Origin of the sequence: Pseudomonas sp. B21-017, assembly GCF_024749245.1 — a bacterium.
Lineage (GTDB): Bacteria > Pseudomonadota > Gammaproteobacteria > Pseudomonadales > Pseudomonadaceae > Aquipseudomonas.
On record NZ_CP087194.1, the window covers coordinates 1,633,816 to 1,689,879 of the forward strand.

At 59.8% G+C, this 56,064-nt stretch carries 58 protein-coding genes and 4 tRNA genes (1 of these 62 only partly in view); 50 read left to right on the forward strand and 12 right to left on the reverse strand.

The genetic code is table 11. The features are described from left to right. Window positions 1-105: 105 nt before the first annotated feature. The 4 genes from LOY28_RS07165 (at window position 106) to LOY28_RS07180 (ending at window position 518) form a co-directional block, all read left to right on the forward strand. Window positions 106-181: transfer RNA gene (locus tag LOY28_RS07165), tRNA-Glu, on the forward strand. Window positions 182-183: 2 nt separating this feature from the next. Then, a tRNA-Gly gene (locus tag LOY28_RS07170) sits at window positions 184-259 on the forward strand. 104 nt (window positions 260-363) lie between these two features. After that, a tRNA-Glu gene (locus LOY28_RS07175) sits at window positions 364-439 on the forward strand. 3 nt (window positions 440-442) lie between these two features. Next, window positions 443-518 (forward strand) — tRNA-Gly (locus LOY28_RS07180). 59 nt (window positions 519-577) lie between these two features. Here LOY28_RS07180 and LOY28_RS07185 read toward each other — a convergent pair. Next, window positions 578-1,441, reverse strand: coding sequence for a DNA-binding response regulator (locus tag LOY28_RS07185; protein ID WP_258613272.1), 864 nt, complete (start codon window positions 1,439-1,441; stop codon window positions 578-580). 413 nt (window positions 1,442-1,854) lie between these two features. Here LOY28_RS07185 and LOY28_RS07190 point away from each other — a divergent pair, with 413 nt between their 5' ends. From LOY28_RS07190 to LOY28_RS07240, 11 genes are all read left to right on the forward strand, one after another. Continuing rightward, window positions 1,855-2,046, forward strand: a complete 192-nt coding sequence (locus LOY28_RS07190) for a Flp family type IVb pilin (RefSeq protein WP_019650397.1) — start codon at window positions 1,855-1,857, stop codon at window positions 2,044-2,046. 29 nt (window positions 2,047-2,075) lie between these two features. Next, window positions 2,076-2,615: a prepilin peptidase gene (locus LOY28_RS07195; protein ID WP_019650398.1), complete on the forward strand. Its 540-nt coding sequence runs from the start codon at window positions 2,076-2,078 to the stop codon at window positions 2,613-2,615. 2 nt (window positions 2,616-2,617) lie between these two features. After that, window positions 2,618-3,952 carry an ATPase AAA gene (locus LOY28_RS07200; RefSeq protein WP_019650399.1) on the forward strand — a complete coding sequence of 445 codons (1,335 nt, stop codon included), beginning with the start codon at window positions 2,618-2,620 and terminating at the stop codon, window positions 3,950-3,952. A 15-nt stretch (window positions 3,953-3,967) separates the two neighbouring features. Then, window positions 3,968-4,774 (forward strand): Flp pilus assembly protein CpaB, encoded by an 807-nt coding sequence (cpaB, locus tag LOY28_RS07205; RefSeq protein WP_026345950.1) that lies wholly within the window; start codon window positions 3,968-3,970, stop codon window positions 4,772-4,774. Between the two features lie 76 nt (window positions 4,775-4,850). Further along, on the forward strand, window positions 4,851-6,188 hold the full coding sequence (locus tag LOY28_RS07210) for a TadE/TadG family type IV pilus assembly protein (protein WP_019650401.1): 1,338 nt from the start codon (window positions 4,851-4,853) through the stop codon (window positions 6,186-6,188). Between the two features lie 8 nt (window positions 6,189-6,196). After that, on the forward strand, window positions 6,197-6,676 hold the full coding sequence (locus LOY28_RS07215) for a TadE/TadG family type IV pilus assembly protein (RefSeq protein ID WP_026345951.1): 480 nt from the start codon (window positions 6,197-6,199) through the stop codon (window positions 6,674-6,676). Further along, window positions 6,676-7,170, forward strand: coding sequence for a TadE/TadG family type IV pilus assembly protein (locus LOY28_RS07220; protein WP_019650403.1), 495 nt, complete (start codon window positions 6,676-6,678; stop codon window positions 7,168-7,170). The genes LOY28_RS07215 and LOY28_RS07220 overlap by 1 nt, the downstream gene beginning before the upstream one ends. Then, window positions 7,164-8,384: an AAA family ATPase gene (locus tag LOY28_RS07225; RefSeq protein WP_258613273.1), complete on the forward strand. Its 1,221-nt coding sequence runs from the start codon at window positions 7,164-7,166 to the stop codon at window positions 8,382-8,384. Before LOY28_RS07220 ends, LOY28_RS07225 begins: the two co-directional genes overlap by 7 nt. Window positions 8,385-8,387: 3 nt before the next feature. Then, window positions 8,388-9,827, forward strand: coding sequence for a CpaF family protein (locus tag LOY28_RS07230; protein ID WP_019650405.1), 1,440 nt, complete (start codon window positions 8,388-8,390; stop codon window positions 9,825-9,827). Beyond that, complete coding sequence (locus tag LOY28_RS07235; protein WP_019650406.1) at window positions 9,824-10,810, forward strand: type II secretion system F family protein; 987 nt, start codon at window positions 9,824-9,826, stop codon at window positions 10,808-10,810. The genes LOY28_RS07230 and LOY28_RS07235 overlap by 4 nt, the downstream gene beginning before the upstream one ends. A 29-nt stretch (window positions 10,811-10,839) precedes the next feature. Continuing rightward, entirely contained in the window at window positions 10,840-11,802 is a 963-nt protein-coding gene (locus tag LOY28_RS07240) for a type II secretion system F family protein (RefSeq protein ID WP_019650407.1), read from the forward strand. 203 nt (window positions 11,803-12,005) lie between these two features. On the opposite strand, the gene LOY28_RS07245 is transcribed toward LOY28_RS07240, so the two are convergent. The 6 genes from LOY28_RS07245 to LOY28_RS07270 all read right to left on the reverse strand — a co-directional run bounded on the left by LOY28_RS07245 (window position 12,006) and on the right by LOY28_RS07270 (window position 17,070). Continuing rightward, entirely contained in the window at window positions 12,006-12,281 is a 276-nt protein-coding gene (locus LOY28_RS07245; RefSeq protein ID WP_258613274.1) for a DUF3613 domain-containing protein, read from the reverse strand. An 18-nt stretch (window positions 12,282-12,299) separates the two neighbouring features. Then, window positions 12,300-13,016: a tetratricopeptide repeat protein gene (locus LOY28_RS07250; protein ID WP_258613275.1), complete on the reverse strand. Its 717-nt coding sequence runs from the start codon at window positions 13,014-13,016 to the stop codon at window positions 12,300-12,302. 122 nt (window positions 13,017-13,138) lie between these two features. Further along, complete coding sequence (locus tag LOY28_RS07255; protein ID WP_064616561.1) at window positions 13,139-14,368, reverse strand: type II and III secretion system protein family protein; 1,230 nt, start codon at window positions 14,366-14,368, stop codon at window positions 13,139-13,141. Between the two features lie 572 nt (window positions 14,369-14,940). Next, window positions 14,941-15,579 carry a LysE family translocator gene (locus LOY28_RS07260; RefSeq protein WP_138866990.1) on the reverse strand — a complete coding sequence of 213 codons (639 nt, stop codon included), beginning with the start codon at window positions 15,577-15,579 and terminating at the stop codon, window positions 14,941-14,943. Between the two features lies 1 nt (window position 15,580). Beyond that, the gene (locus LOY28_RS07265; protein ID WP_019581187.1) at window positions 15,581-16,351 is read right to left on the reverse strand and encodes a 2OG-Fe(II) oxygenase; all 771 of its coding nucleotides are present in this window, start codon (window positions 16,349-16,351) and stop codon (window positions 15,581-15,583) included. A gap of 92 nt (window positions 16,352-16,443) precedes the next feature. Beyond that, a complete protein-coding gene (locus LOY28_RS07270) occupies window positions 16,444-17,070 on the reverse strand; it encodes an alanyl-tRNA editing protein (protein ID WP_258613276.1) in 627 nt (208 codons plus the stop codon). Between the two features lie 90 nt (window positions 17,071-17,160). Here LOY28_RS07270 and LOY28_RS07275 point away from each other — a divergent pair, with 90 nt between their 5' ends. Then, window positions 17,161-18,159: a LysR family transcriptional regulator gene (locus tag LOY28_RS07275; protein WP_258613277.1), complete on the forward strand. Its 999-nt coding sequence runs from the start codon at window positions 17,161-17,163 to the stop codon at window positions 18,157-18,159. 67 nt (window positions 18,160-18,226) lie between these two features. Here the strand turns inward: LOY28_RS07275 and LOY28_RS07280 are convergent, their stop codons facing one another. Beyond that, window positions 18,227-18,634, reverse strand: coding sequence for a PA2817 family protein (locus LOY28_RS07280; RefSeq protein WP_007938686.1), 408 nt, complete (start codon window positions 18,632-18,634; stop codon window positions 18,227-18,229). 108 nt (window positions 18,635-18,742) lie between these two features. After that, window positions 18,743-21,199, reverse strand: a complete 2,457-nt coding sequence (locus LOY28_RS07285; RefSeq protein ID WP_258613278.1) for an acyl-CoA dehydrogenase — start codon at window positions 21,197-21,199, stop codon at window positions 18,743-18,745. Window positions 21,200-21,436: 237 nt separating this feature from the next. Between LOY28_RS07285 and LOY28_RS07290 the strand changes: the two genes are divergently transcribed. The 4 genes from LOY28_RS07290 (at window position 21,437) to LOY28_RS07305 (ending at window position 24,605) form a co-directional block, all read left to right on the forward strand. After that, window positions 21,437-22,096: a transglutaminase family protein gene (locus tag LOY28_RS07290; RefSeq protein ID WP_192350883.1), complete on the forward strand. Its 660-nt coding sequence runs from the start codon at window positions 21,437-21,439 to the stop codon at window positions 22,094-22,096. A 43-nt stretch (window positions 22,097-22,139) separates the two neighbouring features. Then, on the forward strand, window positions 22,140-22,763 hold the full coding sequence (locus tag LOY28_RS07295; RefSeq protein WP_018926240.1) for a glutathione S-transferase family protein: 624 nt from the start codon (window positions 22,140-22,142) through the stop codon (window positions 22,761-22,763). A 133-nt stretch (window positions 22,764-22,896) separates the two neighbouring features. Continuing rightward, entirely contained in the window at window positions 22,897-23,829 is a 933-nt protein-coding gene (locus tag LOY28_RS07300; RefSeq protein WP_018926239.1) for an ABC transporter ATP-binding protein, read from the forward strand. Beyond that, on the forward strand, window positions 23,826-24,605 hold the full coding sequence (locus LOY28_RS07305) for an ABC transporter permease (RefSeq protein ID WP_018926238.1): 780 nt from the start codon (window positions 23,826-23,828) through the stop codon (window positions 24,603-24,605). Before LOY28_RS07300 ends, LOY28_RS07305 begins: the two co-directional genes overlap by 4 nt. A gap of 71 nt (window positions 24,606-24,676) precedes the next feature. Here the strand turns inward: LOY28_RS07305 and LOY28_RS07310 are convergent, their stop codons facing one another. After that, window positions 24,677-25,198, reverse strand: a complete 522-nt coding sequence (locus LOY28_RS07310; RefSeq protein WP_018926237.1) for a DUF2062 domain-containing protein — start codon at window positions 25,196-25,198, stop codon at window positions 24,677-24,679. Window positions 25,199-25,334: 136 nt separating this feature from the next. Here LOY28_RS07310 and LOY28_RS07315 point away from each other — a divergent pair, with 136 nt between their 5' ends. The 12 genes from LOY28_RS07315 to LOY28_RS07370 all read left to right on the forward strand — a co-directional run bounded on the left by LOY28_RS07315 (window position 25,335) and on the right by LOY28_RS07370 (window position 36,793). Then, window positions 25,335-27,569 carry a DNA internalization-related competence protein ComEC/Rec2 gene (locus LOY28_RS07315; RefSeq protein WP_258613279.1) on the forward strand — a complete coding sequence of 745 codons (2,235 nt, stop codon included), beginning with the start codon at window positions 25,335-25,337 and terminating at the stop codon, window positions 27,567-27,569. Window positions 27,570-27,666: 97 nt separating this feature from the next. Continuing rightward, window positions 27,667-28,302 (forward strand): MotA/TolQ/ExbB proton channel family protein, encoded by a 636-nt coding sequence (locus tag LOY28_RS07320; RefSeq protein WP_007941964.1) that lies wholly within the window; start codon window positions 27,667-27,669, stop codon window positions 28,300-28,302. Next, window positions 28,299-28,727: a biopolymer transporter ExbD gene (locus LOY28_RS07325; RefSeq protein WP_018926235.1), complete on the forward strand. Its 429-nt coding sequence runs from the start codon at window positions 28,299-28,301 to the stop codon at window positions 28,725-28,727. The genes LOY28_RS07320 and LOY28_RS07325 overlap by 4 nt, the downstream gene beginning before the upstream one ends. Next, window positions 28,727-29,737, forward strand: a complete 1,011-nt coding sequence (gene lpxK, locus LOY28_RS07330) for a tetraacyldisaccharide 4'-kinase (RefSeq protein WP_018926234.1) — start codon at window positions 28,727-28,729, stop codon at window positions 29,735-29,737. Before LOY28_RS07325 ends, lpxK begins: the two co-directional genes overlap by 1 nt. A gap of 25 nt (window positions 29,738-29,762) precedes the next feature. Continuing rightward, window positions 29,763-29,948, forward strand: coding sequence for a Trm112 family protein (locus tag LOY28_RS07335; protein WP_003179363.1), 186 nt, complete (start codon window positions 29,763-29,765; stop codon window positions 29,946-29,948). Beyond that, a complete protein-coding gene (gene kdsB, locus LOY28_RS07340; protein WP_258613280.1) occupies window positions 29,945-30,709 on the forward strand; it encodes a 3-deoxy-manno-octulosonate cytidylyltransferase in 765 nt (254 codons plus the stop codon). Before LOY28_RS07335 ends, kdsB begins: the two co-directional genes overlap by 4 nt. Then, complete coding sequence (locus LOY28_RS07345; RefSeq protein WP_258613281.1) at window positions 30,709-31,173, forward strand: low molecular weight protein-tyrosine-phosphatase; 465 nt, start codon at window positions 30,709-30,711, stop codon at window positions 31,171-31,173. The genes kdsB and LOY28_RS07345 overlap by 1 nt, the downstream gene beginning before the upstream one ends. Beyond that, window positions 31,170-32,189 carry a UDP-N-acetylmuramate dehydrogenase gene (gene murB, locus LOY28_RS07350; protein WP_018926231.1) on the forward strand — a complete coding sequence of 340 codons (1,020 nt, stop codon included), beginning with the start codon at window positions 31,170-31,172 and terminating at the stop codon, window positions 32,187-32,189. Before LOY28_RS07345 ends, murB begins: the two co-directional genes overlap by 4 nt. Window positions 32,190-32,431: 242 nt before the next feature. Further along, window positions 32,432-32,902, forward strand: coding sequence for a (2Fe-2S)-binding protein (locus LOY28_RS07355; RefSeq protein ID WP_018926230.1), 471 nt, complete (start codon window positions 32,432-32,434; stop codon window positions 32,900-32,902). Then, window positions 32,899-35,220, forward strand: a complete 2,322-nt coding sequence (locus LOY28_RS07360) for a xanthine dehydrogenase family protein molybdopterin-binding subunit (RefSeq protein WP_258613282.1) — start codon at window positions 32,899-32,901, stop codon at window positions 35,218-35,220. Before LOY28_RS07355 ends, LOY28_RS07360 begins: the two co-directional genes overlap by 4 nt. Continuing rightward, complete coding sequence (locus LOY28_RS07365) at window positions 35,220-36,203, forward strand: XdhC family protein (RefSeq protein ID WP_258613283.1); 984 nt, start codon at window positions 35,220-35,222, stop codon at window positions 36,201-36,203. Before LOY28_RS07360 ends, LOY28_RS07365 begins: the two co-directional genes overlap by 1 nt. Next, window positions 36,200-36,793 carry an NTP transferase domain-containing protein gene (locus tag LOY28_RS07370; protein ID WP_258613284.1) on the forward strand — a complete coding sequence of 198 codons (594 nt, stop codon included), beginning with the start codon at window positions 36,200-36,202 and terminating at the stop codon, window positions 36,791-36,793. Before LOY28_RS07365 ends, LOY28_RS07370 begins: the two co-directional genes overlap by 4 nt. 92 nt (window positions 36,794-36,885) lie before the next feature. On the opposite strand, the gene rne is transcribed toward LOY28_RS07370, so the two are convergent. Then, entirely contained in the window at window positions 36,886-40,080 is a 3,195-nt protein-coding gene (gene rne / locus LOY28_RS07375) for a ribonuclease E (protein ID WP_258613285.1), read from the reverse strand. A gap of 700 nt (window positions 40,081-40,780) precedes the next feature. Here rne and rluC point away from each other — a divergent pair. The 3 genes from rluC to sppA are packed head-to-tail and all read left to right on the forward strand — an operon-like array spanning window position 40,781 to window position 43,403. Next, window positions 40,781-41,740, forward strand: coding sequence for a 23S rRNA pseudouridine(955/2504/2580) synthase RluC (rluC, locus tag LOY28_RS07380; protein WP_007941997.1), 960 nt, complete (start codon window positions 40,781-40,783; stop codon window positions 41,738-41,740). Next, entirely contained in the window at window positions 41,727-42,389 is a 663-nt protein-coding gene (locus tag LOY28_RS07385; protein ID WP_018926225.1) for an HAD-IA family hydrolase, read from the forward strand. The genes rluC and LOY28_RS07385 overlap by 14 nt, the downstream gene beginning before the upstream one ends. A 24-nt stretch (window positions 42,390-42,413) precedes the next feature. Next, window positions 42,414-43,403, forward strand: coding sequence for a signal peptide peptidase SppA (gene sppA / locus LOY28_RS07390; RefSeq protein ID WP_064616586.1), 990 nt, complete (start codon window positions 42,414-42,416; stop codon window positions 43,401-43,403). Window positions 43,404-43,462: 59 nt separating this feature from the next. Here the strand turns inward: sppA and LOY28_RS07395 are convergent, their stop codons facing one another. Further along, entirely contained in the window at window positions 43,463-44,041 is a 579-nt protein-coding gene (locus tag LOY28_RS07395) for a nucleoside triphosphate pyrophosphatase (protein ID WP_018926223.1), read from the reverse strand. A gap of 105 nt (window positions 44,042-44,146) precedes the next feature. Here LOY28_RS07395 and LOY28_RS07400 point away from each other — a divergent pair, with 105 nt between their 5' ends. The 15 genes from LOY28_RS07400 to LOY28_RS07470 form a co-directional block, all read left to right on the forward strand. Then, entirely contained in the window at window positions 44,147-44,674 is a 528-nt protein-coding gene (locus tag LOY28_RS07400; RefSeq protein WP_007942001.1) for a YceD family protein, read from the forward strand. A gap of 13 nt (window positions 44,675-44,687) precedes the next feature. Next, window positions 44,688-44,870 carry a 50S ribosomal protein L32 gene (gene rpmF / locus LOY28_RS07405; RefSeq protein WP_003179396.1) on the forward strand — a complete coding sequence of 61 codons (183 nt, stop codon included), beginning with the start codon at window positions 44,688-44,690 and terminating at the stop codon, window positions 44,868-44,870. A gap of 3 nt (window positions 44,871-44,873) precedes the next feature. Then, complete coding sequence (gene plsX, locus LOY28_RS07410; RefSeq protein ID WP_018926222.1) at window positions 44,874-45,884, forward strand: phosphate acyltransferase PlsX; 1,011 nt, start codon at window positions 44,874-44,876, stop codon at window positions 45,882-45,884. A 125-nt stretch (window positions 45,885-46,009) separates the two neighbouring features. Further along, window positions 46,010-46,948, forward strand: coding sequence for an ACP S-malonyltransferase (gene fabD / locus LOY28_RS07415; RefSeq protein ID WP_026286430.1), 939 nt, complete (start codon window positions 46,010-46,012; stop codon window positions 46,946-46,948). 16 nt (window positions 46,949-46,964) lie between these two features. Further along, window positions 46,965-47,708, forward strand: coding sequence for a 3-oxoacyl-ACP reductase FabG (gene fabG, locus LOY28_RS07420; RefSeq protein ID WP_064616588.1), 744 nt, complete (start codon window positions 46,965-46,967; stop codon window positions 47,706-47,708). 192 nt (window positions 47,709-47,900) lie between these two features. Then, a complete protein-coding gene (gene acpP, locus LOY28_RS07425) occupies window positions 47,901-48,137 on the forward strand; it encodes an acyl carrier protein (protein ID WP_003175607.1) in 237 nt (78 codons plus the stop codon). Window positions 48,138-48,246: 109 nt separating this feature from the next. Further along, window positions 48,247-49,491, forward strand: a complete 1,245-nt coding sequence (fabF, locus tag LOY28_RS07430; RefSeq protein WP_026286429.1) for a beta-ketoacyl-ACP synthase II — start codon at window positions 48,247-48,249, stop codon at window positions 49,489-49,491. After that, complete coding sequence (gene pabC / locus LOY28_RS07435; RefSeq protein WP_064616590.1) at window positions 49,491-50,306, forward strand: aminodeoxychorismate lyase; 816 nt, start codon at window positions 49,491-49,493, stop codon at window positions 50,304-50,306. Before fabF ends, pabC begins: the two co-directional genes overlap by 1 nt. 3 nt (window positions 50,307-50,309) lie before the next feature. Next, entirely contained in the window at window positions 50,310-51,500 is a 1,191-nt protein-coding gene (gene mltG, locus LOY28_RS07440) for an endolytic transglycosylase MltG (protein WP_258613286.1), read from the forward strand. 19 nt (window positions 51,501-51,519) lie between these two features. Beyond that, window positions 51,520-52,152, forward strand: a complete 633-nt coding sequence (tmk, locus tag LOY28_RS07445; RefSeq protein ID WP_064616594.1) for a dTMP kinase — start codon at window positions 51,520-51,522, stop codon at window positions 52,150-52,152. Then, window positions 52,145-53,131: a DNA polymerase III subunit delta' gene (locus LOY28_RS07450; protein ID WP_018926215.1), complete on the forward strand. Its 987-nt coding sequence runs from the start codon at window positions 52,145-52,147 to the stop codon at window positions 53,129-53,131. The genes tmk and LOY28_RS07450 overlap by 8 nt, the downstream gene beginning before the upstream one ends. Before the next feature lie 32 nt (window positions 53,132-53,163). Beyond that, window positions 53,164-53,520 carry a PilZ domain-containing protein gene (locus tag LOY28_RS07455; RefSeq protein ID WP_018926214.1) on the forward strand — a complete coding sequence of 119 codons (357 nt, stop codon included), beginning with the start codon at window positions 53,164-53,166 and terminating at the stop codon, window positions 53,518-53,520. Window positions 53,521-53,534: 14 nt separating this feature from the next. After that, window positions 53,535-54,326, forward strand: a complete 792-nt coding sequence (locus tag LOY28_RS07460) for a TatD family hydrolase (protein WP_018926213.1) — start codon at window positions 53,535-53,537, stop codon at window positions 54,324-54,326. A 384-nt stretch (window positions 54,327-54,710) separates the two neighbouring features. Further along, window positions 54,711-55,349 carry a TetR/AcrR family transcriptional regulator gene (locus LOY28_RS07465; RefSeq protein WP_007942012.1) on the forward strand — a complete coding sequence of 213 codons (639 nt, stop codon included), beginning with the start codon at window positions 54,711-54,713 and terminating at the stop codon, window positions 55,347-55,349. Window positions 55,350-55,495: 146 nt separating this feature from the next. Then, window positions 55,496-56,064, forward strand: the 5' portion of a protein-coding gene (locus LOY28_RS07470) for a GTP 3',8-cyclase MoaA (RefSeq protein ID WP_018926212.1). It continues 400 nt past the right edge of the window; only the first 569 of its 969 coding nucleotides appear in the window; it begins with the start codon at window positions 55,496-55,498; its stop codon lies off the right edge, out of view.

Consider the following 56,064-nt stretch of genomic DNA (forward strand, 5'->3'; position numbering starts at 1 on the left):
TTTATATCTGGGGGTTGACGACCCCTCAATCCATCCATAGAATGCGCGCCACTTACAGCGTAAAGCACACAGCGAAACGCGGTAGGGAGTGAATGTTGTACGTGTGTCCCCTTCGTCTAGTGGCCTAGGACACCGCCCTTTCACGGCGGTAACAGGGGTTCGAGTCCCCTAGGGGACGCCAATGCGGGAATAGCTCAGTTGGTAGAGCACGACCTTGCCAAGGTCGGGGTCGCGAGTTCGAGTCTCGTTTCCCGCTCCAATTTTAAACAGCGTTGCTTTCGGGCAAAGCTGAGTGAAACCAGAACCAAGTCTTCGGATGCGGGTCTGGGCACCGAAACACACACCATGTGTTCCGGGCAGCGTGTCCCCTTCGTCTAGTGGCCTAGGACACCGCCCTTTCACGGCGGTAACAGGGGTTCGAGTCCCCTAGGGGACGCCATTTGCGGGAATAGCTCAGTTGGTAGAGCACGACCTTGCCAAGGTCGGGGTCGCGAGTTCGAGTCTCGTTTCCCGCTCCAAATTCAAAAAAACGCCGCTCATTTGAGCGGCGTTTTTTTATGCGCGTAAAAAACCTGCTTCAATTTCCAAGGCTCTGCACCAGGCTTTCAAGGGCTTCAATGGTTGTATCTTCCAGTGGCGGTTGCGCTGCTACCGCTCTAAGTTGGCTGGCCAAACGGTATTCGCTGGGCGTGCAGTTGACGAACTGCTTGAAGGCGCGGGCGAAGTAGGAAGGATCCTTGAAGCCGGCCTCATAACCGATGCTGGTAATCGGCATCTGGCTGTTGTCGAGCAGCTGTTTGGCAAAACTCATGCGCTTGTCCAGGATGTAATCGGTGAAACCGACGCCATTGGCTTCCTTGAACAGGCGACTGAAGCGAAAAGTCGTCATGCCGCAGCGCTTGGCCAAATCCCTCTGATCGATGCTGTCCCGAAAGTGCTGGTCGATGTACAGCATGGTATGGCTCAGCGCCTGGTGTTTTTGGTGCCCGGAGGTCAGGCGGATGCTCTCTGGCAGAGTGGGCGAGTGGTCGATCAGCAATGTCTTGTCCTGACCGGCATTGCGGCGCAATTCGCAGAGCTGCATCAGTGCCGTCAGGTAGCGCTTCCTCTCGGCGTTGGTGAGCGGGAGCACCATGTATTCCCAGACACTGGAGCGCATGGCCCAGACAGCCAGTTCTTCTGAGTGCTGCACGGTGAACATGGTGATCGGGATGGTAGGGGTGGTGCGTTTGATCTCCAGCAACAACCGCAAGCCGGGGGTGTCGGGGCGATCGAAATGGATGCAGATCATGTCTGCCTGTTCCCCGCTGGGCAGCCCGGAATTTTTCGCCAGTTTGCAGTCGCAAGTCTCCTCGAACTGCGCGATGAGTTCCTTCGTGGAACGATCGTGAGTCAGATCGAACCAAAGCAGCGATGGCCTTCTGGTCATGTTGGACGTCATGTCTCTACTCTGCGGTTCTACGGGCCCCTCTTCGCTGAGTAGTATTGCTAACGTGCCATCACTTTGCAGATTAAATACTGATAAGAAAGACGAATTTTAGTTCTATCCGCTCTATGCGTTGCCTGGAAATCAGTCCCAGGCAACAGCCTGTTGGTGTGTCGTCTATGAACCAGGTATCAGCCGCTCGTCGCTTGTAAATCGAAGTCAGTGGTATTCGCGAGCCATCCCTTGTTTTACCCCTCCTGCTACTTCTGCAAAGGCCAATAACCGTATTTGGCCGCACCCGCAAAAAAGTCCTAGTGATGTGCAAAATCTTCCTAACGCCCATGCCTTCCCCCTGACTAGTGTTGCATCCAGGCAGTGCAGAACGTACTGCCTTCCGGAAAAAACAACATTCGAGTGAGGTGGGCAAAATGATCATTCAAGAAATCAAGGCTTCGGTAGTGAAGTTCGCCAAAGATGAAGATGGCCTGACCATTGTGGAATACGCGGTGGCCGGCGGTTTGATTACCGCAGCTGTTGTCGGGGCGTTCACGCTTCTTGGCGGGGTGGTGGATACCAGAATCCGAGCTATTTGCAACGCCATCATTCCTGGCACTTGCTGATACCAACAACTCTGGTAGGGAGATCCGCAATGTCCATGGAACAGCTGGTAGCTACCGTTGTGCTGATAGGACTGCTGGGCGTGGCGGTGGTGAGCGACTTGCGTCGCCACCGCATTCCCAACCTGCTGATCCTGGTGGGTCTGGCCTTGGGATTGGCCGGCCAGACTTACTCAGGCGGAGTCAGCGGGATGGGGGACGGCCTTTTGGGCCTCCTGATCGGTTTTGCGTTGTTCCTGCCCATGTATGCCCTCGGTGGCATGGCTGCCGGCGACGTCAAGCTGATGGCCATGGTTGGCAGTTTTCTACCCCCCCATTTCGCCTTGTGGGCGGTGTTCTTCAGTCTGCTATGGGGAGGTTTGTGCGGTTTCCTGATCGTGCTGGTGCGCGGTCAATTGTTGCAGACCCTGGGGCGCTATCGGCTGATGATTCGGGCGCGGGCCTATATGGCGCCGAACTCGGATGAGGTGGCTGGCAAGCCCTTTCCTTATACGGTAGCGATACTGCTCGGGACGTTGAACAGCGTCTACTGGCAACTCGTTGTCGGTGGAGTCGGTGGATTCGGAGGTTAGTCATGCACGTCATCGTCGATAGTGATGCCTACCCCAGCGAACGAGAAGCGGTGCAGCGGCTGGCTCCTCAGCCCTGCACTATCCGCGAAACTGGTCTGTCCGACAGTTTTCTCGGCGAGTTGGTGTGCAAGCATTTGTATGACGCCGGCGTGCTGGACATGTCGCGTCTGGTAGAGCGCCTGGCCCTGACCGGCGCCGTACTTGAAGAGGTCCTGGCGTTTCTGCGCAAGGACGGCCGTATCGAAGTACTTGGCCAAGTGGGACCGCAAACGACGGCAGGGCAGATGCTGCGTTATAGCCTGACCGAACGCGGTCGCAGTGCCGCTCGCGATGCCCTGTCGCGCAGCGGCTATATCGGTGCGGCACCTTTCCCGGTGAGCACTTACCGTTCCTTGATCAAAATCCAGACTATCCACCATGGTCGCATCGGCTCGAGCGATATGCACAAGGCCCTTACCGGCGTGGTGCTCACGGAGGGGATGCTCGATCAACTGGGTGTGGCCCTGAACTCCGGGCGCGCGATCATGATTTATGGTCCCGCAGGTACCGGCAAGACCTATGTCAGCAGCCGATTGATCCGTCTGTTCGCCGAGGCCATATGGGTACCTCATGCCATCGTGATCAACGAGTCGGTGATCGAGATCTATGACCCGCAGGTGCATCAGCGGCTGGATGAAAACGGTCCTCAGAACAATCTGATGCTCAACGAAGGGATCGACCGTCGACTGCTGTGCTGCAAACGCCCGATCGTTATTACGGGTGGTGAGTTGAGCATGGAACAGCTGGACGTGCGCTATGACCCCTTCACCCGTCAGTACCAGGCCGCCTTGCAGCTCAAGGCCAGCAATGGCCTGTTCATCATCGATGACATGGGCCGCCAGCGCATGGCACCCGCCGAGCTGTTCAATCGCTGGATCGTACCGATGGAGGAGAAGCGCGACTTCCTCAATTTGGGCGGTGGTCGGCATTGCGAGCTGCCATTCGATCTGATTCTGGTGTTCTCCACCAACCTCAATCCCCTGGAACTGGCTGATGAGGCCTTCCTGCGGCGGATTGGCTACAAGTTGCAGTTCGGTTACCTGAAGCCTGAGGAATACGAAAAGATCTGGCGTCAGGAAAGCGAGCGTCTGGGCATTCCTTTTGACCCGCTGCTGCTGCGTTATGTACTGCAAAGGCTTTATGCAAGTGAAGGCATGCCCCTGGTGCCTTGCCATCCCCGCGATCTCCTGAACATGGCCCTCGACCGTCAGCGTTATATCGGCGGTACCGGGGCACTGTCACCACAAGAGTTGGAATGGGCCTGGCACAACTACTTCGTCCAGCTCGACTTTCTTTGATACGGAGATACTGACATGAGCTCTCGTACTCTTCCCCTGATAGGCGTTTCCCTGGTCATGGGCCTTGGTGCTGCATGGATGGCCGACTCCTGGCTGAGCGCACGGCTCAATGCCACCCCGGATGACCATCTTCGAAGCGTGGTGGTTGCCACGGTAGAAATTCCCTTCGGGCAGATGGTCGAGGCCCAACAGGTCACGACCGTGCGCATGCCCATGGACACGATCCCGGACGATGCTCTGGATTCCAGCGACAAGGCCGTGGGCAAGATCGCAACGTTCGACATCTTGCGTGGTGACGTCATGCGCGGTGCTCGCCTGAGCGAGCACTTGGGCGGCAGTACCCTGGCCTCTCTGATTGCCACAGACAAACGTGCCATATCGGTACGCGTGGACGATGTGGTCGGTGTGGGCGGATTCCTCCTGCCGGGTAACCGGGTCGATGTACTGGCGACCAAACGCACGGATGGCGCCGGCAATAACGCCGTGTCCAAGACCATCCTCGAGAACTTGCGGGTATTGGCGGTGGACCAGACAGCGGGTACCGACAAGACCCAACCGGTGGTGGTGCGCGCAGTGACGCTGGAGATGACGACCGCCGAGGCTGAAACCCTGGTCACGGCGCAAACCGAAGGGAAACTGCAACTGACCCTGCGCAACCCGCTGAACTCCGAGAAAAAAATCGTGACCGCTGCGCCTGTTGCACCGGCCCCCATGGTTGTGGCCGCCGCCCCGGTGCAAAAACGCGTGGTGCAACGTGGCGACGGTGGCGGGGCTCTCACCATCATTCGCGGGATCCAGACCAGTGTAGTGAAAGTTCGTTGACAGGGCGGTAGGGGTGCGCTGGGCATCCAGGTATTGGCGGAGCCGATCCGGACCAGTTTCGGTAAATGAGGGCTTGATGATGAATCTTCGTATTCAGCAGCCGTTCACTGCGACGCCAAGGCGCCAGGAAGGATCGGTGAGCGTGTTGATGGTAATCGCGTTGGCGGCGATTTTAATGATGGCGGGTCTGGCTCTGGACGTGAGCCACATGTTGTTGAACAAGACGCGCCTGCAAAACGCTGTGGATGCCGCCGCCCTGAGTGGCGCCAAAACCCTGCTTCAGGTGGCAGGTGGTGCCAACATGGCCAGCGCGGCACGCACTGCCGCACTCAATACGCTGACGCAAAATGCCAATGCCACGGGTAATAGCGAATTGGCAACGGCTATCGGTGGCAACATAGGTACCTTTGCGGTGGTGGAACTGGCTAGCAGCGTCTATGGCCCGTTTGCCTATCCTGGGCCGGCGAATGCCAAATACGTTCGGGTATCGGTACCGACTTATAGCCTGACGGGTTTTTTCTGGAGCTTCGTCCAGACCTTTGGCACTAGCGGCTTGGGGAACAAAGCGGTGTCGGCAATCGCCACCGCAGGCCCCAGTCCTACCAGCCCGTGTGATCTCGCCCCTTTGATGGTTTGTGGCGACCCGACTAAATACGACCCGGCCGCCGGCATGTTCTGGGGCTTCAAATTTGGTGATTTGCAGGTATTGAAGACAGCTGCCGGCAATTCGTCGCCCATTGGTCCAGGCAACTTCCAGTTGCTCGATTTTGGTTCGGGCGGCAGTACGGTCAGGGACGACCTGGCCGGAGGTGGCTCGGTTTGCCGCAATGTCGGGGACAATGTCCAGACGGCCCCTGGCAACAAGGTCGGTCCTACCTCTCAAGGCCTGAATACGCGCTTCGGTATCTACAACGGCCCAGTCAGTGCCTCGGACTATCCGCCAGACATGGTGACGACGTACAGCACTCCCGCGATGACTTACGACGCCGTAGTCACCGCGAAGTACAAGGGGCAAGCCGTCACCTCGAGCAATGGCAATCTCACCGCAGGTACCAACGCGATACTGGACTACAACGACTGGCGTGCGAGCACCGCCGCGTGTGTGGCCGGGTCCGGCAGTGGCTGTCAGAGCAATGGGGTGTTCGAGCGCCGGATGCTGAAAATCGTGGTGGGCAACTGCACCGGTAAACAGGGCGGTACCACCTCTGTCCCCGTTCTGGGTTTCGGTTGCTATTTCGTGGTGCAGCCCATGAGTAACGGCGGTACGGAGTCGCAGATATTCGGCCAGTTTGTGAAAGAGTGCGAAGGCGACAACGTGCCCGGTCCTAATCCGACGAGCGATGTCGGCCCGCAGATCATTCAGCTCTACAAAACCTATATCAATGGCAGCGGCACTCCGAGCACTGACTCGTAGGGGGCGTCATGAGACTTCACGCGTTTAAATATCCGCGGCGCCAGCAAGGCCTGGCCATGGTGGAATTCACCCTCGCCCTGCCGCTGTTGCTGTTGTTGTTGCTGGCCTTCGGTGAGTTCGGCCGCATGATCTATCAGTACAACGTTCTGCTACAGGCCAGTCGCGATGCCGACCGCTTCATCGCCAGCAAAGCCTGGGACTCGACGCTCGGCGCTGTTTCCGTGAGCAATACGCTGCAGACCCAGACGAAAAACGTTGCGGTCTACGGGGTTCCCAGCCAGAGCGGAACCGCAGTGTTGTCAGGATTGACGACTGGCAACGTGGTCGTCGCCGCTGTGGGTACTGAGCATGTGCGGGTCACCATCACCTATACGTTCTGCCCGGTGATTGGCGGTGGCAATTGCACCGGATCGCTTCCCGGTTTCTTTGGTAACCCGATTGCGCTGAGCATTCCCCTGGTCGCCACTACCGTCATGAGGGCACTGTGATGAATCGCAAACGCATGCGCGGCACTTATGCGGTGGAGTTCGCCATCATTGGCGTGTTGATGTTCACGCTGTTGTTCGGCGTATTGGAAATTGGCCGGCTGTACTTCACGGTCAATGCGCTGGATGAAGCCGCGCGGCGTGGTGCACGCCTGGCAGCGGTGTGCAACATCAGCGATCCGGTGGTGTTGCGGCGGGCGATCTTCAATGCCGCGACCGACGCCGGTACGAGCCAGATCATCAGCAATCTTGCCACCACCAACCTGACGTTGACCTATCTGGACGTCAACGGTGCTGTGGTGGCCAATCCCGGCGACCTGGTCAGCGCCACTGGTTTTCGTGCCATCCGCTATGTCCAGTTGAGTCTGCAAGGCTTTGTTTTCAATCTGTTTATTCCCGGGTTCGGCGTGCCCATTACCTTGCCTGCATTCAAGGCAACCTTGCCACGCGAAAGCCTCGGGCGTCATTCCGATTCCGGGGAGATCACACCATGCTGAATACCAAGGACACCCCGCTTTCCAGCTCGACCGGCAAGACCGGGCTGCGGTTGCTGATCAGCAGTCGTGATGCCACCTCGTTGCGCGATTTGCAGAGCGTCTGCCAGCGCATGCCCTGCCTGGAGGTGAGCACTCGCCTGGTGAGCAATGGGCATGTCGACCCGCTCTACGGCCTGGACCGTATGCCCGATCTGTTGCTGTTGCGCGTCAGCCATCTGTGGCGCGAAGAACTGGCGGCGCTGTTGCAGCGTCCGGCCCATGAGCGTCCACCGATGTTGGTGTGCGGCCTGCTGAGCGAGCAGGAAGGCATGCGTCTGGCGATGCAGGCCGGCGCTCGTGACGTGCTGCCGGAGCCTATCGCCGAGACCGAATTGGTTGCCGCCTTGAATCGCCTGGTCATGGAGGTTCGAACCGGCAGCGGGACAGAAGGGAAATTGATCGCCGTGATGAGCGCCAAGGGCGGCTCCGGCGGAACCTTGCTGGCTTGCAACCTGGCTCAACAGCTCAGCGTCAAGGGCGGCAGCACCCTGCTGCTGGACATGGACCTGCAATTCGGCAGCGTGACGCATTACCTGGACGTGGCGCAGACGCACAGCCATCTCGAGGTGTTGCATCAGATCGATGGCATGGACAGCGTCGCGCTACGCGGTTTTTGCAGCCACTTCAGCCCCACCTTGCATGTGCTGGGTGGTCGGGCCGGTGAGCTGTGCCTGCCGCAGGATGCCCAACCCGAGCAACTTGACACCCTGTTGCAGTTGGCCCGCGCCAGCTACGACTGGGTGGTGATCGACCTGCCGCGACAAATCGACCACCTCACCGGCTCCGTGCTGGAACAGGTGGATCGGGTGTACGTGGTGGTGCAGCAGAGCGTCAGTCATCTGCGCGATGCCAGCTCCCTGGTGCGGATTCTTCGCGACGACCTGGGCGTGCGCGGCGATCAGTTGCAGATCGTGGTCAACCGCTATGACAAGGCCGCAGCGATCAGCCTCAAGGATATCGGCGAGGCACTGCGCTGCACCAATCTGTCGAAATTACCCAACGACTTCAACCTGGTCAGCCAGAGTCAGAACACTGGCGTGCCGTTGGGGCTGCATGCGCCGAGGGCCGCGATTACTACCGCCCTGCGCGACATGACCGAGGACCTGGTCGGTCAACAGGTGGCCGGGAACAAAGGCTTACTCAAACGCGCCTTCAACCGTTTCTTCGGGGGATGACCCATGATCAGCGACTTTCGTAACCGCTTGCGCAAACAGTCCGGTAAACCCGCAGCATCGTCAGCTGCTCAGGGCGACGACCTGCTGGATCCGGCAGAGGAAATAATGGCGTGGGAGCGTGCAACACCGGACGTTCTTTACGAAACCAGAAGCCAGGTCACTCCGGTGGAAGCCGAATGGCGGGAAAAAATCTACCAGCAATTGCTCAAGGTCATGGACCTGTCCTTGCTGGACGCCCTTGAACAAGCCGAGGCCGCGCGGCAGATTCGTGATATCTGCCAGCGCCTGCTTGATGAACATTCGGCACCGGTGAGCTCTTCCAGCCGCCAGTTGATCATCAAGCAGATCACCGATGAGGTGCTTGGCTTGGGTCCATTGGAACCGTTGCTGGCAGATCACAGTGTTTCCGACATTCTGGTCAACGGCCATGCCTCAGTCTATGTCGAGCGCTTCGGCAAACTGCAACGGACCGATGTGCGCTTTCGCGATGATCAGCATTTGCTGAACATCATCGACCGCATCGTGTCCAGCCTGGGGCGGCGTATCGACGAGTCCTCGCCATTGGTGGATGCCCGGCTCAAGGATGGTTCGCGGGTCAATGCAATCATCCCGCCGCTGGCCATCGACGGCCCGAGCGTTTCGATTCGCCGCTTTGCGGTGGACCTGCTCAATACCGACAGCCTGATTCAGGTGGGGACATTGACCCCGGCCATTGCGCTGCTGCTCAAGGCGATTGTCCGCGGGCGCCTGAACGTGCTGATTTCCGGCGGCACCGGCAGCGGCAAGACCACCATGCTCAACGTGTTGTCCAGTTTCATCCCGCACAACGAGCGGATCGTCACCATCGAAGACTCGGCCGAATTGCAACTGCAGCAACCCCACGTGGTGCGCCTGGAAACCCGGCCTTCGAACATCGAGGGGCGTGGCGAGGTCAGCCAGCGGGAGTTGGTGCGCAACAGTTTGCGGATGCGTCCGGACCGCATTGTGATTGGCGAGGTGCGTGGCGCCGAGGCGCTGGACATGCTGACGGCCATGAACACCGGCCACGATGGCTCGTTGACCACGATCCACGCCAACACCGCGCGCGATGCACTGGGGCGTATCGAAAACATGGTGTCGATGACCGGGGCGACCTTCCCGATCAAGGCCATGCGTCAGCAGATCGCGTCGGCCATTGATGTGGTGATCCAGTTGGAACGCCAGGAGGACGGCAAGCGTCGACTGGTCAGTGTGCAGGAGATCAACGGTATGGAAGGCGAGATCATCACCATGACCGAAATTTTCTCCTTTGCGCGCCAGGGCATGGGTGAAAACGGTGAAGTGCTTGGCGATTATCGCCCCAGCGGCATGATTCCGGCCTTCCGCGATGTGCTGGCCAAGCGCGGCATCGAGTTGCCGCTGACGATGTTCAGGCCTGAATGGATGGAGGCACGGCAGCCATGAGCCATATTCCTGCTGAATTCATTGTGATGTTCCTGGGCATGGTGTTTATCGCCGTGTTCCTCTTGTCCCAGGGCGTGGTGGTGCCGGTGTTCGGCGAAGCGGGCAAGATGCGCAAGCGCATCCGCGGCCGTTTGCATGTACTGGAAAAAGCCAACAATTTGCCCAACATGCAGACGGTGTTGCGGCAGAAATACCTGACGCGCTTGTCGCCACTGGAGGCCATGCTCGAGCAGTTGCCGTTTATGGCGAGCCTGACACAGATGATCGAGCAGGCTGGCCACGAATATCGTGCTTATCGGGTGATCTTGCTCGGGCTGCTACTGAGCGTCTGTGTGGGCATCTCGATCTGGACGATCTCGTCAGTCTGGTGGATGGCGCTGCTGGCGGGCTTCGCGGTGTTCTGGTTACCACTGCTGAAAGTTTCTCGTGACCGGGGCAAACGTTTCGCTGAATTTGAAGAAGGCCTTCCGGATGCGTTGGATGCTATGTGCCGGGCCCTGCGCGCCGGACACCCGTTCAATGAAACCCTGCGCTTGGTCGCCGAGGAGCACAAGGGACCGGTCGCTCATGAATTCGGTCTGACCTTCGCCGATATCAACTATGGCAACGATGTACGCAGGGCCATGCTCGGCCTGCTGGAGAGGATGCCGAGCATGACGGTGATGATGCTCGTGACCTCGATCCTCATCCATCGCGAGACTGGCGGCAATCTTACCGAGGTGCTGGAGCGTCTGAGTCGGCTGATCCGCGGGCGCTTTCGCTTCCAGCGGAAGGTCAAGACCCTATCGGCCGAAGGGCGGATGTCGGCCTGGATACTGGTGGCAATTCCCTTCGTACTGGCGGTGATTATCGTGCTCACCAGCCCAAACTACTTGCCGATCCTGCTCAATGATCCGGTAGGCCATAAGCTGATATTCGCGGCTTTTGGTTCCATGTTGCTCGGGATCTTCTGGATTCGCAGAATCATCCGGATTCAGGTTTAAGCGTCATTCGCCATTAGGAGGTACAGGTCATGGACTATTTGCTCGAGTTGTTCAATCGAGTGACAGGCAATGAGGAGATAGCACGCCTGTTGTTTGTCGGTGCGATGAGTCTGAGTGCGGTGCTCGCGGTTATCACTGTGGTGCTACTGCTGTTGGGACTGCAGGATCCCGTCCAGCGTCGTCTGGCGCTGATCAAGCGCGGTCATTCAGGAAGTGCAGGGCAGGACGCACCTAGTAATCTGCAATTATTGCTGGAGCGGGTCGGTCAACGCTTTGGTTCGACTGAGGCGGCCCAGACGTCGCCCACCCAGACCCTATTGATGCACGCCGGTTACCGCTCACCGTCGGCGGTCCAGATGTACTGGGCGGTGCGCTTGTTATTGCCACTGGTGTTGGTTGGCGTAGCGCTGTTGGTGTTGCCGATAATCCCCAAGCTTTCTCTGATTTCGGGATTGGGGGTGGTGTTGATGTCTGCTGCAATTGGGTGGCTAGTGCCTGCTTTATATGTCGGAAAGCGCAAGCAGGCGAGGCAGGGCAGGCTGCGGGCGGCCTTTCCCGATGCCCTGGATCTGATGGTGGTTTGCGTGGAGTCGGGCCTGGCCTTACCCCTGACGATCGAGCGGGTGGCTGAGGAGATGTCGGTCAGCCAGGTTGAGCTGGCTGAAGAGCTGGCGTTGGTCAATGCGCAAGTCCGCGCAGGTATTTCCAGTACCGAGGCGCTCAAGCAACTGGCTGTGCGCACCGGTCTGGAGGACGTGCAAGGGTTGGTCAGCCTATTGGCACAGAGTATCCGTTTTGGTACCAGCGTGGCCGATACCTTGCGCATCTATGCCGATGAGTTCCGTGACCGGCGTACGCAGGCCGCCGAAGAGATGGGGGCGAAAATCGGCACCAAGATGATATTCCCGCTGATTTTCTGTCTGTGGCCGAGCTTCTTCCTGATAGCCATTGGCCCCGCCATAATCGGAGTATTCAAGGCATTCGGTAAGTAAAAAAGATGCAGTAGTGATTTGCGGTCGAACAAGGTGACAGTGCTGCGTCAGTACGATGTGGGGCAGGCGAGCGGAGGGGCATTCACTCCAATCGCCTGCCCCACATCGTACTGATTTGTACTTTTCTGCACACATAATTAAGCCTGGCCTTTTAGCCAGGCTACTCTGGTCTATGCCAGAGGCTGATCACCCATTGAACTACCTCAGTTGTTGCTACCGGTGGTCATTTTCCCCGCCGCATCCTGCTTAAAGAATTCCGGAATCGGGTGGGTGAAGCTGTTCAGCCAGCGCTGGAAGGACAGGTCACGCTCAGTGACCGATGCAGTTTGTCGAAAAGGGGAGGCAACCACACCACGAATCTGTAGCTGCATCCACTGTTCGGTGCCCTTTTGCGGCGCCGAGGAGGGACCTGGCTCAATAGCCCAGGCACTGGTGGACAGGCAAGCCATGCACACAATCAACAGCCCTTTGGTATTCATCTCGACTCCTCGTACGTTCTACTTGATCGCAGTATTGGCTGAGGCATCGACTACGGCCTCAGTCTTGCGATTCCCCTCGGAAGCCACCGCTTTTTTGGCAGAGGCCTTGAGTTTTTCCGCTCGGGTTTGAGCCTCTGCAACTTGCTGGGGACTCAAGCTGGCGCGGTTCGCGAGTTCGGCAGCCGCCTTCCAGTTATCCTGATAGATCAGCAGCGTCACCATGTTGAGTGCCGCCAGTGAATCCGCCTGCTTGAGCTCCATGGCCGTCATGAACTCGAAGCGTGCTTCAGGGATCCGTCGCTGATTGAGGTAGACGACCCCCAGGTCATTGCGCATCTTGTCGTCGGTGGGGGACATCTTCACCGCGCGTTCGAGGTGAGTGGTAGCGCCGGCGTTATCATTTTTGGCCGCGGCCAACTGGCCCAGGCCATGTTCCCCTTCAGCGGCCAGACAGGTGCCGAGCAGGCTTTGATACAACGGCTCCGCATCTTTACGCCCCATCAAGCGCAGCACCCGGGCCTTGCGCAGACGAACCTGGACCAGGTCATCGGGCAAACCTTCCAGGTTCGCCAGGCTGGCATACAAACGGCCTTCGTTGGCCATGTTGTCGGCCAGGTTCAGGGCCAACTCTTGCTCCGAAGCGGGTTTGGCACAACTGCCCGGTCGCGAAACAATACCGTTGGTGGCACAACCTGCGAGCATCAATGTCGCCGTTATTGCAATGACTGCTTTCATCGAGTGTCCTCTGGCTACAACACGTTGAACGCCTGGCCAATGGCAATACAGCTGGCCCGCCAAGCGCTCAAGGTCACCGTTAAGAGTGAGGGCGAAAGCCCGGTTCAGCGTCTGGCTCCGGTTCATTGCGAGAGCCCGGTCTTACTGTCGAAATCACCATTTTCTAGGAAGAACATGCGGTAGAAGTTCGGGTCGTAATTGCGCAGCTGCTCGCCAGGCAACGATGGCAGTTGTGCATTGGCCGCCAGGGGCTGGACCAGATGCGGGGTGACGATCATCAGCAGTTCGCGCTCCTCACGGTTGACGGAGTTGTCGCGGAAGAACGCGCCCAGAATCGGGATATCGCCCAGCCCCGGAAATTTGTTCACCTGGGAATTGTTGCGGGTGCTGATCAGGCCGCTGATGACGAAGCTTTCGCCGTCGGCCAGGGAGATGCTGGTGTCGGTACGGCGTATGGTCAGCGCCGGAACTATGGTGCCGGCGATGCTCACGGCGTTGGTGAAGTCCAGTTCACTGACTTCCGGCGCCACCTTCAGGGCGATACGGTTTTTCTCGATGATGGTTGGCGTCAGAGTCAGGCGGATACCGAACTCCTTGTACTCGATGGAGATGTTATCGCTGCCCGAACTGGGCACCGGAATCGGTACTTCACCGCCGGCCAGGAAGCTCGCACTCTGCCCGCTGAGCGCCACCAGGCTTGGCCGCGCCAGGGTATAGGCGAAACCGCTGCCTTCCAGCGCGTTGATCGCTACCAGGGTATTACCGGTAGCAAAGTTGAGGTTGAACATGCCGTTGTCCACCGGCACCGACGGTGTGACGACGCCGCCAATGGTAGGCAAGGTTCTCGGCGAGCCGAACAGGAAGTTGCCGCGGGTGCCGAAAATAGACGCTGAGGCTTCCTTGAGTTTGGTCCGGCTGACTTCAACGAAGCGAATATCGGTCTGTACCTGGCTCGGCAGCAGCGGGTCTTCGTAAGGTCCGGTCGACGCGCTGGTCAGCGCCGAGGTGGCCCGGCCCTTGACGAACACCATGCTATGGCGCGGCTCTTTCGAACAGCCGGTCCAGACCATCAGGCTGGTGGTGCCCGGTGTCAGACCAGTGAGCAGGAAGGCGTTGGGGTTGTTGCCGCTGGGTTGCACATCGGCAATTTTCGGGTCACCCACGGCCAGTTGCGTCACCGGAACCGGAGTGCGCAGTTCACTCTGAAGCCCCTGACCGACCTCGAACGTTGTCGGCATACTGTCCATCTGCGAACAATTGGCCGCCGCGGCCTGAGCCGCGTCCACGCTGAGGCCCATCCAGAACAGGCCATGGATAATTCGCTTGAAAGCGGGCACGGTACGATAGCTCATTAAGTGCATCCTCGCTGAATAGGCCATCTACAAGGCAAACCAAGTTGCCTTGGATCACTACAAGGGGCCTGAGTCGACCCTCAACCTCGCCAGAGCACTTACCACTAACGATTAATGCCCCCGGCAATATTCCTTGGTGCTATACGCAAGCAGGTGCAATACGCTGATCCGAATGAACAGCGAGCGACCTTCTAAAACGGCTTTTAGTGATCCAGATACCTGGGCTGCCGACCCGAGCAACAGGCTCAGGCTCGACAACCATCGCGGTTATAGGCGGCACTTCCCGCCAACCTGACTCCCCTAAAAAGCAACCGGCAATCACAGCTCTGCGCCGGTAAACGCCTGTCAGGATCATAGTGAGGTAACTCCTTTTGCCAATTCGCTATCTGATCTCTGAACCTAACGTCAAAATTCAAACCGTTATGACTTCTTCTTGTTTGAAGGTAGTTCAAACAAAGCAAAGCGCCACGATTTAAAACAAAACTTTCAGGGCCGAGTGTGGAGATAGCCATGTTGCTGGCGTTGGAGCGGCAAAAAAATGCGGTTCGACGAGGCAACTAAGGCGGCAGGGCTTACATGGACAGAATCAGGCGTCCGGCGAACAGAATAAGGATCACCCCCATGGTTCGTTCGAACCAGTGCCCCATACGCATGAACAGCAGTCGCACCCGGGCGCTGGAAAAGAACAGCGCCACGATCACGAACCACAAGGCATTCACGAAGCACATCCACAGCCCGTACAGCGCCTGAATCTGCAGCGGTGTCGAGGCACTGATGATGGTGGTGAAGATCGCCAGGAAGAACAGCGTGGCCTTGGGGTTGGTGGCGTTGGTCAGAAACCCCGTGCTGAAGGCCTTGAACAGGGTCTGCTGCTCAGTTGACGCTGCCGCGCCGTTGTCGCCTTCAGTCGCCACTTTGGGTTTGCTGCGCAACAGGCTCACACCGAGGTACAAAATGTAGGCCCCCCCGATCACCTTGGCCACCGTCAATAGCCAAGGCGTGGTGTGCATCAATGCGCCGACGCCGAGCAAGGTGTACAGCACATGCACGGAAATGCCCGCGCCGATGCCCAGCGCCGTGCAGATGCCCACTAAACGCCCGAAACGCACGCTTTGGCGGATGGTCACGGCGAAGTCCGGCCCGGGAGCTACCACGGCCAGAAAATGGATGGTTGCCAGCGCCAGAAACTCGCCCAGGTAATTCGAAAACATCTCAACTCCAGAAAGTCAGGGGGGATGCATTGCCGCGGTAGCCGACAAAGAAAGAAAGGCTCAATCGCGGATCGTCCACACCCGGCGTCACCGAGTGCATGCGGCGTGAATTGAACATGATGAAATCACCCGGCTCAGGGCGAATCTCCAGGGTCGGAGGGCCGAGCAAGGCCGGATCGATGCCGTAACTGTCGCCACGCATCTCGTCGAACTGGTCCGGGGAAATGTCGTGGTCCCACATCTGCAAAGCGCCGCCCTCGGTCGGCATGTTCAGGTAAACATTGCAGGCGAACTGCGCTTCCAGGCTTCTGGCCTGGAAGCTGTCCGGGGCGTCCTTGGCGAAAATGTCGTGATGGGCAAGGAAGCACACGCCGGGTTTGACCACGCGCGATAGCCCCACATACATCTTGCGGCCATAGAGATTTTCCAGATGCGCCCCCGCCGGCCAGGACTCATCGAGCATGCAGCGCAGGGTGTCGACAGGCGAGGAGTAGGGCGCACAACGGCTGCGCAACTCGGCAATGTTGCTGGTGGCGCGCTCGAAATAGTCTTCGATCAGCAGTGGCTGGTTTTCCGCTTCGTAAAACGCCATGCCGATACGACCGATGCTCGGTGCGTTGATGTAGCCTTCGAAGCCGGGGGCGAGGATCTTGTCGCCGATCTGGATCGCCAGTGGCCGAGGCAACAAGCCTCTGACGCGGATGGCGAGGACTTCTTCGTTGGCCAGTTTTTGTATGCACGTCTCATCGAGACGCTCGACGTCAAGCATCATGTCTTAGGTCCATCTATCAGATAGTCAACAGAGCCCGCGAACGCAGGCTCCTCCGGCGTCAGGCGATGACGGGGTCGACATCGCCCAAAAGCTCAATCCACGTGGTAGTGGACTGACAGCGTTCCCTTTTTCTGCGAAAGGGAAGCGATCGTGACCTTGCCCAAATCCTTCAGGCTACGTACATGGGTGCCGCCGCAGCCGTAGGCGGGCAGCTCACCGAAACCGATTTCACGGGCGCCTTCGCGCAACGACGTCAAGCGTGGCAGATCATGGGCGATCCATTGCTTGATGCCGTGCTGAATCGTCTGGGCATCAACCTCCTGCGCGCCATCGCCCGGTTTGAATTGCACACGTCCTTCATCCGGCCAGTGATGAGCCTTGATCGGCATCCAGCCCATGGCCTGGACGAAGTGACCGATCAGGTGCCCCGCCGAATGCATGCGCGTATTGAACTGGCGGCGTTGCTCGTCGACCCGAATCTGGATCATGCCGAGTTTTACCGGGTGGTCGACGAAATGGATGATCCGCTCCGTTTCCTGCACCACGCGCAGCACCTGGCTTTCGCCGATCCAGCCGGTGTCACAGGGTTGCCCGCCGCCCTGAGGGTGAAACAGAGTGGCGCGCAGCACCACGGCGAACTCGTGCTCATAGGGCGTGCAATCCAGGACTTCCACATTGGCCCTGAGGTCATCACTATGGAAAAAGAGGCGAAGCGTCATATTCCATGCCCTTATTAAAGTTTCTATTTTTATTATATGAACCGTGGAATTGCGTGATAATCCGTTCAATCATCAAAGGACTGTTGCGCTGTGAGCATAAATCTTCCCCTGCCGCTGCTCGGTGAAATGGCGATTTTCGTCAAGGTTGTCGAAACCGGCAGTTTCTCCGAAGCGGCGCGTCAGTTGGGGTCTTCACCCTCGGCGGTGAGTCGCAGCATTTCGCGGCTGGAGAAGGCGCTTGCCACGCGTTTGTTGCAACGAACCACGCGCAAGCTGCGCCTGAGCGACGGAGGCGAAGAGGTGTTCAAGCGCTGCCAGGAGATGGTCAGCGCGGCGAAGTCGGTGATGGAAATCAGCGGTCAGTTCACCCAGGAAGCGGAAGGGCTGGTGCGCGTCAGCGTGCCCAAGGCCGTCGGGCGATTTGTGATTCATCCACATATGCCGGAGTTTCTGCGGCGTTATCCCAAAGTGGATGTGGAGTTGTTGCTCGAGGACCGCCAAGTGGATTTGATCGATGACAACGTCGACCTGGCCATCCGTATTACCGATCGGCCCCCTGCGGGGCTGGTGGGGCGCCAATTGTTGACCATCGACCATTTGCTCTGCGCCACGCCGCAGTACCTGGCCGAGCACGGCACACCGACTCATCCCCACGACTTGCTCAATCACAGCTGCATCTATCTGGGCGAAACCCCGAGCGATGCGCGCTGGAAGTTCAAAAAAGGCAGTAAAGCCGTGACCGTCGGCGTGCGCGGACGTTACGCCGCCAATCACACGGGCGTGCGATTGGGCGCGGTATTGCAACACATCGGGATCGGTAGCCTGCCGTACTTCACCGCCCGTTATGCGCTGGAACAGGGGCTGATTGTGCAGGTATTACCGGACTGGACCTTTCTGGCGTCCTACCACGGAGGCGCCTGGCTGCTGCATTCGCCCACCCGCTATCTGCCGCCCAAGTTACGGGTATTCATCGACTATCTGGTGGAATGCCTGGAGAAGGAGCCGACCTTGAGCAATCCGGGCAAGCCAAGCGCGATGGGCAAGGGCGTGGCAGCGTATGAGTTGCCGGAGAGTGATGGGTTGCTTTGATCTTTACCCGGCCAAAAAAAGGCCCGCATGATTAACCATGCGGGCCTTTTGCGTTACTGATTGGAGATCAGTGCTTGCTGTCCTGGTTCGACATCGCCAGCAGCTGTTTTTCCTGATTCCAGTCGAACGGTTCATCGTTCTGTTCGGCTTCGAAGCGACGTTCTTCCAGTGCCTGGTACAGGTCGATTTCATCATCGGGCATGTAGTGCAGGCAGTCACCGGCGAAGTACCACAGCAGATCGCGCGGCACCAGGTGGGCGATTTGCGGATAGCGGGTGATGATCTGGCACAGGATGTCCTGGCCCAGGTATTGGCTTTCGATCGGGTCGACCGGCAGCAACGCACGCAGTTCGTCGAAGCGCTCCAGGAACAAGGCATGGCTTTCTTCGGGAACCTGTTCGGCCTCACCTACGGCGACCAGGATACTGCGCAGGTGGTCGAGCAAGACGAGATGATCGGCAACGACATTGGACACGAGATAAGTCCTCAAGAGCAAAACGGGCGCAGGAGTATAAAGCTCCCGCGCCCCTTTTTCACAGGGTAAAGCGCCCCATGATGGTAAGGCGACACACGGTCCTCTGGATTAGCGGACCTTGCCCTTGCCCAGCACCAGCACCTCTTTATCGAAATCATCGACGTCGATCACCTTGCGCCGCGCCACCTCCACCTCACGCAAGGTCTCCGCTTCAACCGGTTGCAAGACGCCAGCCTCCAGTGCGGCATCGATGACAGACTCCCCGACAGTGGGTTTGACCTGGCGACTTCTCAGCGCCGTGTTGAGTTTTTTCTGTAGCGGTTTGGCGGCGTTCAGCAAGTCGCAGGCGTGCTGCAAGGCGCCGACCGGATCCTCTGTCGATTGCGGGCGATAGCAGCCCGCCAATAACTCCTCAAGGGTCGGGTCGCCCTTGGCGCGGCCGAGGACTGCGGCGACTTTGGCCGCCAGTCTGTCCGACGGGCCTCTGTGCCGGCGACCGAACGGGAACACCAGTACCCGCAGCAAGCAGCCGAGTACCTTGTTCGGAAAGTTGGTCAGCAGTTCGTCCAGCGCACGCTCGGACTGGCCGAGGCTCTCTTCCATCGCCCAAGCGAACAACGGACGCATATGCTCCGGCGAATCGAGATCGTGATATCGCTTGAGCGCGGCGGAGGCCAGATACAGGTAGCTGAGCACATCGCCCAGACGTGCGGACAAGCGTTCGCGGCGTTTCAGGTCGCCGCCCAGCAGCATCATGCACTGGTCTGCAAGCATGGCAAATGCTGCGGCCTGACGGTTGAGGGCGCGCACGTAGCGTTGGCTGAGCTTGTCCCCGGGCATGTGTTCGAAATGCCCGAAGCCAAGGTTCAGCACCAGGGTGCTGGCGGCGTTGCTCACGGCAAAACCAATGTGATTGAGCAGCAGGGCGTCGAATTCGATCAACGCCTGTTGTTTGTCTTCGCGGTGGACAAGGGCCATTTCCTTGAGCACGAACGGATGGCAGCGAATAGCCCCCTGGCCGAAGATCATCAGGTTGCGTGTCAGGATGTTCGCACCTTCGACCGTGACGGAAATGGGCGCACCTTGCCAGCTACGCGCGAGATAGTTGTTCGGGCCCATGATGATGGCCTTGCCGCCGTGAACATCCATGGCGTGGCTGATGCACTCGCGACCGCGTTCGGAGAGGTGGTATTTGATGATGGCGGAGGGCACCGACGGCTTTTCGCCGAGGTCGACGGCGTTGGCGGTGAGCATCCGCGCGCTGTCCATCAGCCAGGTACTGCCGCCGATCCGCGCCAGTGCTTCCTGAATCCCTTCGAAGGCTGACAGCGGTGCGTTGAATTGTTCGCGAACCTGCGCATATTGTCCTGTCACCAGGCTGCTGAACTTGCCCGCGGCGGTACCGATGGCAGGCAGCGAAATGGAACGCCCGACCGACAGGCAGTTCATCAGCATCATCCAGCCTTCGCCGAGCATTTCCTGACCGCCAATGATGAACTCCAGCGGTATGAACACATCCTTGCCGGCGTTCGGGCCGTTCATGAAGGCGGCGCCCAGCGGCAAGTGACGGCGACCGATGTCTACACCGGGTGTCTGGGTTGGAATCAAGGCGAGACTGATCCCCAGGTCGACTTTGTCACCCAATAGATGGTCCGGGTCATAGGCCTTGAAGGCCAGGCCGATCAAGGTCGCCACCGGACCGAGGGTGATGTAGCGTTTTTCCCAGTTCAGGCGCAAGCCAAGGGTTTCCTGGCCTTCCCATTCACCTTTGCAAATCACCCCGGTGTCGGTCATGCCCCCGACGTTGGAACCGGCCATCGGGCCTGTCAGGGCAAAGCAGGGGATATCGTCGCCGCGGGCCAGCCGTGGCAGGTAATGATTGCGTTGTTCGTCGGTGCCGTAGTGCAGCAGCAGTTCCGCCGGGCCGAGGGAGTTGGGCACCATGACGGTGGAGGCCAGGTCACCGCTGCGGGTCGCCAGTTTCATCGCGATCTGGGAGTGCGCATAAGCCGAGAAGCCTTTGCCGCCGTACTCCTTGGGAATGATCAGGGCAAAAAAGCCATGCTGCTTGATGTGATCCCAGGCCTTGGGCGGCAGATCCATCAACTGGCCGATCTGCCAATCGGTGACCATCGCGCAGAGCTCTTCGGTCGGGCCATCGATAAACGCCTGTTCCTCTTCGCTCAGCTGCGCTTTTGGATAGGCCAGCAGCTTGTTCCAGTCAGGACGACCGCTGAACAGCTCGCCATCCCACCAGACCGTGCCGGCTTCAATGGCTTCACGCTCGGTTTGCGACATGGGCGGCAGGTTTTTTTGAAACCAGTTGAATATGGGCGCCGTGAACAGTTTTCGGCGCAGGTCCCGCAGCAACAGGGGGGCGGCCACGGCCGCGAGCAACACCCAGAAAATCAGCAGTAGCCAGATGGGGGCATGGCTGGCATGTCTGAAGATGCCCATCGCCAGCAGATAGACAGCGATGATGCCCAAAGCGGGCAGAGGCGCGGTGCGGCGATGTGCCAGCCAGGCAATCCCGACCACCAGAACCAGTATCCACAACAGCAGCATAATTAATTCTCCTGAAGCCAGGGGCAAAACCACTCTCAGAGCTTAGACGGCATCCATAAAAGTGGGTGGTCGGAGCGATCGGGTTGAGCTTGTAGGACGAAACGGCCGGACTTCGTCAGTTATTTCGATGCAGGGCTCGTCAACAGGGCGGGCAAGCGCTGATATTTGGCCGAAACGTCGTTATCTCTGTGCTGAAGGTGTCGCTAGACTCGTGGCTTCCCCCAGGAGATAGCTCCCATGCACGCGTATCTGAGCCCCGGCCGCTTCATCGACAGTGACCATCCCTCGGTGGTGGAGTTCGCCGAAAAACATCGTGGCGCCGGGCGCGATCCGCAGGAGCAGGCGATCAATCTCTATTACGCCGTGCGCGAGGCCGTGCGCTACAACCCCTACACCTTCAGCCGTGATCCGCAGACCTTGCGCGGCAGCTATGCGCTGGCGGCCGGGGAGAGTTATTGCGTGCCCAAAGCCACGCTGCTGGCAGGTTGCGCTCGGCATTGCGGGATCCCGGCGCGTATCGGTCTGGCGGATGTGCGCAATCACCTGTCGACGCCGCGCCTGCTCGAACTGCTCAAGAGCGATGTGTTCGCCATGCACGGCTACACCGAGCTGTATCTGGACGACCATTGGGTTAAAGCCACGCCGGCTTTCAATCAACAACTCTGCGAGTTGTTCAATGTCGCGCCGCTGGAGTTCGACGGGATCAACGACAGTGTGTTCCATCCCTTCAACCGTGACGGCGAGCAACTGATGGAATACCTGGTCGATCACGGCCAGTTCACCGATGTGCCTGAAGCGTTTTTTTTCGAGCACCTGGAAAAGTGCTATCCGCATTTGTTCGGCGAGCGGCTGCCGCTGCAACTGGGTGACATGCAGAGCGATTTGAGTCGCGCCTGATCCGGCGTATGCTGCCTGCGCATTCATCCAACAAGGGGCGGTCATGCTGAAAATCTGGGGTCGGAAAAATTCGTCGAATGTCAGAAAACCGTTGTGGGCCGCCGAAGAGCTGGGCCTGGCCTATGAAGCCATCGACGCCGGCGGTGCCTTTGGCGTGGTCGACACGCCTGAGTACCGGGCGATGAATCCCAACGGTCGCGTGCCGGTGATCGAAGACGACGGCTTCGTGCTGTGGGAATCCAACACCATCGTGCGTTACCTGGTGGCTCGCCATGCCAGCGGCACTGCCTGGTATCCGACGGACCTGCAAGCCCGTGCCTCGGCCGAAAAGTGGATGGACTGGACCACCTCAAGTTTTGCCGCGCCGTTTCGCACGGTGTTCTGGGGCGTGTTGCGCACCCCGCAAGAGCAGCAGGACTGGCCGGCCATCAAGGCTGCGATCAAGGAGTGCGACGATCTGCTGTCGATGGCCGATCAAGCGCTGGCGGTTAAGCCATACCTGTCGGGCGATGAGATCGGCATGGGCGACATTCCCTTGGGCAGCTTCATTTATGCCTGGTTCGAGATGCCGATCGAGCGCGCGCCGCTGCCTCATCTCGAAGCCTGGTACGCACGGTTGAAACAGCGTCCGGCCTATCGCAAAGCCGTCATGACCGCGTTGACTTAATACTCACTATCAACACGCGTGACTGTACTTGTGTGGCGGCGACAAGCACCATTGCGCTCATGCGCCGCGGTTGCATTGCTCGCCGCCCGCCCTTATTTATTCCTTTCTTCCCTTCCTGGTGCGTAAATCCGATATGAGTTCCGCTCTGTCCATCCGGCAGCTAACCAAAACCTACGGCAACGGTTTCCAGGCCTTGAGTGGTATCGATCTGGACGTCGCCGAAGGTGACTTTTTCGCTTTGCTCGGCCCGAATGGCGCCGGCAAATCCACGACCATCGGCATTATCTCGACCTTGGTGAACAAAACCAGCGGCACGGTGAATGTGTTCGGTCACGACCTGGACAAGGAACCAGCGGCGCTCAAGCGCTGCATTGGTGTGGTGCCCCAGGAGTTCAACTTCAACCAGTTCGAAAAGACCTTCGACATCGTCGTGACCCAGGCCGGTTACTACGGCATCCCGGCGAGAATCGCCAAGGAACGCGCCGAGCAGTACCTGACCCAACTGGGGTTGTGGGACAAGCGCGATGTGCCGTCACGCTCCCTGTCCGGCGGCATGAAGCGCCGACTGATGATCGCCCGGGCGCTGGTTCACGAGCCACGCCTGCTGATCCTCGACGAACCGACGGCGGGGGTGGACATCGAATTGCGTCGCTCGATGTGGACCTTCCTCACTGAACTGAACAAGAAAGGCATCACCATCATCCTCACCACCCACTACCTGGAGGAGGCTGAGCAGTTGTGCCGCAACATCGGCATCATCGACCACGGCACCATTGTCGAGAACACCAGCATGAAGCAGTTGCTCAGCCAACTGCATGTCGAGACGTTCCTGCTGGACCTGAAGAACACCTTGCAAGTGGCGCCGCAGTTGCTTGGTTACCCGGCCAAACTGATCGACAGTCATACCCTGGAAGTCCAGGTCGACAAGGCCATGGGCATTACCGCGCTGTTCACCCAGTTGGCGCAGCAGAACATCGAAGTGTTGAGCCTGCGTAACAAAACCAATCGCCTTGAGGAGTTGTTCGTGTCCCTGGTGGAGAAAAATCTGTCGAAGGTGGCGGTATGAGTTCCGAGCTGCAACCCAACCTCGTCGCCCTCAATACCATCGTTTACCGTGAGGTCAAGCGCTTCACCCGGATCTGGCCGCAGACTTTGCTGCCGCCAGCCATCACCATGGTTCTGTACTTTGTGATCTTCGGCAATCTGATCGGTCGGCAGATCGGCGGCATGGGTGGCTTCACGTACATGGAGTACATCGTGCCGGGGCTGATCATGATGTCGGTGATCACCAACTCCTATGGCAACGTGGTGTCGAGTTTCTTTGGCAGCAAGTTCCAGCGCTCCATCGAAGAACTGATGGTGTCGCCGGTGTCGCCCCATACGATTCTGATCGGCTACACCCTGGGCGGCGTGCTGCGCGGGTTGATGGTCGGGCTCATCGTGACGCTGCTGTCGCTGTTCTTCACCACGCTACAGGTGCATCACCTGGGCGTGACCGTTCTGGTGGTGCTGCTGACGGCGACGATCTTCTCGTTGCTGGGTTTCATCAACGCGGTATTTGCGCGCAATTTCGATGACATCTCGATCATCCCGACCTTCGTGCTGACACCGCTGACGTACCTGGGCGGGGTGTTCTACTCGATCAGCCTGTTGCCACCGTTCTGGCAGACCGTTTCGCTGGCCAACCCGGTGCTGCACATGGTCAACGCCTTCCGTTACGGCATTCTTGGCGTGTCGGACATCAAGATCAGCGTGGCGATCGCTTTCATGCTGGTAGCGACTGTTGTGCTGTACATCGGTTGTGCGCGGCTGCTGGTGAGTGGGCGCGGGATGCGTACCTGATCAAGACCGTGTCACGGCCTTCGCGGGCAAACAGCGCAAAAAGAAACGGCCTCCCAAGTGGAGGCCGTTTTTCATTCCTGCATCCGGCTGCGCTTACGCCGTGCCCACTGCCGACTCACCCACCAGCGCCAATACATCATCACCAGACAATAAGCCAACGCCCCAAGCACCAGCCCCGTTACCACCGAACCCAGTAAAAACGGTTGCCACAAAGTCGAGAGCTCGCCGCTGATCCATGCCCAGGTCAACTCGTCCGGCAAACTCCTGGCGGGGACGTCCATCAACCAGGCGCCGGTCTGGTAGGTGCAGAAGAACACCGCCGGCATGGTGATCGGGTTGGTCAGCCAGACCAGGCTGACCGCTATCGGCATGTTGCCGCGCACCACGATGGCGAGGATGGCCGCCAACAGCATTTGCAACGGGATGGGCAGGAACGCCGCGAACAGGCCGACGGCCATGGCCCGCGCGACGGAATGGCGATTGAGGTGCCAGAGGTTCGGGTCATGCAGCAGGGTGCCAAGAAAGCGTAAGGATTTGTGTTCCCTGATGCTGGTCGGGTCTGGCATGTAGCGTTTGAATAAGCGCCGGGGCATAAGGCTTCTCGGTCGGTTAAGGTGGCAAGTATGTCTGGATTCTACGAACCGCCCATTCAGACTTTGTGACAATTGTTAACGACGCCTGTGCGGCGCGACGGCTAAGCCTAGGGAGGGGACTCTCAAGGACGGGCTTATGCGCACAGGGATGATGGCGCTGGCGTTGGGTCTGCTGGCCCTGCGTTTTTTGCCGGCACTGCCGCCGGCAGGGTTGTGGCTGTTGTTGCCGGTAGTGGGTTTGATGTTGTTGCCGTTTCGAACCTTTCCACTGGCATTTTGGTTGTTTGGCTTCAGTTGGGCGTGTGCGAATGCGCAGTGGGCGCTGGATGATCGCCTGGCGCTGAAGCTCGATGGCGAGACTCGCTGGGTCGAAGGCCGGGTTACCGGGTTGCCGCAGCAGGCCGAGGGTGTAGTGCGTTTCGAACTGACAGACAGTCAGTCGCGTCGCACCCAACTGCCCCGGCACCTGCGTCTGGCCTGGTATGGCGGGCCGCCCGTCAACAGTGGCGAGCGGTGGCGGCTGGCAGTCAAATTGAAGCGTCCTGCCGGGCTGCTCAACCCTCATGGTTTTGATTACGACGCCTGGTTGCTGGCCCAACGTATTGGCGCCACTGGGACCGTCAAGGACGGTCAGCGACTGGGGCAAGCGCAGTGGGCCTGGCGCGACGGCATTCGTCAGCGTTTGCAGGCCGTGGATGCGCACGGGCGAACGGGAGCGCTGACGGCGTTGGTGCTGGGGGACGGCGCCGGGCTGAGCCGTGAGGACTGGCAGGTGCTGCAAGACACCGGCACCGTGCATCTGTTGGTGATTTCCGGGCAACACATTGGTTTGCTGGCGGGGCTGGTGTATCTGCTGATCGCCGGGCTGGCGCGCTATGGCTTATGGCCTAGGCGCTTGCCGTGGCTGCCATGGGCGTGTGGGCTGGCGTTCGCGGCGGCGCTCGGTTATGGGCTGCTGGCCGGTTTCGAGGTGCCGGTGCGTCGGGCCTGCCTGATGATTGGTCTGCTGTTGTTGTGGCGGCTACGGTTTCGTCACCTCGGCGCCTGGTGGCCGCTGTTGCTGGCGCTTGACGGTGTTTTGCTGCTGGACCCGCTGGCAAGCCTGCAACCGGGTTTCTGGTTGTCCTTTGCGGCAGTAGCGGTGCTGATTTTCACCTTTGGTGGGCGATTGGGCCCGTGGCGTTGGTGGCAAACCTGGACCCGTGCCCAATGGCTGATCGCAATCGGTCTGTGCCCGCTGCTGTTGGTACTGGGGTTGCCGATCAGTCTCAGCGGGCCGCTGGCCAATCTTCTGGCGGTGCCCTGGATCAGCCTGCTGGTCTTGCCGCCGGCCTTGCTCGGAACGCTGCTGTTGCCCGTTCCCTATGTGGGCGAGGGGTTACTGTGGTTAGCTGGCGGTCTGATCGACCTTTTGTTCAAGGGGCTGGTGTTGGTGGCCGGGCAATTGCCCGCGTGGGTGCCGGTGGCGGTTCCGTTGTGGGTTTGGGCGTTCGGCGCGCTGGGCGCATTTCTGCTGTTACTGCCACCGGGGGTGCCGTTGCGCCTGCTGGGCTGGCCGATGTTGCTGTTGCTGGTTTTTGCGCCCCGGCACACGCTGCCTGAAGGCGTCGCCGAAATCTGGCAACTGGATGTCGGCCAGGGGTTGGCCATTCTGGTGCGCACCCGCCATCACACTCTGCTGTATGACGCCGGGCCACGGTTCGGCGATATCGACTTGGGTGAGCGGGTGGTGTTGCCAACATTGCGCAAACTGGGGGTGAATGGACTTGATCTGATGCTGATCAGCCATGCCGACGCCGATCACGCCGGCGGTGCGCGAGCGATTGCCAGCGGTGTGCCGGTGACTCGGGTACTGAGTGGCGACCCACTGGCCCTGCCGGAGGAGCTACATGCCGAGGGCTGCGAGAGCGGTCAACAGTGGACCTGGGACGACGTGCGGTTCCAGCTCTGGCAGTGGTCGTCGGCCAGCGACAGCAATCAGAAATCCTGCGTGCTGCACATCGAAGCCAACGGCGAGCGGTTGTTGCTGACCGGCGATATCGATACCGCGGCCGAGCGGGTGCTGCTCGAAGGTCCATTGGCGGTGCCGACGGACTGGTTGCAGGCCCCGCACCACGGCAGTCGCAGTTCATCTTCGATGGCGTTGCTCAGCGCTCTGCTGCCTAAAGCGGTGCTGATTTCCCGTGGCAACGGTAATTCTTTCGGTCATCCCCATCCCACAGTCGTGGCGCGTTATCAAAAGCGTGGCATGGCGATCTACGACAGCGCCGAGCAGGGTGCCATTCGTCTACAACTGGGGCGCTTCAAACCACCTTGGACGATGCTTCAGGAACGGCGTTTCTGGCGCGATCCGCCAGCATTGCGCCAGTAGCCCGCGTCATTAAAGCCCGACCGGATGCGACATCGCGGTCTTCGGTGCGCCCAACCCCTATGTTAGAGTGGCGCACTTTTTCGAGGGGACTGTCACTGTGTGGGAATTGGTCAAATCCGGCGGCTGGATGATGCTGCCGATCATTCTGAGTTCCATCGCGGCCATGGCGATCGTCGCCGAGCGTCTCTGGACCCTGCGCGCCAGCCGCGTGACCCCGGAGCACTTGCTCGGGCAGGTCTGGGTCTGGATCAAGGACAAGCAACTCAATAAAGAAAAACTCAAGGAGTTGCGCGCCAACTCTCCGCTGGGCGAGATCCTCGCTGCCGGTCTGGCGAACTCCAAGCATGGTCGCGAGATCATGAAAGAGTGCATCGAAGAGGCCGCCGCGCGGGTGATTCATGAGCTCGAACGTTACATCAACGCCTTGGGCACCATCGCCGCCATGGCTCCGTTGCTGGGGCTGCTGGGTACGGTGCTGGGCATGATCGATATTTTCAGTGCGTTCATGGGCACGGGCATGGGCACCAACGCCGCGGTGCTGGCCGGGGGTATTTCCAAGGCCTTGATCACCACCGCCGCGGGCCTGATGGTCGGTATCCCGGCCGTGTTCTTCCACCGCTTCCTGCAACGCCGGATCGATGAGCTGGTGGTGGGCATGGAGCAAGAGGCGATCAAACTGGTCGAGGTTATTCAGGGCGATCGCGACGTGGACCTGGCCGAGGGTAAAGCGTGAAGTTCCGTCGTAAACCACGGGAAACGGTAGACATTAACCTCGCGTCGCTGATCGACGTGGTGTTTATCCTGTTGCTGTTTTTCGTCGTGACCACCACCTTCACCCGTGAAACCCAGTTGCGCGTCGACCTGCCGGAAGCGGTCAGCGGCTCCCCGGCCGAAGACCAGCAGCTCAAGCAACTGGACATCGCCATCAGCGCCGACGGGGCGTATTCGGTCAATAACCAGCTGTTGCCGAAGAACGACCTCACCAGCCTGATGGAAGCGCTACAGAAAGAATCCAATGGCGACACCAATCTGCCTTTGTCCATCAGCGCCGATGGCAAAACCCCCCATCAGTCCGTCATCACCGCGATGGACGCTGCCGGCAAGCTCGGTTTCAGCCACTTGCGCATGACCACTGTCGAGGCGGCGCCGGCGTCCTGATGGCCATGTCCGATCGATTGCTCGCCGCATGGTACGAAGGTCATCCGGCGTTGAAGCTGTTGCAGCCTCTTGAATGGCTGTATCGACGCGTGGTCACTGGCAAGCGCGAGCGCTTTTTGGCGGGCGAGGGCGAGATCTATCAGTCGCCGGTGCCGCTGATCGTGGTCGGCAACATCACGGTGGGCGGCACGGGCAAGACGCCGCTGATTCTGTGGATGATCCAGCACTGCCAGCGCAGCGGTCTGCGGGTGGGTGTGGTCAGCCGTGGTTACGGCGCCAAACCGCCGCAATTGCCGTGGCGGGTCGCGGCGGATCAAGGCGCGGACGTGGCGGGCGATGAGCCGCTGTTGATCGTCCAGCGCACCGGCGTGCCGCTGATGATCGACCCGGACCGCAGCCGTGCGGTCAAAGCCTTGCTGGCGAGTGAGCCGCTGGACCTGATCCTCTCCGACGACGGTATGCAGCATTACCGGCTGGCTCGAAACCTGGAACTGGTGCTGATCGACGCCGCTCGCGGCTTGGGCAACCGCCGTTGTCTGCCCGCCGGACCATTGCGCGAACCGGTCGAGCGCCTGCAAAGCGTCGATGCAGTGCTGTACAACGGCGCTGCCAATGATCGCGAAGACGGTTTTGCCTTCCAGTTGCAACCCACCGAACTGGTCAACCTGCACAGCGGCGAACGGCGGCCTCTGGACCACTTTCCCGCTGGTCAGGCCCTGCACGCCGTGGCCGGGATCGGCAATCCCCGGCGTTTCTTCACGACCCTCGAAACGCTACACTGGCGGCCAGTGCCCCATGCATTTGCCGACCACGCCGAATACAGCGTGCAGGCCTTGAATTTCACACCGTCATTGCCAGTGGTGATGACAGAAAAGGACGCGGTGAAGTGCCGTGCCTTCGCCGCCGCCGATTGGTGGTACCTGGCGGTCGATGCTGCGCCATCGCCGGCCTTCGTGGCCTGGTTCGATACGCAGCTGATGCGCCTGTTGCCGGCTCGTCTTTTGCCTTAACTCCGTTTCTATCCAGGGAATGTACATGGACACCAAATTGCTCGACATCCTCGCTTGCCCGGTCTGCAAAGGCCCACTCAAGCTCAGCGCCGACAAAACCGAGCTGATCAGCAAGGGCGCCGGCCTCGCGTACCCGATTCGCGACGGCATCCCGGTGATGCTCGAAAGCGAAGCGCGCACCCTGACCACCGATGAGCGTCTGGATAAATGACCACAGCCTTTACCGTTGTCATTCCATCGCGTTACGCCTCCACCCGCTTGCCGGGCAAGCCGCTGCTGCTGATCGCCGGCAAGCCGATGATCCAGCACGTCTGGGAACAGGCGAGCAAAAGCAGCGCCCAGCGCGTGGTGGTTGCCACTGACGATGCGCGCATCGTCGAGGTCTGCAAGGGCTTTGGTGCCGAAGTGGTGCTGACTCGCGAAGATCACAACTCCGGCACTGACCGCCTGGCTGAAGTTGCGGCGAAACTGGGCCTGGCCCCGGACGCGATCGTGGTCAATGTTCAGGGCGACGAGCCGTTGATCCCGCCAAGCGTGATCGATCAGGTCGCCGCCAACCTGGCTGCTCACACCGAAGCACGCATGGCCACCCTGGCCGAGCCGATCGAAGACGTCGAAACCCTGTTCAACCCCAATGTGGTCAAAGTGGTCAGCGACCTCAATGGCCTGGCGCTGACCTTCAGTCGTGCCACCTTGCCGTGGGCTCGGGACGCGTTTGCCAAGAGCCGCGAGCAATTGCCGGAAGGCGTGCCATATCGCCGCCACATCGGCATTTATGCTTACCGTGCCGGCTTCCTTCAGGACTTCGTCACCTGGGGCCCGTGCTGGCTGGAAAACACCGAATCTCTGGAACAGCTGCGTGCCCTGTGGCACGGCGTGCGGATTCATGTCGCCGACGCGCTGATCGCACCGCCCACCGGCGTCGACACCGTTGAAGACCTTGAGCGCGTTCGTCGCCTGCTGGAGGCCTGATGCGGGTCCTGTTCGTCTGCCTGGGCAACATCTGCCGTTCCCCCACGGCTGAGGGCGTATTGCGGTGCAAGCTGCATGAGGCGGGGCTGGCCGATCAAGTCGAAGTGGCTTCTGCCGGCACCGGTGACTGGCACGTCGGCAAGGCCCCGGACAAGCGCAGCCAGGCTGCTGCGAAGCTGCGCGGCTACGACCTGTCCGCCCAGCGCGCCCAGCAAGTGACCCGCGCCGATTTCGCCACTTACGACCTGATTCTGGCGATGGACAACAGCAACCTGCGCCACCTCAAGGCCATGCAACCGGCCAAGGGCAAGGCCGAGCTGGATTTGTTCCTGCGTCGCTACCAGTCGGAAGTCGATGAAGTGCCGGATCCTTATTACGACGGCGACCAAGGCTTCGAACAGGTACTGGACCTGATCGAGCGCGCCAGCGATCTGCTGGTGATCGAATTGAAGGGACGGCTATGAGTTTGCAGGTTCAACCCCGGGTTTCGCTCAAACCGTACAACAGCTTTGGCGTGGACGTTCAGGCGCGGCTGTTTGCCGAAGCCCATAGCGATGCCGACGTGCGCGAAGCCCTGGCCTACGCGGTGGAACACGAAGTGCCGGTGCTGGTGATCGGTGGTGGCAGCAATTTGTTGCTGACCGCCGATGTGCCGGCACTGGTGTTGCGCATGGCCACACGGGGGATTCGCCTGCTGAGCGATGACGGCAACCAGGTGGTGATCGAAGCCGAGGCGGGCGAGCCGTGGCACCCGTTTGTGCAGCACACCCTGGCGCAAGGGTGGTCGGGGCTGGAAAACCTCAGCCTGATCCCCGGCACCGTCGGCGCGGCACCGATGCAGAACATCGGCGCTTACGGTGTCGAGATAAAGGACGTATTCGCCGGCCTGACAGCCCTCGATCGCCAGACCGGCGAGCTGCGGGACTTCACACTGGCCGAGTGTAACTTTGCCTACCGCGACAGCCTGTTCAAACAGGAGCCGGGGCGCTGGTTGATCCTGCGGGTGCGTTTCACCCTCACGCGCACCGCGCACCTGCACCTGGAATACGGCCCGGTGCGTCAGCGCCTGACCGAGCAGGGTATTGATCACCCGACGCCGACCGACGTCAGCCAGGCCATTTGCAGCATCCGCAGCGAAAAACTCCCGGACCCGGCGGTGCTCGGCAATGCCGGCAGCTTCTTCAAGAATCCGTTGGTGCCCGCCGCACTTGTGGCACAACTCAAGGGTGAATACCCGGATCTGGTGGCGTATGCGCAGCCCGATGGGCAAATGAAGCTAGCGGCGGGCTGGCTGATCGAACGCGCCGGCTGGAAAGGCTTTCGCGACGGCGATGCCGGTGTGCATAAATTACAGGCGCTGGTGCTGGTCAACTACGGCAGCGCAACGGGCCTGCAATTGCTGAATCTGGCGCAGCGCATTCAGAACGACATTGCAGAGCGTTTCAAGGTCGACCTGGAAATGGAACCCAACCAGTATTGAGGCTACGCTTCAGGCTGATTAAAAAGCCCTGCACATTTTCAAATGTGCAGGGTTTTTTTGTTAATGCTCAGTTAACTTAGCCAGCTAACGATGCAAGCATTTGCTCCATCAAAGGCCCGGTGCAGACGTCGCGTCTACATATGAGAGCCGATTAGCCTGAGTCGATCTGCGTGTAGTGAACCGCGAACCCCAAGCGGCAGATTGCTCGACCCCATAACCTCTATAACTATGCGGGCGTGCCCATGATTACCCTGAAACTCAATGGTCAAGATCATCAACTCGATGTCACCGAGGACATGCCGCTGCTCTGGGCGATCCGTGACGTGGCTGGCTACAACGGCACCAAATTCGGCTGCGGCATGGGCCTGTGCGGCGCCTGCACCATTCATATCGACGGCGCGCCAGCGCGCAGTTGCATCACACCGATCGGCTCGGTGGTCGGCCAGAACGTCAGCACCATCGACAACCTGCACACCGACCCGGTGGGCAAAGTCGTCCAGCAAGCCTGGCTCGACAGCGCCGTGGCTCAGTGCGGTTATTGCCAGGGTGGACAGATCATGTCGGCCACCGCGCTGCTGAAAACCAACCCGAACCCCAGCGACGAGCAGATTGAAGAGGCGATGGTCGGCAATATTTGCCGTTGCGGCACCTACAACCGGATCAAGACCGCCATCCGCCAGGCATCCACTCACCTGAAGGAGGCCAAGGCATGAGCCAGCTACCGAATGATTTTGCGCTGAGTAATCTCAGCCGCCGCGGTTTCCTCAAGGGCGTGGGCGCCACCAGTGCGCTGGTGCTGGCCGCCAGTTGGGGCTGGCAGGATGCATTAGCCGCCGAAAAAGAGCAGAAATTCGGTGCCGACGGCATGCCCAACGGCTGGATCGATGACCCGAAGGTTTACATCAGCATCGCCGCCGATGGCAGCGTGACGGTGATTTGCAACCGTTCGGAAATGGGCCAGGGCGTGCGCACCAGTCTGTCCATGGTGGTGGCCGATGAACTGGAAGCCGACTGGGCACAGGTCAAAGTGCAACAGGCGCCGGGCGATGAAGTACGTTTCGGCAATCAGGACACCGACGGCTCGCGCAGCATGCGTCATTGGTACGAGCCGATGCGCCGTTGCGGTGCTGCCGCGCGGACCATGCTTGAGCAAGCTGCCGCCGCGCAATGGAAAGTGCCGGTCAGCGAGTGCCATGCGCAACTGCACAAGGTCATCCATAAATCGACTGGCCGTGAATTGGGCTACGGCGCGTTGGCCGCAGCAGCCAGTGCGCTTACGGTGCCGGCTCGCGACAGCCTGCGGCTCAAGCAGCCGTCGGAGTTTCGCTACATCGGCAAGGAAGGCACCAAGGCCATCGACGGTGCGGACATCGTCAACGGTCGCGCGGTCTACGGCGCCGATGTGCATTTCGACGGCATGCTTTTCGCCACCATCGCCCGTCCGGCGGTCTACGGCGGCAAGGTCAAATCCTTCGATGCCAGCGCTGCGATGAAAGTCCCGGGGGTGATCAAGGTTCTGCAAATCGAAAGCCGTCCATTGCCGTCCGAGTTCCAGCCTCTTGGCGGTGTGGCTGTGGTGGCCAGCAACACCTGGGCGGCGATCAAGGGTCGCGAAGCGCTGAAGATCGAGTGGGATGACGGCCCCAACGCCAGTTACGACTCGATCACCTACCGCAAGGAACTCGAAGCCGCGTCGCTCAAGCCCGGCAAAGTGGTGCGCAACACCGGCAACATCGACCAGGCCGTGAGCGCTGCCGACAGCACCCTTGAAGCTTCTTACTATCTGCCGCACCTGGCGCAATCGCCGATGGAGCCGATGGTCGCCATCGCCCGTTTCAAGGACGGTGTGTGTGAGGCCTGGGCGCCAAGCCAGGCGCCGCAAGTCACCCGCGAGCGGATTGGCGAGCGCCTGGGCATTCCGTTCGATAACGTCACGTTCAACGTCACCTTGCTCGGCGGCGGTTTTGGTCGTAAGTCCAAGCCGGACTTCGTGGTTGAAGCGGCGATCCTGGCCAAGGAATTCCCGGGCAAAGCGGTGCGGGTGCAGTGGACCCGTGAAGACGACATCCACCACTCGTATTTCCACACCGTGTCTGCCGAATACCTCAAGGCCAGTCTGAACAAGGACGGCTTGCCGTCTGGCTGGCTGCACCGCACGGTGGCGCCAAGCATCACCGCGCTGTTCGCGCCGGGGATGAACCATGAAGCGGCTTTCGAGCTGGGCATGGGTTTTACCAACATGGCTTATGCGATCCCCAGCGTGCGCCTGGAAAACCCTGAAGCAGCGGTCCACACGCGGGTCGGCTGGTATCGCTCTGTGTCGAACATCCCTCATGGCTTTGCGATTCAGTGCTTTTTCGATGAACTGGCGCATAAGGCCGGCCAGGACCCGCTCAAATACCAGATCAAGCTGCTTGGCCCGGACCGTCAGATCGATCCGCGTACCTTGAGTGAAGAGTGGAACTACGGCGAATCCCCCGAGCGGTATCCGATCGATACCGCGCGGATGCGCACCGTGCTGGAAACCGCCGCTAAAGCCGCCGGATGGGGGCGTAAGCTACCCAAGGGCCGTGGCTTGGGCCTGGCGGTGCATTACAGCTTTGTCACTTATGTGGCAGCCGTGATCGAAGTCGAAGTCAAAGACGATGGCACGCTGATCGTGCACAAAGCCGACATCGCCGTGGATTGCGGCCCGCAGATCAACCCCGAGCGAATTCGCTCGCAGTTCGAAGGCGCCTGCGTCATGGGCCTGGGCAACGCGGTGCTGGGGGAAATCAGCTTCAAGGACGGCAAGGTCCAGCAGGACAACTTCCACATGTACGAAGTGGCGCGCATGTCCCAGGCACCGAAGGAAGTCGCCGTGCACCTGGTCACGCCACCGGGCAATGTACCGTTGGGCGGGGTCGGTGAGCCGGGCGTGCCGCCGATTGCGCCAGCGCTGTGCAACGCGATCTTCGCGGCCACCGGCAAGCGCATCCGTGACTTGCCGGTTCGCTATCAGCTGCAAGGCTGGCAGAAGGCTGACGCCTGATGGACAGCGTCGATCTGGACGTCCTGCGCAGCGTGCTGGAATGGCGCCGCGCCGGTCAGCGGGTGATGTTGTACAGCGTGGTTCAGACCTGGGGTACCGCGCCCCGGGCACCTGGCGCCATGCTGGCCTTGCGTGAAGACGGCGTGGTGATTGGTTCGGTGTCCGGTGGCTGTGTCGAGGATGACCTGATTGCCCGGCTGCACGATGGCCGTATCCCGGCCGATGGGCCTCCGGTGCAGTTGATTACTTATGGCGTCACTCGTGAGGAGGCCGCGCGGTTTGGTTTGCCCTGCGGCGGCACGTTGCGCCTGACCGAGGAGCGCGTCGGCGATCCGGCGTGGGTCGCCCAGTTGCTGGCGCGCTGCGAGGCGCATGAAATTGTTGCGCGCTCGCTGGATATTGCGACCGGTGAAGTGGTTCTGCAGTCGGCGAACAAGCACGATGTGCTGAGTTTTGATGGCAACACACTGCGCGCCATTTACGGCCCGCGTTGGCGATTGTTGTTGATCGGCGCGGGGCAGCTATCGCGGTATGTCGCCGAGATGGCGCGGCTGCTGGATTTCGAAGTGCTGATCTGCGATCCGCGCACCGAGTTCGTCTACGGCTGGGAAGAACAACACGGTCGCTTCGTTCCGGGCATGCCCGACGAAGCAGTGCTGACCATCCAGACCGACGAACGCACCGCCATCGTCGCGCTCACCCACGATCCGCGCCTGGATGACATGGCGCTGCTCACGGCCCTGGATTCCAGGGCATTTTATGTCGGTGCGCTGGGTTCGCGAGTCAACAGTCAGAAGCGCCGGGACAACCTGGCTCAGCTAGGCTTGTCCCAACAGGCCATCGAACGCTTGCACGGCCCGATCGGCTTGCACATCGGCAGCCATACTCCGGCGGAAATCGCCTTGTCGCTGCTGGCCGAGATTGTGGCGATCAAGAACGGCATCGAGCTCAAGCAGAAAAGGCCGTTGCAGGAGGGCGTATGAGTGACTCCATTGGCGTTATCGTTCTAGCCGCCGGGCAGGGCAGCCGGTTTCGACAGGTAGCGGGTGACGATAAGGACAAGTTGCTGGTGGACTGCACCGCCCGTGATGGCATCACCGTGCACTCAATGATCGAGCAGGTGCTGGTGAATCTGCCAACCACACTCGAGAAGCGTGTGCTGGTCACCACCGCGGACCGCCCGCAAGTGATTCGCATGGCGCAGGCTTATGGTTGCGAAATTGTGCGAATCGAGACGACCGGCCTGGGCGACAGCATTGCGGCGGGTGTGGCGGCCTGTTCGCACCTCGATGGCTGGCTGATCATGCTGGGGGATATGCCGTTTATCCTGCCGTCGAGCATTGAACAGGTCGTTGCGGCCATTGCGGATGACGCCATCAGCGTGCCGGTGCATGAAGGGCAATATGGGCATCCGGTGGGGTTCGGGCGAAGCTTCGGTCCGGGATTGATGGCGTTGACCGGCGATCAGGGCGCCAAGTCACTGTTTGCGCAGGCGAGGGTGGTCGAGGTGGCGGTGGAGGATCCGGGTGTGTTGTGGGATGTGGACATACCAGAGAGGTTGGTCTTCGCCTGATGCACCGCCATCGCGGTTTTCCTGCGAAGACACCGACATAAAAAAAGCCCCGCCTGGGATCGCCAGGCGGGGCTTTTTAGTGGCCGATGGAATCAGGCGAGGGGTTTAGGCTCGTGCTCTTTTTCCAGGGCTTGCTCGTGTTGCTCTACCGCTTCTTGAACGGAGCGCGGTGCTTCGTCGATCACGGATTCAACCGGCTCGGCAGGCACTTCAGCGGCCGGGGCAGGGGCTGCCTCGACGACTTCAGCAACAACCGGTGCTGGCTCGGCAGCGGCCGGAGCAGCAGCGGCAGCCAGTTCGGCTTCCTTCTGCAGACGCTCGGCTTCACGCTTGCGACGACGTACTTCACGTGGGTCGTTCGGCGCACGGCCACTTGGGGTCAGAGCGCTGACAGGAGCGGCTTCGACCACGGGTGCAGCTTCGGCAACCACCGGTGCTTCAAGCAGCGGAGCAGGCTCGGCAGCCGCAACCACTGGCTCGGAGACCGTGGCTTCTGCCGCTGGGGCTTCAGCAACCGGAGCCTCAGCGACTGGCGCTGGAGCTTCGACAGCAACCGGTGGCTCGGCAACCCAGTTGAACGTGGTTTGTTCTTCACGAACTTCGCGTACCTGTTCAGCCACTGGTGCTTCAACGACAGGTTCTGCAGCAACCACTGGTTCGGCGGCAGCTTCAACTTCAGGCTGTGCTTCACGAACCGGGGCCACTTCGATTTCCGGAGCGGCGATGACTTCCACCGGCGTGCTCGCTTCAACCACTGGCGCTTCAACCGGAGCGGTTTCCAGAGTGGCAGCAGTAGCGCGTTCGGCTTGCTCGTTGGCTTGTGCTTCAGCAGGTGCGCTGATCACGGTGCTGGCAACGGCTGCGGTAACAGCCAGGCCGGCGGCCAGATCGGCAGCGCTTGGCGCTTCGGCGTTTTCAGTGGATTCGGACTCTTCCGAACCTTCGATCACGTTGCCATTGGCATCGCGCTGACGCTCACGACGGTTGCTGCGACGACGCTGGCCACGGGAGCGGCGGCGTGGACGATCGCCTTCGGCGACTTCCTGACCATCTTCCTGCAGTTGCTCTTCGTTGGTTGGCAGCTCTTCTTCGGCAGCGGCAGCAGCGGCTTGCTCGGTGCGTGGTTGACGTTCTTCACGCGGTGGGCGTGGAGCGCGCTCTTCGCGTGGCTGACGGGCCGGACGCTCTTCAGCGGTGGCAGCGGCGGCCGGAGCGGCATCCAGAGGCTCACGCAGTTCACGAACCGGACGTTCTTCACGATCGCCACGTGGCTTGCGATCTTCACGCGGTGCGCGCGGTGCACGTTCTTCACGAGGGGCACGTGGAGCGCGTTCTTCGCGGGCGACTGCTGGCGTTTCTTCGCGGGCTTCGCGTGGTTGACGCTCTTCGCGTGGCTCACGTGGTGCGCGCTCTTCACGCGGTGCACGTTCCTCACGAGGCTTGCGCTCTTCATCGCGGCGACCGTTACGGTTGCGGCTCTGCTGACGACCGTTGCGACGCTCTTCGTTGCGGGCAGGGCGCTCGGTAGTCGCTGGTTTTTCAACCACGACCGGCGCAACTGGCTCTTCCTTGGTCGCGAACAGGCTGATCAGCGACTTCACCAGGCCCTTGAACAGGCTTGGCTCAGGCGCGGCAACCGGCGCAGCTACTGGGGCGGCGACGACTTCGGTCGGCACCGGAGCATTGGCGCGAGCCGGTGCAGTCTTGACTGCGGCTTCCTGGCGAACCAAGGTGCGGGTCGCGGCGGCTGGCTGGACTTCTTCGACTTCCGCAGCGGCAGCAGCGATCTCGTAGCTGGACTGGTTGATGCTGGCTTCCGGGCTGTCATCACGCAGACGCTGAACTTCGAAGTGCGGCGTTTCGAGGTGATCGTTCGGCAGAATGACGATGCGGGCGCGGGTGCGCAGTTCGATCTTGGTGATCGAGTTGCGTTTTTCGTTGAGCAGGAACGCTGCCACCGGGATCGGCACTTGTGCGCGAACTTCGGCGGTGCGGTCTTTCAGGGCTTCTTCTTCGATCAGGCGCAGGATCGCCAGCGACAGCGATTCAACGTCACGGATGATGCCGGTGCCGTTGCAACGCGGGCAAACGATGCCGCTGCTTTCGCCCAGCGATGGACGCAGGCGCTGACGGGACATTTCCAGCAGGCCGAAGCGCGAGATGCGACCGACTTGCACGCGGGCGCGGTCGGCTTCCAGGCATTCGCGGACTTTCTCTTCCACGGCGCGCTGGTTCTTGGCAGGGGTCATGTCGATGAAGTCGATGACGATCAGGCCGCCGATGTCGCGCAAGCGCAACTGACGGGCGATTTCTTCGGCGGCTTCAAGGTTGGTCTGCAGAGCGGTTTCTTCGATGTCGCTGCCTTTGGTGGCGCGCGCCGAGTTGATGTCGATGGACACCAGGGCTTCGGTCGGATCGATGACGATGGAGCCGCCGGAAGGCAGTTCGACGACGCGCTGGAAGGCGGTTTCGATCTGGCTTTCGATCTGGAAGCGGTTGAACAGCGGAACGCTGTCTTCGTACAGCTTGATCTTGCTGGCGTACTGCGGCATCACCTGGCGAATGAAGGTCAGGGCTTCGTCCTGGGCTTCAACGCTGTCGATCAGCACTTCGCCGATGTCCTGGCGCAGGTAATCGCGGATGGCGCGGATGATCACGTTGCTTTCCTGGTAGATCAGGAACGGCGCGGCGCGGTCCAGCGAGGCTTCTTTGATGGCGGTCCAGAGTTGCAGCAGGTAGTCGAGGTCCCACTGCATTTCTTCGCTGCTGCGGCCAAGGCCGGCAGTGCGAACGATCAGACCCATGTCGGCCGGTGCAACCAGGCCGTTGAGGGCTTCACGCAGTTCGTTGCGCTCTTCACCTTCGATGCGACGGGAGATACCGCCGGCACGCGGGTTGTTCGGCATCAGAACCAGGTAACGACCGGCCAGGCTGATGAAGGTGGTCAGGGCGGCGCCCTTGTTGCCACGTTCTTCTTTTTCGACTTGAACGATGACTTCCTGGCCTTCGCTCAGGACGTCCTTGATGTTGACGCGGCCTTCGGGAGTTTTCTTGAAGTATTCGCGGGAGATTTCTTTGAGGGGCAGGAAGCCGTGGCGCTCAGAGCCGAAATCGACAAAGGCAGCCTCAAGGCTTGGTTCGATGCGAGTAATCCGGCCTTTATAGATGTTGGCCTTCTTCTGCTCGCGTGCACCGGATTCGATGTCCAGGTCGTAGAGGCGTTGGCCATCTACCAGTGCAACACGCAACTCTTCAGGTTGAGTCGCGTTAATCAGCATTCTTTTCATGTAGTACCGTCGGTTTCCGGGCTGCCGGAAACGGCGTTCGGCACACACGACTTCTCACGGTCGGTGTCAGGTGCGTCGGGAGTGGTTGGCCATTCCCGTGTCCAGCGATGTCCGACCAATTGGGCCGGTATCGCGACGTACGCGTCCTGCTTGCTGTGGCTACTTAAGCACTCAGTCAGGAGGAGGAATCAACCGGCGGCTGTGGACGAGATGAAGCGTCTTGATAAAGCCTATTGCTACACAGTCCAGCGGTTGTGCATCTCCACCCTACACGTATCCCTGATAATTCGGGTGCTGCCGCGCGCAGAATCCGCAGCGGGTTGGCATTTACCGTGAGCTCCGAAAGGGGAGGTCACGCATCATGGCTAATTTAGGCGTTGTTTCCGAAGCGTTCGCTCGGGGTCGTTTGCAGCTGACTGCACTTTGTGAACTGGCCGTGAATATTTGCTCGGAAGGCGAGTGAAAACTCTGCTTTGCGGCATGATTCAGGCCTTATGTCACCTGCGCTTGTTACAACTGCAAACTCTGCCGTTACGTAGCGAAAGCCCCGTAGGACGGCCTCTCGTCCTCGTGAATTGCGTTGGTCAGGGCCGGTTTTTGACCGTTAGTCCGCTGTCCAGGCCACTTTTGGCGGCGTTCGCGACTATAGCAGCAATGATTAAGTGCTTCAATTCCATAAAAAATTGTTATCATCCGCACCATGACGACTACTGCCCCTTCGACCCCAGGCGTACAACTGCTTGAGGTCTCGCCGGAATATGCCGGCCAACGTATTGATAACTTCCTTCTCGCTCGGCTCAAAGGCGTGCCCAAGACCTTGATTTACCGCATTTTGCGTAAAGGCGAAGTGCGGGTGAACAAAGGTCGGATCAAGCCCGAATACAAGCTGCAGGCGGGCGACATCGTGCGCGTGCCGCCGGTTCGCGTGCCCGAACGCGACGAGCCCGTGCCGCTGGCGCAGGGGCTGCTGCAGCGGCTCGAGGCCTCGATTGTCTATGAAGACAAGGCGCTGATCGTGATCAACAAGCCCGCTGGCATCGCGGTTCACGGCGGCAGCGGCTTGAATTACGGCGTCATCGAAGCCTTTCGTCAGTTACGTCCTGATGCAAAAGAGCTCGAGTTGGTTCACCGCCTCGACCGGGACACGTCCGGCCTGCTGATGATCGCCAAAAAGCGCAGCATGTTGCGTCACTTGCACGCCGCATTGCGCGGTGATGGCGTCGACAAGCGCTATATGGCGCTGGTGCGCGGCAACTGGGCGACCTCGATCAAACAAGTCCGTGCGCCGTTGCAAAAGAGCAATCTGCGCTCCGGCGAGCGCATGGTCGAAGTCGACGAAGAAGGCAAGGAGGCTCTTACCGTGTTCAAGGTGCTGCGCCGCTTCGGTGACTTTGCCACCATGGTCGAAGCCAAGCCGATCACCGGTCGCACTCACCAGATTCGCGTCCATACTTTGCATGCCGGGCATTGCATCGCCGGCGACACCAAGTACGGCGATGAAGATTTCAGCAAGGAAATTCGTGACCTGGGCGGCAAGCGTCTATTCCTGCATGCCTACATGCTGACCGTGCCGCTGCCTGATGGCGGCGAGCTGAAGTTGCAGGCACCGGTCGACGAGATGTGGGCCAAAACCGTGGAGCGATTGAGTGCGCCCATCTGATTACAAGCTGCTGATTTTCGATTGGGACGGTACGCTCGCAGACTCCATTGGTCGGATTGTCGAGGCGATGCACGTGGCGTCCAGGCGCTCCGGCTTCCCGTTGCGCGATGATTTTGCGGTCAAAGGCATTATCGGTCTCGGGTTGCCGGAGGCGATTCGGACTTTGTATCCCGAGATCGGCGATGGCGAGCTTATGGCTTTCCGTGACTATTATGCGGAGCACTACATCGCGGCAGAGGCTGTTCCTTCGCCGTTGTTCGAGGGCGTGCTTGAGTCGATGGAGGCGTTTCGTGCTGACGGCTATCACCTGGCGGTTGCCACCGGCAAGGCTCGGCGCGGGCTGGACCGGGTGCTGAAAGCTCACGGCTGGGAAGATTATTTTGATGTCACTCGCGCAGCCGATGAAACGGCCAGCAAGCCCCATCCGTTGATGCTTGAGCAGATTCTCGCCCATTGCGAGGTTCGTCCGGAGCAGGCGCTGATGGTCGGGGATTCGTCCTTCGATCTGCAGATGGCGCGCAACGCCGGCATGGATTCGGTGGCGGTCAGCTATGGCGCTCAATCGATTGAGGCGTTGCAGCAGTTCGAACCGCGGCTGTCCATTGATCGTTTTTCAGAATTGCGCGCCTGGCTGAGTCAGCGGGCATAACGGTTTTTTGCAGGGGTAAATGTCATGACCGACGAATGGAAAGCACCCGCCAAGGCGAGCGCGGAGAGCGGTGACGAAAAAAGCTGGAAGCTGCTGGAAAAGACCCTGCTGGCCAGTGTGCAGGAGCATCGCCGATCCCGTCGCTGGGGGATTTTCTTCAAGCTGCTGACCTTTGCATATCTGTTGCTTGCGTTGTTCTTGTTCTCGCCGCTGATGGATATGGAAAAAAGCGCCACTCGCGGTTCCGCTTACACGGCGCTGATCGATATAACCGGCATGATCGCCGACAAAGAACCGGCGAGTGCCGATAATATCGTAGGCAGTCTGCGTAAAGCCTTCGAGGACAACAAGGTCAAGGGTGTGATCCTGCGGATCAACAGTCCGGGCGGCAGTCCGGTGCAGTCGGGTTATGTCTATGACGAGATTCGTCGTTTGCGCGGCTTGCATCCGGATACCAAGGTTTACGCGGTGATCTCGGATCTGGGAGCTTCTGGTGCCTATTACATTGCCAGTGCGGCAGATCAGATCTATGCCGACAAGGCGAGCCTGGTGGGTTCCATTGGTGTGACCGCGGCCGGTTACGGTTTTGTCGGCACCATGGAAAAATTGGGTGTCGAGCGTCGTACCTACACCTCTGGCGAGCACAAATCATTCCTCGATCCGTTCCAGCCGCAGAAGCCTGAAGAAACTCAGTTCTGGCAGGGTGTGCTCGACACCACTCATCAGCAGTTCATCAGTAGCGTCAAGAAGGGGCGTGGCGATCGTCTCAAGGACAAAGATCATCCGGAGCTGTTCTCCGGGCTGGTCTGGTCCGGTGAGCAGGCGTTGCCGCTGGGCTTGATTGATGGTCTGGGCAGTGCCAGTTCGGTGGCGCGTGACGTGATTGGCGAGAAAGAGCTGGTGGACTTCACTATCGAGGAGTCGCCGTTTGATCGCTTCTCGAAAAAGCTCGGTGCCAGCGTGGCTGAGCATTTGGCAATGTGGATGGGCTTCCAGGGGCCGGCGTTGCGCTGATCGTTGTCTGCATAAGAAACCGGCCTGCGTGGCCGGTTTTTTTGTGCGCGCGCAGCGGTTCAGGGTATTTGCACGCCTTCAGCCAGTAACATGTCAACCAGGCGAATCAGTGGCAGGCCGATCAGGCTGGTGGCGTCAGGGCCTTCGGTGCTTTGAAACAGGCTCACCCCTAATCCTTCAGCCTTGAAGCTGCCAGCGCAGTCGTAGGGCTGTTCGGCGTGCAGGTAGCGTTCGATGCGTGCTGCGTCGAGTGCGCGCATGTGCACGGTAAACGGCACGCAGTCGACCTGGCAGTGGCCGGTCTGGCTGTTGAGCAATGCCAGCCCGGTGAGGAATGTCACACTGGCACCGCTCGATGCGAGCAGTTGTTCGCGGGCCTTTTCGAAGCTGTGTGGCTTGCCGATAATTCGCTGGCCAAGTACCGCGACCTGGTCCGAGCCGATGATCAGGTGAGCAGGATGACTGGCGGTAAGTGCCCGGGCTTTTTCTTCGGCGAGGCGCTTTACCAGTTCGATGGCTGACTCGTTCGGGCGATGGCTTTCGTCAATATCCGGCGAGCTGCAAGTGAACGGCAGCTGCAGGCGGGCCAGCAATTCCCGGCGATAAACCGAGCTTGAAGCGAGTAATAAAGGCAGCATGCGCATCTCCAAAGGGCAAGGGGCGAATTCTAACGCAGGCTCAAGTGGCGGACAGGGCTGAATTTCCTTTGACATGGCTGGGGGCATCCCTATAATGCTGCGCCTATGTTGAATGACCCGATTCCACCTCACGTTGACCCGCGCAAATTGGCTGACCGTGGCACCACCCTTCAAGGTGAAATGCTGCTGGCCGATTTGGAGAGACTCTGCGACCCGCTTTCCGACAATGTCGGTACGGTGCAGGCTAAATTCGTTTTTGAACGAGATGAACGTAAGTCTGTGGTAATCCACAGCTTTATCGACACCGAAGTCAAAATGGTTTGCCAGCGTTGTCTTGAGCTGGTCACCCTGCCGATCCATAGCGAATGCAGTTATGCTGTGGTGAAGGAGGGTGCGAATACCCAGTCGTTGCCGAAAGGTTATGACGTGCTGGAACTGGGCGAAGATCCATTGGATCTGCAGTCACTGATCGAGGAGGAGCTTCTGCTCGCCTTGCCCATTGTGCCTGCTCATCATCCGGAAGAATGCCAGCAGCCGGCGGGAGCAGATGAGCCCGAACCGAGCGAGGACGAGGTAACGCGGTCCAACCCGTTCAGTGTATTGGCGCAGTTAAAGCGTGACCCAAACGTTTAGGAGTTAATCAATTATGGCTGTTCAGCAGAACAAAAAATCCCGCTCTGCCCGTGACATGCGTCGTTCGCACGATGCTCTCGAGGCTAGCACCCTGTCTGTAGAAAAAACCACCGGTGAAGTTCACCTGCGTCACCACGTATCGCCAGAAGGCGTATACCGTGGCCGTAAAGTGATCGACAAGGGCGCTGACGAGTAATCCTTGTCCGCTCAAGTCATCGCGATTGACGCAATGGGCGGGGACTTCGGTCCCCGCAGCATTGTTCAGGCCAGCCTTGCTTGTCTGTCAGCTACGCCCTCGCTGCACCTGACCCTTGTCGGTCAACCCTCCCTACTTGAAGAACTGATCGCTGGCCAATCGGCTGCGGATCGCTCGCGCCTGTCGATTGTGCCGGCGTCCGAAGTCATCACCATGGACGAAAAGCCTGCCCAGGCCCTGCGCGGCAAGCCTGATTCGTCGATGCGCGTTGCGCTGGAGTTGTTGCGTGATGGCAAGGTCCAGGCGTGCGTCAGTGCCGGCAATACCGGTGCGCTGATGGCGTTGTCGCGGTTTGTGCTCAAAACCTTGCCGGGGATCGATCGGCCGGCCATGGTCGCCGCCATTCCGACCGAGAAAGGTTTCTGCCAGTTGCTCGATCTGGGCGCCAATGTCGATTGCAGTGCCGAGCATCTGTTGCAGTTTGCGGTGATGGGGTCTGTGGCGGCGCAAGCCCTGGGCGTCGTTCGTCCACGGGTCGCGTTGCTGAATATCGGCACCGAAGACATCAAGGGCAATCAGCAAGTCAAGCTGGCGGCGACCCTGCTGCAAAATGCGCGTGGCCTGAACTACATCGGGTTTGTCGAGGGCGACGGTTTGTACCGTGGCGAGGCGGATGTGGTGGTGTGTGACGGCTTCGTCGGCAATATCCTGCTCAAATCCAGCGAAGGCCTGGCGACCATGATCGCCGGGCGCATCGAGGCCCAGTTCAAGAAAAATTTCGCGTCGAAACTGGTAGGCGCACTGGCGCTGCCGCTGATGAAGCGCTTGCAGGCCGAGCTGGCGCCGGCACGCCATAACGGCGCAAGTTTTCTCGGTTTGCAGGGAATTGTCGTGAAAAGTCATGGTTCGGCGGGGGTTCAGGGCTTCCAGAGTGCGATTCAGCGCGCCTTGATCGAGATCCAGGAAAACTTGCCGGAACGTCTTCATGGGCGCCTGGAAGATTTGTTGCCTTAGGCGTTTTCGTCAGACAATGCTTAAATGTGACCGCTCAGTTCAATGAGCCATCCAACTGTCAGTTTCTTGCGTTCCCCTGGCGGGACGTCAATTCTCCGACGACAAGATCATTAGGGGCTTGTTACATGTCTGCTTCCCTCGCATTCGTCTTTCCAGGACAGGGTTCGCAGTCCCTCGGCATGCTGGCCGAGTTGGGCGCGCAACACCCGGTGGTCCTTGAAACATTCAAAGAAGCTTCCGATGCTCTGGGTTACGACCTGTGGGCGCTGACCCAGCAAGGGCCGGAAGAACTACTCAATCAAACCGATAAAACCCAACCGGCCATTCTGACCGCCTCGATCGCCTTGTGGCGTCTGTGGCTGGCTGAAGGCGGCGCGCGTCCGGCTTACGTTGCCGGTCACAGCCTGGGTGAATACAGCGCCCTGGTGGCTGCGGGCAGCCTGAGCCTGGGCGCCGCGGTGAAGCTGGTAGAGCGTCGCGGTCAATTGATGCAGGAGGCCGTTCCGGCCGGGCAGGGCGGCATGGCCGCTATCCTCGGTCTGGACGATGCTGATGTGCTGGCAGCCTGCGCCGAAGCGGCGCAAGGTGAAGTGGTCAGCGCAGTCAACTTCAACTCGCCGGGCCAGGTAGTGATTGCCGGCGCCAAGGCTGCGGTCGAACGCGCCATCGAAGGCTGCAAGGCGCGTGGTGCCAAGCGCGCCATGCCGTTGCCGGTCAGCGTGCCGTCCCACTGCGAGTTGATGCGTCCGGCCGCCGAGCGATTCGCCGAGTCGATCGCAGCGATCGACTGGCAGGCGCCGCAGATTCCGGTAGTGCAGAACGTCAGTGCCGACGTACCAGCCGATCTGGAAACCCTCAAGCGCGATCTGCTTGAGCAGCTTTACAAGCCTGTGCGCTGGGTCGAATCGGTCCAGGCACTGGCTGCCAAGGGCGCGACCCAACTGGTCGAGTGCGGTCCGGGCAAGGTCCTGGCCGGTCTGAACAAACGTTGCGCTGAAGGCGTGTCGACCTCTAACCTCAATACCCCAGATGCTTTCGCTGCCGCCCGTGCAGCGCTGGTCTGATCAAGGAGAAGCTTGCATGAGTCTGCAAGGTAAAGTTGCACTGGTCACCGGTGCCAGCCGTGGTATCGGCCAGGCTATCGCTCTGGAGCTGGGTCGTCAGGGTGCCATCGTTGTTGGCACAGCGACCTCCGCATCGGGTGCCGAGCGTATCGCCGCCACTCTGAAAGAAAACGGTATTCAGGGCACTGGCCTGGAACTCAATGTCACCAGCGACGAGTCCGTAGCGGCCGTGCTGGCGAGCATTCAGGAGCAGTTCGGTGCGCCGGCGATCCTGGTCAATAATGCCGGTATCACCCGCGATAACCTGATGATGCGCATGAAAGATGACGAATGGCATGACGTTGTCGACACCAACTTGAACAGTCTGTTCCGCCTGTCCAAGGGCGTTTTGCGCGGTATGACCAAAGCCCGTTGGGGACGAATTATCAGTATTGGCTCGGTTGTGGGTGCCATGGGCAACGCAGGCCAAGTAAACTACGCAGCCGCCAAGGCCGGTCTGGAAGGTTTCAGCCGTGCGCTGGCGCGTGAAGTCGGTTCGCGTTCGATTACGGTAAACTCGGTGGCCCCAGGGTTCATCGACACCGATATGACCCGTGAACTGCCCGATGCGCAGCGTGAAGCCTTGCAGACGCAAATTCCGCTGGGTCGTCTGGGGCAAGCTCAAGAGATCGCATCTGTGGTCGCTTTTCTTGCGTCCGACGGTGCGGCTTACGTTACTGGGGCTACAATCCCGGTGAACGGCGGGATGTACATGAGTTAAATGTGACGGATTGCTTCAAAAAAATGTCATACGAGCTGTCTAAAATCCGTTATAAAGCTGCAATCTATTTTATCGGCAGAGGGCCGCAGGGTTTGAGGAGTGAAGCTTTCAGTTGAAAAACTGAAAAGTCTTTCTATACACTTACCCACTGGCCAGCTGCCTGAATTTGTCCATTAGGAGTGAAAACAAGGTATGAGCACCATCGAAGAGCGCGTCAAGAAAATCGTTGCTGAGCAACTGGGCGTTAAAGAAGAAGAAGTGGTCAACACCGCTTCCTTCGTTGAAGACCTGGGTGCCGACTCCCTTGACACCGTTGAGCTGGTGATGGCTCTGGAAGAGGAATTCGAGACCGAAATCCCTGACGAAGAAGCTGAAAAGATCACTACTGTACAAGCAGCAATCGACTACGTTACCAGCCATCAGGCGTAATAGTTTTTAGTCGTCGCTCGCTGTCATGGAAAAACCGCACTGCCATCATGGCGTGCGGTTTTTTCTTTAGGCCTTGTGCGAAGTCGTCATTTGAAAAAAGGAGAGTGCTGTGTCGCGTAGACGCGTCGTAGTCACCGGTATGGGTATGTTGTCGCCACTGGGCACGGATGTGCCGAGCAGCTGGCAGGGCATTCTGGCTGGCCGCAGTGGCATTGGTCTGATCGAACACACCGACCTTTCTGCCTATTCCACCCGCTTTGGCGGCTCGGTAAAGGGCTTCAATGTCGAGGAATACTTGTCGGTCAAGGAAGCCCGCAAACTCGACCTGTTCATTCAATACGGTCTGGCTGCAGGTTTTCAAGCCGTGCGTAACGCAGGTCTTGAGGTTACCGACGCCAATCGCGAGCGTATCGGCGTGGCCATGGGGTCGGGTATTGGCGGTCTGACCAATATCGAAGACACCAGCCGCACACTGCATGATTCCGGCCCACGGCGGATTTCTCCGTTTTTCGTGCCTGGCTCGATCATCAATATGATTTCCGGTTTCCTGTCCATTCACTTGGGTGCACAGGGACCTAACTACGCCATCGCCACGGCGTGTACCACCGGTACGCACTGCATTGGCATGGCGGCACGTAACATCATGTACGACGAAGCCGACGTAATGATCGCCGGTGGCGCCGAGATGGCTGCATGTGGTCTGGGCATGGGCGGCTTTGGTGCCTCCCGCGCACTGTCGACCCGCAACGACGAGCCGGCCCGTGCCAGCCGTCCATGGGACAAGGGTCGTGATGGCTTCGTGCTGTCCGACGGTGCCGGCGCACTGGTTCTCGAAGAGCTGGAGCACGCCAAGGCCCGTGGCGCGACCATTTACGCCGAGCTGATCGGTTTCGGCACCAGTGGCGATGCCTACCACATGACCTCGCCACCGGCCGATGGCGCGGGTGCTGCGCGTTGCATCACCAATGCCTTGCGCGATGCGAAGATCAATGGTGATCAGGTGCAGTACATCAATGCCCATGGCACCTCGACCTCGGCTGGCGACCTCGCCGAAGCCTGTGCAATTAAATCGGTGTTCGGCGATCACGCCTACAAGCTGGCCGTCAGTTCGACCAAGTCCATGACCGGTCACCTGCTGGGTGCCGCAGGGGCGGTCGAGGCGATTTTCAGCGTGCTGGCAATCAACAGTCAGGTAGCCCCGCCGACCATCAACCTCGATGAGCCGGACGAAGGCTGCGACCTCGACTTCGTACCCCACACCGCGCGCGGCATGGATATCGACGTGGTGCTGTCCAACTCCTTCGGATTTGGCGGTACCAATGGCTCGCTGGTGTTCCGCCGGTTCGCTGACTGATGGACAGCTGGGTCGACGGTCAACCGGCTGACGCTTTGTCGCTGAAAGATCGCGGCCTGGCTTACGGCGATGGTCTGTTCGAGACCATCGCCGTCAAGGGCGGGCAGCCGTTGTTGCTGGATCGACATTTGTCGCGTCTGGCCGAGGGCTGTTCGCGCCTGGCGATTGCCGCCGATCATGAGCTGATCCGCGCGGAGCTGCTGGCCTATGCCGCCGCACTGGGCGAGGGCGTGCTCAAACTCATCCTCACCCGCGGCGACAGCCTGCGCGGTTACGCCCCCGATCCCTCGGCCCAGGCCCGGCGCATTCTGCAAGGCAATCCTCCTGCTGCCTATCCGGCTGTGCATGCGAAGCAGGGCGTGCGCCTGTTCCCTTGTACAACACGGCTTTCCAAGCAGCCATTGCTTGCCGGTCTCAAGCACCTGAATCGTCTGGAGCAGGTTATCGCCCGTTCCGAATGGCAGGACACCGAGCATGCTGAAGGCTTGATGCTGGATCAGGTCGGGCGGGTGATCGAAGGTGTGTTCAGTAATCTGTTCCTGGTGCGCGATGGCGTGCTGGTGACCGCCGATCTCAAACGTTGTGGCGTGGCAGGCGTGATGCGTGCCGAATTATTGTTTCAAGCCGAGTCATTGGGGATTCCCACACAAATCATCGACATTACCCTCGAACAGCTGCAATGGGCTGATGAGGTCTTTGTCTGCAACAGCGTTTATGGCGTTTGGCCGGTGCGCGCCTATGCCGCACTGAGCTGGCCGGTTGGGCCGCTCACCCGTAAACTCCAAACCATTGCCCGTGCGCTACTGGATGCCTGATTCGTGAGACGTAAATTATTGCTGCTGCTGGAAACCGGACTGGTTCTGGCGGGGCTGTTGGCGGGCGCTTGCGCCTGGAAAATCCATTCGGCGCTGGAACAGCCGCTGAACATCGCCCAGGAACAGCTGTTGGAAGTGCCCAAAGGCACTACGCCGAACCGCACTTTCATTCGACTTGAAGCCGATGGCGTCATCAAGGACGCTTTCTGGCTGCGTGTGTACTGGCGCTTCAACCTGGCGGGCCAACCGCTGCACAGTGGCGAATACCGTATGGTTCCCGGCATGACAGTCGAAGGGCTGATCGACCTGTGGAAGCGCGGGGAAATGGTTCAGTACAGCCTGACGCTGGTCGAAGGCTGGAATTTCCATCAGGTCCGCGCAGCCCTGGCCAAGGATGAAAAGCTCGAACAGACCCTCAACGGTTTGAGCGACAGCCAGGTGATGGACAAGCTTGGGCACGGCGGGATTTTCCCCGAAGGGCGCTTCTTCCCCGACACGTACCGTTTCGTGCGTGGCATGACTGACGTCGATCTGCTCAAGAAGGCTTACGACCGCCTCGACGAAGTCCTCGCCAAGGAATGGAGCCAGCGTGCTGCCGACGTGCCCTATACCGAACCCTATCAGGCGCTGATCATGGCCTCGCTGGTGGAAAAGGAAACCGGCGTGCCGCAGGAGCGCGGGCAAATCGCCGGCGTGTTCGTGCGGCGCATGGAGATGGGCATGTTGCTGCAGACCGATCCGACGGTGATCTACGGCTTGGGCGATCGCTATAACGGCAAGTTGACCCGCGCCCATCTCAAGGAGCCGACGCCGTATAACACTTACCTGATCGCTGGCCTGCCGCCGACACCGATTGCGATGGTCGGCCGCGAGGCGATCCATGCGGCGTTGAATCCGGCGGACGGCAACAGCCTGTATTTTGTTGCGCGCGGTGATGGCAGCCACGTGTTCTCCGATGATCTGGACGCCCATAACAATGCGGTGCGGGAGTTCCAGCTCAATCGCCGGGCCGATTACCGTTCCAGCCCGGCACCGACTACCACGCCGCTGACGGAAGATGCCCAGGCGCCAACCCCGGCGGCTTCGCCTGATACGGCAGCCGAAGACGTGCCACAAGTAGCGCCGCAAGACTCTGCACAAGAGCCTGCGCCAGCACCCGAGCGGGATGCTCAGGCGCCGCAAAGCCCGCAATGACTCTGATTAAGGACTGCCTGTGACTGGCTTGTTTATTACCCTGGAAGGCCCGGAAGGTGCCGGCAAGAGCACCAATCGCGAATACCTGGCCGAGCGTCTGCGCGCCGCCGGGATCGAGGTGGTGTTGACCCGGGAGCCGGGCGGCACGCCCCTGGCCGAGCGGATCCGCGACGTGTTGTTGGCGCCGGTGGATGAGGTCATGAACCCTGACACCGAGCTGCTGTTGGTGTTCGCTGCGCGAGCCCAGCACCTGGCCGAGGTGATCCGCCCGGCGCTGGCCCGTGGCGCGGTGGTTCTGTGTGATCGTTTTACCGATTCGACCTATGCCTACCAGGGCGGTGGTCGCGGTTTGTCGCTGGAGCGTATCGCGACCCTCGAAACATTCGTCCAGGGCGATCTGCGCCCGGACTTGACGCTGATCTTCGATCTGCCGGTGGAAGTGGGCCTGGCCCGCGCCAGCGCCCGCGGTCGCCTGGACCGTTTCGAGCTTGAAGGCCGCACGTTCTTCGATGCCGTGCGCAGTGCCTTCCTCGAGCGTGCCAAAGCGGATCCTGCGCGTTATGTCCTGGTGGATGCCGCTCAACCGCTGGCGCAGGTTCAGCAGTCTCTGGATGTCTTGCTGCCACGTCTGCTGGAGTTGACCCGTGGCTGAAGCCTATCCGTGGCAGGACAGTCTCTGGCAGCAATTGGCCGGTCGTGCCCAGCACGCCCATGCCTATCTGCTGCATGGCCCGGCCGGGATCGGCAAGCGTGCGCTGGCCGAGCGGTTGATGGCCAGTTTGTTGTGCCAGCGTCCGACCGCCCAGGGCGCCTGCGGTGAATGCAAATCCTGCCTTCTACTCAAGGCCGGTAGTCATCCCGACAACTACGTCCTTGAACCGGAAGAGGCAGACAAGGCGATCAAGGTCGATCAGGTGCGTGACCTGGTCAGCTTCGTGGTTCAGACTTCGCAGATGGGCGGTCGCAAAGTGGTGCTGATCGAGCCGGTCGAGTCGATGAACATCAACGCCGCCAACGCCTTGCTAAAAAGCCTTGAAGAGCCGTCCGGCGACACCGTATTGCTGCTCGTCAGCCACCAGACCAGTCGTCTGCTGCCGACCATCAAGAGCCGTTGCGTACAGCAGGCCTGTCCTTTGCCGAGCGAAGCCATGAGTCTGGCGTGGCTGGCCAAGACGTTGCCGGACTGCTCGGAAGACGAGCGCATTGAACTGCTGACCCTTGCTGCCGGTTCGCCATTGGCCGCGGTCAAATTGCAGGCCCAGGGCGTGCGCGAGCAGCGGGCGCTGGTGGTCGAGGGCGTGAAGAAGTTGCTCAAGCAGCAGCAATCGCCGACGCAACTGGCCGAGGAATGGAAAACCATTCCCATGTTGCTGCTGTTCGACTGGTTCTGCGACTGGTCGAGCCTGATCCTGCGTTATCAGTTGACTCAGGATGAAGCGGGGCTGGGGCTGGCGGACATGCGCAAGGTGATTCAATACCTGGCGCAGAAAGCCGCTCAGGATAAAGTCCTGAATATTCAGGACTGGATTCTAGCCCAGCGGCAGAAAGTGATGAGCAAGGCCAACCTCAATCCGGCGCTGTTGCTGGAGGCGCTGTTGGTGCAATGGGTATCCTTGCCTGCCCAGAGGTGACTAGACTCTGATCATCAGAAATGGAGGTCAGCATGAATGAACCCATCAGTCCGGGGCCGCGCAATGGCATTTTGTCCTTGACCATCAAGGACAGGTCGGTGCTCTATGCGGCCTACATGCCATTCATCAAGAACGGTGGCCTGTTTATCCCGACCAACAAGAGCTACAAGTTGGGCGATGAGGTCTTCATGCTGCTGCACCTGATGGACGAACCGGAAAAGATCCCGGTCGCCGGCAGGGTCACCTGGATTACCCCCAAAGGTGCCCAGGGCAACCGCGCCGCTGGAGTCGGCGTGCAATTCAACGAAGGCGATAACACCGCGCGCAGTCGAATCGAAACCCATCTGGCCGGAGCCCTGAAGTCCGACCGTCCCACTCATACGATGTAAGTTGCAGCCCTTTTATGCTTGTAGATTCCCATTGCCACCTTGATCGCCTCGACCTCACCGCCCACGACGGCTCCCTGGATGCCGCGCTAGACGCAGCTCGTCAGAGGGGAGTAGGGCACTTTCTGTGCATTGGCGTCAGCGCCGATAACGCCGCCGATGTCAAAGCCCTGGCCGAACGCTACGACGACGTCGATTGTTCAGTCGGTGTGCATCCGCTGGACGTGCAGCCCGGTGCCGCTCCGGCGCTGGATTGGCTGTTGCGCGAACTCAATCATCCGCGGGTGGTGGCGATCGGGGAAACCGGCCTGGATTACCACTACGAACCGGAAGCGGCAGAGTTGCAGCAGGAGTCGTTCCGCCTGCACCTGCAAGCGGCGCAACAGACCGGCAAGCCGGTAATCATCCATACCCGGGGCGCCCGGGCCGACACCCTCGAACTGCTGCGTGAGGCGGCGCTGCCTCAAGCAGGCGTTCTGCATTGCTTCACCGAAGACTGGGAGATGGCCAAGGCCGCGCTGGATATGGGTTATTACATTTCCCTGTCCGGTATTGTCACTTTTCGCAATGCCGATGCCTTGCGCGATGTGGCCAGCAAAGTGCCGGCCGACCGCTTGCTGGTGGAAACCGATTCGCCGTACCTGGCGCCGATCCCGTATCGCGGCAAACCGAACCTGCCGCAGTACGTGCGTGAGGTAGCGGAATTTCTGGCAATGTTACGAGGCGAGCCCTACGAGCGATTTGCCGAGCAGACTACCGAGAATTTCAAGCGGTTATTTCCGTTGGCGCACGTCAGGGCATCGGCGTAACGTTGGAAAAAGTCGCAACCTGTGGCGGGCTTTGCTCCCAAATTGCAGGCAAAAAAAAACCCGGGTTCTGGGGGGTGAATCCGGGTTAAGACCATTAGGAGTAAAACAAAGGCACGCAATCCTTTGGTACCTTCATCGGCGCGACACTTGGGGGAGATGCCTCGCCGACAGTTGAAGTATTGATCAGTATCGCGCCGAGTCCAGTTTGGTTGGTCGGGTTTTTAAACAAATTTGGAATACGTGCGCTTCGGTTGAGTTCTCATCAACCGGCGAGGTCGCGTGAATTCATCAAGAAACACATATATGGTCGGATGATCCGTGCATTTTGGCGTAAGTTAGGCATAATACGCGGCTTCGAATTTTGACCCCTACAGACCTTTTCTTATGCATAAAGAACCTCGTAAGGTCCGTGAGTTTCGTCGCCGCGAGCAAGAAATTCTCGATACCGCGCTCAAGCTGTTCCTCGAACAAGGTGAAGACAGTGTCACCGTCGAGATGATTGCTGATGCCGTAGGTATCGGCAAAGGCACGATCTACAAGCACTTCAAATCCAAGGCGGAGATCTACCTGCGCCTGATGCTCGACTACGAGCGTGATTTGAACGAGCTGTTGCATTCCGCCGATGTCGATAAGGACAAGGAAGCCCTGTCCCGGGCCTACTTCGAATTCCGCATGCGCGATCCGCAACGCTATCGGTTGTTCGATCGCCTGGAAGAAAAGGTGGTCAAGGGCAACCAGGTACCGGAGATGGTCGAGGAACTGCACAAGATCCGCGCCTCGAACTTCGAACGCCTGACCCTGCTGATCAAGGGCCGGATCAGCGAAGGCAAGCTCGAAGACGTGCCTCCTTACTTCCATTACTGCGCAGCCTGGGCGCTGGTGCATGGCGCCGTGGCGCTGTATCACTCGCCGTTCTGGAGCAATGTGCTGGAAGATCAGGAAGGTTTTTTCCAGTTCCTGATGGACATCGGCGTGCGCATGGGCAACAAGCGCAAGCGCGATACCGACACTCCGAGCAGCTGAGCCATCCAGTTGTCTAATTGCGCCATGAGCCATGATTTAGCTACGTGGCGCAGTACCGCAGGAATATACTCAGGCATAGGGCTTGCTAAAACTTGATTTGTGAGTCAAGTTTTGCGCGTTCGAATCTTCTTTCGCCGGAGTGATCCATGATCGTTGACCGTCAAGGCAGGCGTTTTCGCAATTTGCGGATCAGTCTGACCTCCGCCTGCAACTACGCCTGTACCTACTGCGTGCCCAACGGCAAACGGCTGGTGGCTGCGCAGGATGAGTTGTCGGCCGAGGCGATGGCACGCGGCGTGGCTTATCTGATCGAAGCAGCCGGCATCGAGCGTCTGCGCATTACCGGTGGCGAGCCACTGGTCAGCCCCAAGCTCGAAGCCTTCATGACCGCCGTCGGGCAGATGGGGCTGGCGGACATCAGCCTGACCACCAATGGCCAGCTGTTGGCGAAGAAGCTGCCGCTGCTGGTGGATGCCGGCATTCGGCGCATCAACGTTTCCCTCGATACCCTGGACGCCGGGGCTTTCCGCAGCATTGCCCGCGGCGGCGATCTGGCGACCGTGCTCGACGGCATGGCCCAGGCCGCGGCAGCCGGCATGAAGATCAAGGTCAATATGGTGCCGCTGCGTGGGCAAAACCTCGATCAGGTGATGCCATTGCTCGATTACTGCCTGGAACGCGGCTACGAGCTGCGCTTCATCGAGTTGATGCGCAT

Bases quoted from the DNA above. Each gene is read 5' to 3' on its own strand.
- LOY28_RS07240 (WP_019650407.1), top strand. From the start codon at position 10,840: ATGGACTATTTGCTCGAGTTGTTCAATCGAGTGACAGGCAATGAGGAG.
- cpaB (WP_026345950.1), top strand. From the start codon at position 3,968: ATGAGCTCTCGTACTCTTCCCCTGATAGGCGTTTCCCTGGTCATGGGC.
- LOY28_RS07265 (WP_019581187.1), bottom strand. From the start codon at position 16,351: ATGATGCTTGACGTCGAGCGTCTCGATGAGACGTGCATACAAAAACTG.
- rluC (WP_007941997.1), top strand. From the start codon at position 40,781: ATGACGACTACTGCCCCTTCGACCCCAGGCGTACAACTGCTTGAGGTC.
- LOY28_RS07345 (WP_258613281.1), top strand. From the start codon at position 30,709: ATGCGGGTCCTGTTCGTCTGCCTGGGCAACATCTGCCGTTCCCCCACG.
- LOY28_RS07395 (WP_018926223.1), bottom strand. From the start codon at position 44,041: ATGCTGCCTTTATTACTCGCTTCAAGCTCGGTTTATCGCCGGGAATTG.
- LOY28_RS07215 (WP_026345951.1), top strand. From the start codon at position 6,197: ATGAGACTTCACGCGTTTAAATATCCGCGGCGCCAGCAAGGCCTGGCC.
- rpmF (WP_003179396.1), top strand. From the start codon at position 44,688: ATGGCTGTTCAGCAGAACAAAAAATCCCGCTCTGCCCGTGACATGCGT.
- rne (WP_258613285.1), bottom strand. From the start codon at position 40,080: ATGAAAAGAATGCTGATTAACGCGACTCAACCTGAAGAGTTGCGTGTT.
- LOY28_RS07460 (WP_018926213.1), top strand. From the start codon at position 53,535: ATGCTTGTAGATTCCCATTGCCACCTTGATCGCCTCGACCTCACCGCC.
- LOY28_RS07185 (WP_258613272.1), bottom strand. From the start codon at position 1,441: ATGACGTCCAACATGACCAGAAGGCCATCGCTGCTTTGGTTCGATCTG.
- LOY28_RS07370 (WP_258613284.1), top strand. From the start codon at position 36,200: ATGAGTGACTCCATTGGCGTTATCGTTCTAGCCGCCGGGCAGGGCAGC.
- LOY28_RS07360 (WP_258613282.1), top strand. From the start codon at position 32,899: ATGAGCCAGCTACCGAATGATTTTGCGCTGAGTAATCTCAGCCGCCGC.
- LOY28_RS07250 (WP_258613275.1), bottom strand. From the start codon at position 13,016: ATGAAAGCAGTCATTGCAATAACGGCGACATTGATGCTCGCAGGTTGT.
- LOY28_RS07400 (WP_007942001.1), top strand. From the start codon at position 44,147: ATGTTGAATGACCCGATTCCACCTCACGTTGACCCGCGCAAATTGGCT.
- LOY28_RS07365 (WP_258613283.1), top strand. From the start codon at position 35,220: ATGGACAGCGTCGATCTGGACGTCCTGCGCAGCGTGCTGGAATGGCGC.
- LOY28_RS07315 (WP_258613279.1), top strand. From the start codon at position 25,335: ATGCGCACAGGGATGATGGCGCTGGCGTTGGGTCTGCTGGCCCTGCGT.
- LOY28_RS07225 (WP_258613273.1), top strand. From the start codon at position 7,164: ATGCTGAATACCAAGGACACCCCGCTTTCCAGCTCGACCGGCAAGACC.
- LOY28_RS07200 (WP_019650399.1), top strand. From the start codon at position 2,618: ATGCACGTCATCGTCGATAGTGATGCCTACCCCAGCGAACGAGAAGCG.
- LOY28_RS07220 (WP_019650403.1), top strand. From the start codon at position 6,676: ATGAATCGCAAACGCATGCGCGGCACTTATGCGGTGGAGTTCGCCATC.
- LOY28_RS07210 (WP_019650401.1), top strand. From the start codon at position 4,851: ATGATGAATCTTCGTATTCAGCAGCCGTTCACTGCGACGCCAAGGCGC.
- fabD (WP_026286430.1), top strand. From the start codon at position 46,010: ATGTCTGCTTCCCTCGCATTCGTCTTTCCAGGACAGGGTTCGCAGTCC.
- LOY28_RS07465 (WP_007942012.1), top strand. From the start codon at position 54,711: ATGCATAAAGAACCTCGTAAGGTCCGTGAGTTTCGTCGCCGCGAGCAA.
- LOY28_RS07195 (WP_019650398.1), top strand. From the start codon at position 2,076: ATGTCCATGGAACAGCTGGTAGCTACCGTTGTGCTGATAGGACTGCTG.
- LOY28_RS07310 (WP_018926237.1), bottom strand. From the start codon at position 25,198: ATGCCCCGGCGCTTATTCAAACGCTACATGCCAGACCCGACCAGCATC.
- acpP (WP_003175607.1), top strand. From the start codon at position 47,901: ATGAGCACCATCGAAGAGCGCGTCAAGAAAATCGTTGCTGAGCAACTG.
- LOY28_RS07190 (WP_019650397.1), top strand. From the start codon at position 1,855: ATGATCATTCAAGAAATCAAGGCTTCGGTAGTGAAGTTCGCCAAAGAT.
- murB (WP_018926231.1), top strand. From the start codon at position 31,170: ATGAGTTTGCAGGTTCAACCCCGGGTTTCGCTCAAACCGTACAACAGC.
- LOY28_RS07335 (WP_003179363.1), top strand. From the start codon at position 29,763: ATGGACACCAAATTGCTCGACATCCTCGCTTGCCCGGTCTGCAAAGGC.
- LOY28_RS07260 (WP_138866990.1), bottom strand. From the start codon at position 15,579: ATGTTTTCGAATTACCTGGGCGAGTTTCTGGCGCTGGCAACCATCCAT.
- lpxK (WP_018926234.1), top strand. From the start codon at position 28,727: ATGGCCATGTCCGATCGATTGCTCGCCGCATGGTACGAAGGTCATCCG.
- LOY28_RS07355 (WP_018926230.1), top strand. From the start codon at position 32,432: ATGATTACCCTGAAACTCAATGGTCAAGATCATCAACTCGATGTCACC.
- fabG (WP_064616588.1), top strand. From the start codon at position 46,965: ATGAGTCTGCAAGGTAAAGTTGCACTGGTCACCGGTGCCAGCCGTGGT.
- LOY28_RS07290 (WP_192350883.1), top strand. From the start codon at position 21,437: ATGCACGCGTATCTGAGCCCCGGCCGCTTCATCGACAGTGACCATCCC.
- LOY28_RS07300 (WP_018926239.1), top strand. From the start codon at position 22,897: ATGAGTTCCGCTCTGTCCATCCGGCAGCTAACCAAAACCTACGGCAAC.
- LOY28_RS07235 (WP_019650406.1), top strand. From the start codon at position 9,824: ATGAGCCATATTCCTGCTGAATTCATTGTGATGTTCCTGGGCATGGTG.
- LOY28_RS07245 (WP_258613274.1), bottom strand. From the start codon at position 12,281: ATGAATACCAAAGGGCTGTTGATTGTGTGCATGGCTTGCCTGTCCACC.
- LOY28_RS07305 (WP_018926238.1), top strand. From the start codon at position 23,826: ATGAGTTCCGAGCTGCAACCCAACCTCGTCGCCCTCAATACCATCGTT.
- LOY28_RS07255 (WP_064616561.1), bottom strand. From the start codon at position 14,368: ATGAGCTATCGTACCGTGCCCGCTTTCAAGCGAATTATCCATGGCCTG.
- LOY28_RS07455 (WP_018926214.1), top strand. From the start codon at position 53,164: ATGAATGAACCCATCAGTCCGGGGCCGCGCAATGGCATTTTGTCCTTG.
- pabC (WP_064616590.1), top strand. From the start codon at position 49,491: ATGGACAGCTGGGTCGACGGTCAACCGGCTGACGCTTTGTCGCTGAAA.
- LOY28_RS07295 (WP_018926240.1), top strand. From the start codon at position 22,140: ATGCTGAAAATCTGGGGTCGGAAAAATTCGTCGAATGTCAGAAAACCG.
- LOY28_RS07285 (WP_258613278.1), bottom strand. From the start codon at position 21,199: ATGCTGCTGTTGTGGATACTGGTTCTGGTGGTCGGGATTGCCTGGCTG.
- LOY28_RS07270 (WP_258613276.1), bottom strand. From the start codon at position 17,070: ATGACGCTTCGCCTCTTTTTCCATAGTGATGACCTCAGGGCCAATGTG.
- sppA (WP_064616586.1), top strand. From the start codon at position 42,414: ATGACCGACGAATGGAAAGCACCCGCCAAGGCGAGCGCGGAGAGCGGT.
- kdsB (WP_258613280.1), top strand. From the start codon at position 29,945: ATGACCACAGCCTTTACCGTTGTCATTCCATCGCGTTACGCCTCCACC.
- LOY28_RS07230 (WP_019650405.1), top strand. From the start codon at position 8,388: ATGATCAGCGACTTTCGTAACCGCTTGCGCAAACAGTCCGGTAAACCC.